General features: G+C 44.6%; 43 protein-coding genes (1 of these 43 running past the window's edge). 34 read left to right on the plus strand and 9 right to left on the minus strand.

Annotation, left to right across the window (positions count from 1 at the left end; translation table 11 throughout):
* Positions 1–757: 757 nt before the first annotated feature.
* The 9 genes from purH to L6H65_RS17670 all read left to right on the plus strand — a co-directional run bounded on the left by purH (position 758) and on the right by L6H65_RS17670 (position 12,535).
* Positions 758–2,305: a bifunctional phosphoribosylaminoimidazolecarboxamide formyltransferase/IMP cyclohydrolase gene (gene purH / locus L6H65_RS17630; RefSeq protein ID WP_236343974.1), complete on the plus strand. Its 1,548-nt coding sequence runs from the start codon at positions 758–760 to the stop codon at positions 2,303–2,305.
* 197 nt (positions 2,306–2,502) lie between these two features.
* Positions 2,503–3,783, plus strand: a complete 1,281-nt coding sequence (gene purD / locus L6H65_RS17635) for a phosphoribosylamine--glycine ligase (RefSeq protein WP_236343975.1) — start codon at positions 2,503–2,505, stop codon at positions 3,781–3,783.
* A 209-nt stretch (positions 3,784–3,992) separates the two neighbouring features.
* The gene (locus tag L6H65_RS17640; protein WP_236343976.1) at positions 3,993–5,279 is read left to right on the plus strand and encodes a polysaccharide deacetylase family protein; all 1,287 of its coding nucleotides are present in this window, start codon (positions 3,993–3,995) and stop codon (positions 5,277–5,279) included.
* Between the two features lie 92 nt (positions 5,280–5,371).
* Positions 5,372–6,772 (plus strand): FG-GAP repeat domain-containing protein, encoded by a 1,401-nt coding sequence (locus L6H65_RS17645; protein WP_236343977.1) that lies wholly within the window; start codon positions 5,372–5,374, stop codon positions 6,770–6,772.
* Between the two features lie 87 nt (positions 6,773–6,859).
* Positions 6,860–7,729 carry a response regulator transcription factor gene (locus L6H65_RS17650; protein WP_236343978.1) on the plus strand — a complete coding sequence of 290 codons (870 nt, stop codon included), beginning with the start codon at positions 6,860–6,862 and terminating at the stop codon, positions 7,727–7,729.
* Positions 7,726–9,150: a sensor histidine kinase gene (locus L6H65_RS17655; protein WP_236343979.1), complete on the plus strand. Its 1,425-nt coding sequence runs from the start codon at positions 7,726–7,728 to the stop codon at positions 9,148–9,150. The genes L6H65_RS17650 and L6H65_RS17655 overlap by 4 nt, the downstream gene beginning before the upstream one ends.
* Positions 9,151–9,537: 387 nt before the next feature.
* Entirely contained in the window at positions 9,538–10,620 is a 1,083-nt protein-coding gene (locus L6H65_RS17660; protein WP_236343980.1) for a DUF3048 domain-containing protein, read from the plus strand.
* Positions 10,621–10,904: 284 nt separating this feature from the next.
* Positions 10,905–11,516, plus strand: coding sequence for a DUF47 domain-containing protein (locus L6H65_RS17665; RefSeq protein WP_236343981.1), 612 nt, complete (start codon positions 10,905–10,907; stop codon positions 11,514–11,516).
* Between the two features lie 20 nt (positions 11,517–11,536).
* On the plus strand, positions 11,537–12,535 hold the full coding sequence (locus L6H65_RS17670) for an inorganic phosphate transporter (RefSeq protein ID WP_236343982.1): 999 nt from the start codon (positions 11,537–11,539) through the stop codon (positions 12,533–12,535).
* Between the two features lie 216 nt (positions 12,536–12,751).
* On the opposite strand, the gene L6H65_RS17675 is transcribed toward L6H65_RS17670, so the two are convergent.
* Positions 12,752–13,330: a hypothetical protein gene (locus tag L6H65_RS17675; RefSeq protein WP_236343983.1), complete on the minus strand. Its 579-nt coding sequence runs from the start codon at positions 13,328–13,330 to the stop codon at positions 12,752–12,754.
* Positions 13,331–13,541: 211 nt separating this feature from the next.
* On the opposite strand from L6H65_RS17675, the gene L6H65_RS17680 reads away from it, so the two are divergent.
* The 7 genes from L6H65_RS17680 (at position 13,542) to L6H65_RS17710 (ending at position 21,637) form a co-directional block, all read left to right on the plus strand.
* Entirely contained in the window at positions 13,542–13,832 is a 291-nt protein-coding gene (locus L6H65_RS17680) for a YerC/YecD family TrpR-related protein (RefSeq protein ID WP_219872075.1), read from the plus strand.
* Positions 13,833–13,836: 4 nt separating this feature from the next.
* On the plus strand, positions 13,837–14,817 hold the full coding sequence (locus tag L6H65_RS17685) for a sirohydrochlorin chelatase (RefSeq protein WP_236343984.1): 981 nt from the start codon (positions 13,837–13,839) through the stop codon (positions 14,815–14,817).
* Positions 14,818–14,868: 51 nt separating this feature from the next.
* Positions 14,869–15,783, plus strand: a complete 915-nt coding sequence (locus L6H65_RS17690; RefSeq protein ID WP_236344051.1) for a diacylglycerol kinase — start codon at positions 14,869–14,871, stop codon at positions 15,781–15,783.
* A gap of 81 nt (positions 15,784–15,864) precedes the next feature.
* On the plus strand, positions 15,865–17,379 hold the full coding sequence (gene rlmD / locus L6H65_RS17695; RefSeq protein ID WP_236343985.1) for a 23S rRNA (uracil(1939)-C(5))-methyltransferase RlmD: 1,515 nt from the start codon (positions 15,865–15,867) through the stop codon (positions 17,377–17,379).
* Positions 17,361–17,522, plus strand: a complete 162-nt coding sequence (locus tag L6H65_RS17700; RefSeq protein ID WP_236343986.1) for a hypothetical protein — start codon at positions 17,361–17,363, stop codon at positions 17,520–17,522. Before rlmD ends, L6H65_RS17700 begins: the two co-directional genes overlap by 19 nt.
* Before the next feature lie 522 nt (positions 17,523–18,044).
* Positions 18,045–19,721, plus strand: a complete 1,677-nt coding sequence (locus tag L6H65_RS17705) for a VPA1262 family N-terminal domain-containing protein (protein ID WP_236343987.1) — start codon at positions 18,045–18,047, stop codon at positions 19,719–19,721.
* 5 nt (positions 19,722–19,726) lie between these two features.
* Positions 19,727–21,637, plus strand: coding sequence for a hypothetical protein (locus tag L6H65_RS17710; RefSeq protein WP_236343988.1), 1,911 nt, complete (start codon positions 19,727–19,729; stop codon positions 21,635–21,637).
* Between the two features lie 168 nt (positions 21,638–21,805).
* Here L6H65_RS17710 and L6H65_RS17715 read toward each other — a convergent pair whose 3' ends face one another.
* A complete protein-coding gene (locus tag L6H65_RS17715) occupies positions 21,806–23,971 on the minus strand; it encodes a P-loop NTPase family protein (protein WP_236343989.1) in 2,166 nt (721 codons plus the stop codon).
* Between the two features lie 407 nt (positions 23,972–24,378).
* Between L6H65_RS17715 and L6H65_RS17720 the strand changes: the two genes are divergently transcribed.
* The 8 genes from L6H65_RS17720 to L6H65_RS17755 all read left to right on the plus strand — a co-directional run bounded on the left by L6H65_RS17720 (position 24,379) and on the right by L6H65_RS17755 (position 38,377).
* Positions 24,379–24,588, plus strand: coding sequence for a helix-turn-helix domain-containing protein (locus L6H65_RS17720; protein WP_236343990.1), 210 nt, complete (start codon positions 24,379–24,381; stop codon positions 24,586–24,588).
* Positions 24,589–24,593: 5 nt separating this feature from the next.
* Positions 24,594–25,319, plus strand: a complete 726-nt coding sequence (locus L6H65_RS17725; RefSeq protein ID WP_236343991.1) for a DNA/RNA nuclease SfsA — start codon at positions 24,594–24,596, stop codon at positions 25,317–25,319.
* Positions 25,309–28,899 (plus strand): Druantia anti-phage system protein DruA, encoded by a 3,591-nt coding sequence (locus L6H65_RS17730; RefSeq protein ID WP_236343992.1) that lies wholly within the window; start codon positions 25,309–25,311, stop codon positions 28,897–28,899. The genes L6H65_RS17725 and L6H65_RS17730 overlap by 11 nt, the downstream gene beginning before the upstream one ends.
* Positions 28,900–28,916: 17 nt before the next feature.
* Positions 28,917–29,321: a hypothetical protein gene (locus L6H65_RS17735; RefSeq protein WP_236343993.1), complete on the plus strand. Its 405-nt coding sequence runs from the start codon at positions 28,917–28,919 to the stop codon at positions 29,319–29,321.
* Positions 29,322–29,393: 72 nt separating this feature from the next.
* On the plus strand, positions 29,394–30,380 hold the full coding sequence (locus tag L6H65_RS17740) for a hypothetical protein (protein WP_236343994.1): 987 nt from the start codon (positions 29,394–29,396) through the stop codon (positions 30,378–30,380).
* A complete protein-coding gene (locus L6H65_RS17745; protein WP_236343995.1) occupies positions 30,380–35,110 on the plus strand; it encodes an FtsK/SpoIIIE domain-containing protein in 4,731 nt (1,576 codons plus the stop codon). Before L6H65_RS17740 ends, L6H65_RS17745 begins: the two co-directional genes overlap by 1 nt.
* Positions 35,111–36,531: 1,421 nt before the next feature.
* A complete protein-coding gene (locus L6H65_RS17750; protein WP_236343996.1) occupies positions 36,532–37,359 on the plus strand; it encodes a ParA family protein in 828 nt (275 codons plus the stop codon).
* Complete coding sequence (locus L6H65_RS17755; protein ID WP_236343997.1) at positions 37,307–38,377, plus strand: ParB/RepB/Spo0J family partition protein; 1,071 nt, start codon at positions 37,307–37,309, stop codon at positions 38,375–38,377. The genes L6H65_RS17750 and L6H65_RS17755 overlap by 53 nt, the downstream gene beginning before the upstream one ends.
* Here L6H65_RS17755 and tnpA read toward each other — a convergent pair.
* Positions 38,301–38,627: an IS66 family insertion sequence element accessory protein TnpA gene (gene tnpA, locus L6H65_RS26900; protein ID WP_443093991.1), complete on the minus strand. Its 327-nt coding sequence runs from the start codon at positions 38,625–38,627 to the stop codon at positions 38,301–38,303. The genes L6H65_RS17755 and tnpA overlap by 77 nt on opposite strands.
* Before the next feature lie 271 nt (positions 38,628–38,898).
* Positions 38,899–39,939: a S66 peptidase family protein gene (locus tag L6H65_RS17760; RefSeq protein WP_236343998.1), complete on the minus strand. Its 1,041-nt coding sequence runs from the start codon at positions 39,937–39,939 to the stop codon at positions 38,899–38,901.
* Between the two features lie 798 nt (positions 39,940–40,737).
* Between L6H65_RS17760 and L6H65_RS17765 the strand changes: the two genes are divergently transcribed.
* The 4 genes from L6H65_RS17765 to L6H65_RS17775 all read left to right on the plus strand — a co-directional run bounded on the left by L6H65_RS17765 (position 40,738) and on the right by L6H65_RS17775 (position 45,110).
* The gene (locus L6H65_RS17765) at positions 40,738–41,631 is read left to right on the plus strand and encodes a recombinase family protein (RefSeq protein ID WP_236343999.1); all 894 of its coding nucleotides are present in this window, start codon (positions 40,738–40,740) and stop codon (positions 41,629–41,631) included.
* An 8-nt stretch (positions 41,632–41,639) separates the two neighbouring features.
* Positions 41,640–41,756: a DUF4368 domain-containing protein gene (locus L6H65_RS26800; RefSeq protein WP_371877715.1), complete on the plus strand. Its 117-nt coding sequence runs from the start codon at positions 41,640–41,642 to the stop codon at positions 41,754–41,756.
* 494 nt (positions 41,757–42,250) lie between these two features.
* A complete protein-coding gene (locus L6H65_RS17770; protein WP_236344000.1) occupies positions 42,251–44,398 on the plus strand; it encodes an ATP-binding protein in 2,148 nt (715 codons plus the stop codon).
* Between the two features lie 7 nt (positions 44,399–44,405).
* The gene (locus tag L6H65_RS17775) at positions 44,406–45,110 is read left to right on the plus strand and encodes a response regulator transcription factor (protein ID WP_236344001.1); all 705 of its coding nucleotides are present in this window, start codon (positions 44,406–44,408) and stop codon (positions 45,108–45,110) included.
* 237 nt (positions 45,111–45,347) lie between these two features.
* Here L6H65_RS17775 and L6H65_RS17780 read toward each other — a convergent pair whose 3' ends face one another.
* A complete protein-coding gene (locus L6H65_RS17780; RefSeq protein WP_236344002.1) occupies positions 45,348–47,225 on the minus strand; it encodes a chitobiase/beta-hexosaminidase C-terminal domain-containing protein in 1,878 nt (625 codons plus the stop codon).
* Positions 47,226–47,686: 461 nt separating this feature from the next.
* On the opposite strand from L6H65_RS17780, the gene L6H65_RS17785 reads away from it, so the two are divergent.
* The 3 genes from L6H65_RS17785 to L6H65_RS17795 are packed head-to-tail and all read left to right on the plus strand — an operon-like array spanning position 47,687 to position 53,631.
* Positions 47,687–49,156 carry a type I restriction-modification system subunit M gene (locus L6H65_RS17785; protein WP_236344003.1) on the plus strand — a complete coding sequence of 490 codons (1,470 nt, stop codon included), beginning with the start codon at positions 47,687–47,689 and terminating at the stop codon, positions 49,154–49,156.
* Positions 49,149–50,252 (plus strand): restriction endonuclease subunit S, encoded by a 1,104-nt coding sequence (locus L6H65_RS17790; protein ID WP_236344004.1) that lies wholly within the window; start codon positions 49,149–49,151, stop codon positions 50,250–50,252. Before L6H65_RS17785 ends, L6H65_RS17790 begins: the two co-directional genes overlap by 8 nt.
* Positions 50,253–50,283: 31 nt before the next feature.
* Entirely contained in the window at positions 50,284–53,631 is a 3,348-nt protein-coding gene (locus L6H65_RS17795; protein ID WP_236344005.1) for a DEAD/DEAH box helicase family protein, read from the plus strand.
* 153 nt (positions 53,632–53,784) lie between these two features.
* Here L6H65_RS17795 and L6H65_RS17800 read toward each other — a convergent pair whose 3' ends face one another.
* On the minus strand, positions 53,785–54,513 hold the full coding sequence (locus tag L6H65_RS17800; RefSeq protein WP_307728364.1) for an aminoglycoside 3'-phosphotransferase: 729 nt from the start codon (positions 54,511–54,513) through the stop codon (positions 53,785–53,787).
* Between the two features lie 196 nt (positions 54,514–54,709).
* On the opposite strand from L6H65_RS17800, the gene L6H65_RS17805 reads away from it, so the two are divergent.
* Positions 54,710–55,156, plus strand: coding sequence for an NUDIX domain-containing protein (locus L6H65_RS17805; RefSeq protein ID WP_236344007.1), 447 nt, complete (start codon positions 54,710–54,712; stop codon positions 55,154–55,156).
* Between the two features lie 13 nt (positions 55,157–55,169).
* Positions 55,170–55,292: a hypothetical protein gene (locus L6H65_RS26625; RefSeq protein ID WP_290370449.1), complete on the plus strand. Its 123-nt coding sequence runs from the start codon at positions 55,170–55,172 to the stop codon at positions 55,290–55,292.
* On the opposite strand, the gene L6H65_RS17810 is transcribed toward L6H65_RS26625, so the two are convergent.
* Positions 55,282–56,211, minus strand: coding sequence for a DsbA family protein (locus tag L6H65_RS17810; protein WP_236344008.1), 930 nt, complete (start codon positions 56,209–56,211; stop codon positions 55,282–55,284). The two genes, L6H65_RS26625 and L6H65_RS17810, sit on opposite strands and share 11 nt — an antisense overlap.
* Before the next feature lie 142 nt (positions 56,212–56,353).
* On the opposite strand from L6H65_RS17810, the gene L6H65_RS17815 reads away from it, so the two are divergent.
* Positions 56,354–56,914 (plus strand): TetR/AcrR family transcriptional regulator, encoded by a 561-nt coding sequence (locus L6H65_RS17815; RefSeq protein WP_236344009.1) that lies wholly within the window; start codon positions 56,354–56,356, stop codon positions 56,912–56,914.
* Positions 56,915–56,988: 74 nt separating this feature from the next.
* Here the strand turns inward: L6H65_RS17815 and L6H65_RS17820 are convergent, their stop codons facing one another.
* Positions 56,989–57,519 (minus strand): cysteine hydrolase family protein, encoded by a 531-nt coding sequence (locus tag L6H65_RS17820; protein ID WP_236344010.1) that lies wholly within the window; start codon positions 57,517–57,519, stop codon positions 56,989–56,991.
* A gap of 1 nt (position 57,520) precedes the next feature.
* Positions 57,521–57,671, minus strand: the 3' end of a protein-coding gene (locus tag L6H65_RS17825) for a helix-turn-helix domain-containing protein (RefSeq protein ID WP_236344011.1). It continues 461 nt past the right edge of the window; the window shows 151 of its 612 coding nt (coding positions 462–612); its start codon lies beyond the right edge, outside the window; the stop codon is at positions 57,521–57,523.

Here is a 57,671-nt window from a genome sequence, read left to right on the forward strand (position 1 = left end):
GCGAGCAGCTGTAAGACGGAAAAATCCTCTTACAGCTGGTGAAGAGCGCCAGAAACCACATCGTTTGTCGCTGTAAGCGTGAAAATCGTTGTTACAGCACGGAAAAGTGGCGAGCGAGCAGTTGTAAGACGGAAAAATCCTCTTACAGCTGGTGAAGAGCGCTAGAAACCACATCGATTGTTGCTGTAAGCATGAAAATCGATGTTACAGCACGGAAAAGTGGCGAGCGAGCAGCTGTAAGACGGAAAAATCCTCTTACAGCTGGTGGAGAGCGCCAGAAACCACATCGATTGTTGCTGTAAGCCGAGTTCTGACTATCGGAGAGGGAAATTTGGCTAGTGCAGTATACTCACTGAGAATGTTCCCGGTGATCTTTCTTAGCAGGCTTGGGATTTTCATGTAAATGATGAGACGGTACCACATATACGCGAAAATGGTGCAATAAATGCGCAGAGACGGTACCACATATACGCGGAAATGGTGCAATAAATGCGCAGAAACGGTACCACATATTGAAGATTATATGGTATATATTTCATATTATGGTACCGCATATTCGCGTGATTTATGGTGTGTATTGGCAGTTATGGCGTCGCATATGTGCGGAAATGGTTGTATTTATGGTGCCGCATATGTGTGTAAATGGTTGTATATTCACTGAGACGATGCCGCATTTCGTAGAAACTGTGCCATATACACGCATGAACGGAGCAGTTGCTCGAAGGAAAGGCAACAGAATTTTAAGGAGGATACAAAAGTGGCAATTCGGAGAGCTTTAATTAGTGTGTCGGATAAAACAGGTATTATTGAGTTTTCGCGTGCGCTTGCGGACCTGGGTGTGGAAATTATTTCGACGGGCGGTACTGCGAGCCTGCTGGAGAAGGAAGGTCTTCCCGTCATCGGAATTTCCGATGTGACCGGGTTCCCGGAAATTCTTGACGGACGCGTGAAGACGCTCCATCCTGCTGTACATAGCGGCCTGCTCGCTGTTCGTGACGACGAAGAGCATCAGAAGGTGATGGAGGAGCTTGGCCTTGGCTACATCGACCTCGTTGTCGTGAACCTGTATCCTTTTGCAGAGACAATCGCGAAGCCGAATGTTTCTTATGAGGATGCCATTGAGAATATCGATATCGGCGGCCCGACTATGCTTCGTTCTGCAGCGAAAAATCATGCCTTCGTAACGGTTGTTGTCGATGCGGCGGACTATGGCGCTGTGCTTGAGGAAGTAAAGGCTGGCGGCGATACGACACTGGAAACGCGCAAGGCGCTCGCAGCCAAAGTATTCCGCCACACCGGCGCTTACGATGCGCTGATCGGGGACTACCTGTCCAAGCTGGGCGGCAATCCGCTGCCTGAGCGCTACACGGTGACGTACGAGAAGGTGCAGGATCTGCGCTATGGCGAGAATCCTCATCAGAAAGCTGCCTTCTACCGCAAGCCGCTAGCTGCGCAAGGCAATATTACTACGGCTGAGCAACTGCACGGCAAGGAGCTGTCCTACAATAATATTAATGATGCTAATGCGGCGCTTGCGATTGTAAAAGAATTCGTTGAGCCAGCCGTTGTTGCGGTAAAACATATGAACCCTTGCGGCGTAGGAATCGGCAAGGATATTCATGAGGCGTATCAGAAAGCCTATGCATCTGATCCAACCTCGATCTTCGGCGGCATCGTTGCGGCTAACCGCACGATTGGCGCGGATACGGCTGGACTGCTCGGCGAAATTTTCCTCGAAATTATTATTGCGCCGGATTTCACGCCTGAAGCGCTGGATATACTGACGAAGAAGAAGAATATCCGCCTGCTCAAGCTTGGCGAGTTCCAAGCGGCTGCAGAGCGCAAGCCGGAATGGCTCGTTACGAGCGTTGACGGCGGGATGCTCGTACAGGAGAGCGATGTTCACAGCTTGTCGCCAGACGATATTAAGGTTGTTACGAACCGCCAGCCGACCGAGGAAGAGCTGAAGCAGCTGCTGTTTGGCTGGAAAATCGTGAAGCATGTGAAGTCGAATGCAATTCTACTTGCTTCGGACAGCATGACGGTTGGCGTAGGCGCAGGTCAGATGAACCGCGTAGGCGCAGCTCGCATTGCAATTGAACAAGCAGGCGAGAAGGCGAAGGGTGCGGTGCTGGCATCGGATGCGTTCTTCCCAATGGGCGATACGCTAGAGATGGCTGCAAAGGCTGGCATTACGGCAGTCATTCAGCCAGGCGGCTCTATTAAGGACGAGGAGTCCATTGCAGTCGCCAATGCGAACAACATTGCAATGGTTGTGACCGGCGTTCGTCATTTCAAACACTAATAGTAAGGCAAGGTTAGGGCAAGCGGATTGTTTAAGGACAAGCGGTGATCGGCATGTCTCGCACTTTGCAGGGCATGTCCCGCGACCGCATGTCTCGCACTTTGCGGGGGCATGTCCCGCTTGCCCTCTATGTTTGCCACACATGTAGCGGTTCTGGCTATGACTTTACTATTCAGTCCCAATAGGAGGGTTTTTCTGTGCGTATTATGGTAATTGGCGGCGGCGGGCGCGAGCACGCTATTGTATGGGCGCTTAATAAGAGCGACAAGGTGAAGCAAATTTATTGTGCGCCTGGCAATGCGGGTATCGCTGAGCTGGCGGAGTGTGTGCCGATTCCGGTTAACCGGTTCGGGGATTTGATTCAATTCGCGATCGATAATGCGGTGGACCTCGTTGTGGTCGGTCCGGATGATCCGCTTGCGGGTGGAATTGTAGACGCTTTCGAGGAGCGGAATATTCCGATCTTTGGACCCCGGAAGAATGCGGCGTCGATTGAGAGCAGCAAAATTTTTATGAAGGACCTGCTCAAGGCCTATAATATTCCAACGGCGAAATATGAGTCGTTCACGGATTATGAATCTGCGCTTGCTTATTTGCGCCAGCAGTCCGCGCCAATCGTGGTGAAGGCCGATGGTCTGGCAGCTGGCAAAGGGGTTACTGTTGCGTTCACGATTGAGGAAGCGGAGAAGGCGCTGCACGAGATGATGGTGGACAAGGTGTTCGGAGAGTCGGGCGGCAGCATCGTCATCGAAGAGTTCCTTGAAGGACAGGAGATGTCGATTCTCGCATTCGTCGATGGCGAGACTGTACGCGCGATGGTTCCTGCACAGGATCACAAGCCTGTATTCGATGATGACAAAGGTCCGAATACAGGCGGGATGGGCACATATTCGCCACTGCCGCATATCGACCCAGCATTGGTCGAGGATGCGATTGAAAATATTATTAAGCCGACTGCCAAAGCGATGGTCAGCGAAGGACGTCCGTTCCGCGGCGTGCTGTTCGCAGGGCTCATTATGACGAAGGACGGCGTGAAGACGATAGAATTTAATGCGCGCATGGGCGATCCGGAGACACAGGTGGTGCTTCCGCGCCTGAAGACGGATCTGCTCGATATTATTCTGGCAGCGCTTAACGGTCGTCTGGATGCGATTGATATTGAATGGAGCGATGAAGCGGCTGTATGTGTTGTTGCCGCATCTGGCGGATACCCCGGTCCATACGGGACTGGTCAGGCCATTGAAGGGCTCGATGCCGCCAAAGCGTTGGGCGCTCTTGTGTTCCATGCCGGGACGGCCGAGCATAACGGCAGCATCGTGACGAACGGTGGACGCGTACTCGGTATTGTAGGCCGTGGCCGCGATATTGCAGAGGCTCGCGCACATGCGTATGAAGCCGCCGCTGTCATTTCGTTCGAAGGCATGCATTGCCGTTCGGACATTGGCGCTAAAGCGACAAAAGCAGTGCTGAAAGGCTAGCTGTCTACTGAAAGGCTGTTGAAGCCGCCGTGTCCCTGTTTGGAGAGGGAACGGCGGCTTTTTATTATATAAATTGGAAATTTTTGTTGTGTATTTATTATGGGTAAAATTACCTCGCTGTATGGAGGTTCATGTTACTAGTTTGTAACGACTTCCTGGCTCTGCTCCTATAGGATGACACTATAAGGCAGCGAGGGAGTTTTGACATCATGAATAGTGTGAGAAGGAAGAAGCGGCGGCGGTTTTTCGTTGTCTTTATTGTTTTTGTTGTAGCATGGATTGTTCTTGTTGCGGGATGCAATACGCGCAGCGGATTACTTGTGTGGAACAATGAGGTATGGTCGGGATCAAGTCAAGACGGCGCTGAGTGGGACAATAGCCAGAATAAAGGCGATTTAACTGGGGCGGAATCAAATAAGGACGGGAAGGACAGTCCTGCTGACGCTTCGAATGAAAGTGACGGGGGCGAGCAAGAAGGGACAGACGATCGTAAGGGCGAAACGCCTGATGGCGGAGACGATAATAATAGTAAGGGCGAAGCGCCTGGTGGCGGAGACGATAATAATAGTAAGGGCGAAGCGCCTGGTGGCGGAGACGATAATAATAGTAAGGGCGAAGCGACTGGTGGCGGAGACGATAATAATAGTAAGGGCGAAACGCCGGGTGGCGGAGACGATGATAATAGTAAGGACGAAACGCCTGATGGCGGAGACGATAATAATAGTAAGGGTGAAACGCCTGGTGGCAGAGACGATAATAGCAGTAAGGGCGAGAAGCCGCAAGGGGGAGCAGCTGCTCCTGAAGAGGATGGGAGTCCGAACAAGCCGGCTTCTTCTTTCGAGCTCGATAAGACGACCTCTCCTATTGTCGATTATGAAGCTCCATCGAGTGCCAAGCTGGTAGCCTTGACTTTCGACGATGGACCGGATAAGAATTATACGATGGATATACTGGATATTTTACGGGAATATAAGCTCAAGGCAACGTTCTTCACGGTAGGCATACAGGTTAAGAAGTATCCGGAAATTATGAAGCGCATTGCTCAGGATGGACATGTGATCGGCAATCATTCTTATCATCATCCGAATTTATCCAAGCTTGACAGCAAGACGATTAAAGAGGAAATTAAATGGACGGATCATCTTATCGAGAAGACGGCCGGTTATGTGCCGCGTTTGGTTCGTGCGCCGTATGGGGCTCTGTCTCCGCTCGTAAGAAGCATAATGAAGGACAACAACCGCGAGTTGATCGGCTGGACGGTGGATACCCGAGATTGGGCGGGCGAATCGGTCGCCAGGATGCGGGCAAATGTGAATAAGAATACGAAGCCTGGCGGTATTATTCTGATGCATTCTTTTGGCAGCAAGCATCTGAAAAACACGGTTGAGCTGCTTCCGCTCATTATTGAGGATTTGAGCAAGAAGGGATATACGTTTGTGACGGTGGACGAGCTGTTGTCTGCCAATGAGCAGCGCAATGCGGCGGAGAAGAAGTAAGCGCCATGGCTGCAGCAATGCGGTGGAGAAGAAGTAATGCGCCATGGCAGCTGCAGCGCTCATTGCTATCGGATTGACGGGAGGGTGGCGAGATGATGTTATTACGCCTCGGACGGCGATTGGGAATAATGGGATTCATTCTAATTGGCTTGTTCGGGCTTACAGGGTGTCAATATACGGCCACTCCTGCTGATCTGCTGCAGAATCCGCAAGTAATGCCAGAGACAGAAAGACTCGCAGATGCGATGAAGAACGCGCTTCCGGCCAAGGCGAAATTATCGCTTCAGTTGCACCCGCAAGCAACCTCGGCAGTTGTGATGGGCGATGTCGATAACGATGGTATTGTAGATGCTCTCGTATCATTCATGAATGAGAACGGTAATCAACAGGTGATGGTGCTGAGAGGAAGAGAGGACGGGACCTGGAACTACTGGTTCACGTTCGCTGAAATGTCCAGCTACGGGATTGATCGGATTGTGGTTGAAGATCTGGATGACAATGGTCAGTCAGAGGTGATGATCGGATGGAAAGTATACGGTCAGCCGGAATTTTTGCTGAATGTGTATCAGGTCCGCCAGTACCACTCAGGCAAGGAGCCTCTGCTGCCGATTGCTGAGCTGCCTTATGATACGCTGGAAGTTGGCAATGTGGACGGGGATGGGGACACGGAGGTCGTAACTATTGTGTTGGATCGCGAAGGAAAGCAGGCATCTCTTCGCATCTATCGGGTCAAGCATTGGGCGTTCTATAAAGCGATGTCAATTCCTTTGAACGGAATTGTGAACCGGTATTACAATTTGAAGGTTGGCAAAATTGCAGAGGATCGGTATGGCATTGTAACGGAGGCAAGTATAGGCGCTCATTCTTCCACGACGACGATGTTCGCCTGGAGCAACGGGAATCTGAAACAAGTCTATCCATCCACGAGGTCAAACATTCCCAATGAGGGGGATAATGTATATTCCACGGAAAGCGGCGATGGAAATGCGGATGGCATTCTTGATTTGCATGTTCTGCAAGAGGCGCCGGGCCAGAAGCCGGATACTTCCTATGCGGAGACGCTGTGGATCCAGCAGTACAAGCAGTGGGATGGATTCGATGGGTTCCAGCTCGTTAAGGAGCGGTACGTCAATCACATGCAGGGCTTTATCGTAGATGTTCCGCTGAAATGGAGGGGGCGCTACACTGTAAGCAGGCCGGAAGATGAGCATGCAGGTATTGTGTTCGAATATATGAATACGAAATCGGCGCATAGTGCTCCAATGTTCACCATATATGCCTTCCCTACTGCGGATTGGAGACAGGCTGAGCAGAAATGGCAGGACAAAGGGATTCATTATGACGAGCTGCTTAAAGCGGCCGGCATCCAGTACGCAGTCTTATGGGGGGAGCCGTCTGCCGAGTGGAGCAAAGGCGAGAAGGAAATGTTCTGGCATGTGCAGCCCGATAAGAGTGGCTTGGACAAGCTGTTCAAGCTGCTGCCTCCAAGGTGACAAGCCGTGTTGATGCCCCTGCGAGGATAGGGATTGGAAGCATAGATTACCAGGCACTGTGCTTGGAATGAGAGGGGGGTTGAAGCATTGCGCATTTTATTGCTTGAGGACGAGGAAGCGATTCGTGGTTTCGTTCGAATCAATTTGAAACGGAACGGAATGGAGGTTGTTGAAGCGGAGGATGGCGAAACTGCGCTCGCTTTAGCGGAAGCGGCCTCCCCTCCATTCGATGCTGCACTGTTGGATGTCATGCTGCCGACGATCAGCGGATTCGAAGTGTGCGAGCAACTGCGGGGACAGTTCCCGCGTATGGGCATTATTATGCTGACAGCCAAGTCTCAGGAGGAGGATAAGATTCTTGGTCTGGAGCTTGGCGCAGATGACTATATTCAGAAGCCGTTCAGTCCCGGCGAGCTGATCGCCAGACTTAAGGCGCTGCATCGCCGGATGATGCCGGGCGGCCTGTCTTGGCAGGATTCAGCCTCGCCGCTTATGATGCAGGGCGCTGAGGGAAGTCGGAATGATGGAACGGCTGAAGCGGAAGTCGGGGCGACCGTCGATGAGACAGGCGCGTATGGGTCTGATTCTGATAGGAGCGATGCGAGCGGACTGCATGTTGCAGGTGAAGGGTCCCGCCTCTTGCGGAGTGAACTGCATTCGGGACCGTTTCGCTTATCGGCGTTGGAGCGCAAGCTATGGAAGGAAAACGAAGAAATTGTGCTTACGCCTACGGAGTGGACACTTGTTAATCTGCTTCTGGAGCGGGAGGGCGCTGGGCTTAGCCGTGACGAAATTTTGGACGCGGTGTGGGGGCGCCATTTTATCGGGGACTTGAAAATTGTGGATGTGAATATTCGCCGAATTCGTCAGAAAATCGAGGATGAACCGTCTGAGCCGAAATATATCGAAACGTTATGGGGTTATGGCTACAGGTGGAAACGGGGCGAAGGGCGATGAACAGTCTACGATCTCGGATGGTATGGAGCTATGGCGTTCTCATTATGCTCGTCGTCGTCATGCTGGGGTCTATGTTTGTAACGCTGGTATGGAATTATTATTATGGCGGTGCAGAGGGAGCGCTGCTCCAGCGTGCCCAAACGGAAGCTGCGCTCCATAATCGGAGTATTGCTACCAGGCCGCTTCAGTCGAAGGCGGAGTATATGCTGCAAAATATGACGGAAGGCTCCATCCATCTGCAGCTTCTCGACTACTCCGGGCTTATCGTTGTGGAAAGCAACGGTCTTAGCGGGGCAGTCGGGACATTGGGGACGCCTGACGTCATACAGGCGATGAACGGCGAAACCGGTTCCTGGCGCGGCTATGATGAAACGACGAATGAGAGGATAGCGGCTGTAACGGTGCCTGTTGTGGATAATGGGCGCGTTGTTGCGATGTTTCGCTACTCCTCCTCATTGGAGCGGATCGATGCATTGGTTCGGAACATGCTATGGCTGACTGTTCTTGTTGGCGCTGTCGTCGTCCTGCTCTTCTTCATGATGAGTGTGCTGCTGGCCAACCGGATCGCCAGACCGATCCGAAATCTGACGCTTGTCGCCGAGCAGATGGGGGAAGGGGATTGGTCACGCCGTGCCTCGCTGTATGAACGTGACGAGATCGGGCGGTTGGCTGAGACGCTGAACAAGATGGCAGCTGAGCTGACAAGGCGGGAGAAGCTGAAAAATGATTTTATCTCATCCATCTCTCATGAGCTGCGCACTCCACTCACTTCCATCAAGGGCTGGAGCGAGACGCTGGCCTCGGGAGATCTGACAGATGTAGATGAGCTGCAGCTTGGTCTGGCTGTCATTGATCGCGAGACGGAACGTCTGTCGGGGCTGGTCGAGGATCTGCTGGATTTCTCCAAGCTGTATGCGAAAAGCATCGTTCTCCATCCGGAGACGCTTGACCTGCTCAAGCCGATTAAGGAAACGATACGGCAGTTCGAGGTTCGCGGGCAGCGCGAAGGCGTCAAGCTGATCGGCATTCTGAGCGATATGCCTCTAATGGTAGAAGCAGATGCCAATCGTCTGAAGCAGGTGTTCATCAATGTGCTCGACAATGCGCTCAAATTCACGCCATCAGGCGGCGAGATTACGATTGCCGCTGCTGCTGCCTCTCCAGATTGGGCGCGAATTAGTATTGCCGATACAGGCCGCGGCATTCAACCGGAGGATCTGCCGCATATTACGGACAAGTTCTATAAAGGCAGCAGCCAGCGAGCGGGGAGTGGGCTCGGCCTTGCAATTTGCAAGGAAATTGTGGAGCTGCACGGAGGCACGCTCCGCGTGGATAGTGTTGTCGGCGAGGGGACAGTTGTCACGCTGACGGTTCCGCTTGTTCAGCAGCCGCTCCCAGGCAAGCAGGAGAGCACCGCCTAGCTGCCGCTACTCTTTATAGAATAGTGATTTGCGCTTGACGAAAATATAGGCAAGTGCCAGCGCAGAGATGAAGACCAGGGACACTGCCAGCCAGTGAAGGGCGATCCAGTCAAAAAATTCACGCATATGCTTCATGACCTCCTATCGCTAATTGCTGCTGTACGCTTCTAGGTAGTATGCGAAGCAGCCTGCAGCGTATACCCTGTCTGTTGGAATTGTGGTCGACTGACCGCCGTCATGCAGCGAAACATCGCGCGCCGGGAGCTGTGCTGCAGCTGCCGTGAATGCGCGGGAATGACATGAAATGCGAGACAACGGAACGATACATATGGTTTAATAAGGGAACCGGGTTATTCCGGGTAACTTGAGGTGAAGGTGGGCGTACATATGTTTGATAGAATCTGGAACCGCTTACGTCTCGCAGTTGGAATGGGGTTGACGGCAATATTGCTTGCCGCTCTGCTGGCAGGCTGTGGAGAAACCACGGAGGAGCCCAAGCCGCTGACGGATCAGACGCCGCCTCCGGTGGAGGAGGAGCAGCCTGCTCCGCCGCCTGTGGAAACGGCGCCTGCCTATGTCGCACCGCTCACAGGTGCTGGACTGCAGCAGGAAGCGGTTAAACGGCCGATTGCGGTCATGATTAACAATTATTCAGCTGCGCGCCCGCAATCCGGCCTGCCGCATGCCGATATGGTATGGGAGGTGCTGGCTGAGGGTGGCATTACGCGGCTGGTGGCGATTTTTCAAAGTGATGAATTTACTGGCCCTATCGGACCGATCCGCAGCATCCGGCCTTATCTGATCTCACTGGGCGAGTCGTACGGGGCCGTGTTGGCGCATGCGGGCGGCAGTCCAGACGGGTATGCGATTCTGCAGCGTCAGAAGAAGCCTTATCTGGATGAGATAACGAATGCGGGCAGCTACTTCTGGCGGGAGAAGTTCCGCAAGGCGCCGCATAATCTGTATTCCGATCTGGAGAAGCTTCGTGCGGGAGCGGAGAAGAAGAAATATACAAGCACCACACCTATTCCAACCTATCCTTTTTCAGCGGAGGGCGCGACAGCTGCGGGAACTGCTGCAACGAATGTTGAAATTAAATTTCTGCTCAAGGATTATAAGGTTTCCTATGTGTATGATGCTGTTCAGAACTTATATGCTCGTTCGATAAAAGATAAGCCGCATACCGATTTGACGACGGAGAAGCAGCTGACAACAACGAATATCGCTGTGCTCAGCGCCACGCATAAGGTGTATGACGATGTTGGACGATTGGAAATTGATCTGGAATCCGGCGGACCGGCAATACTGATTCAGCTGGGCAAAGCTGTCGATTGTACGTGGGAGCGCGGCGGCGATGGTGTGATCCGATTGATGAAGGACGGGAAGGAATTGCCGTTTGTTCCCGGCAAAACGTATTATCATGTTGTTCCGAACAAGCCGACCTTTGCGGAGCATGTGAAGTTGAGTTAATGGATGGGGATTGTAGGCTTTATTCGAGGGAGTCGTGAGCAGCAATTTGCTGCTTGCGGCTTTTTTGCGTGAAAATGCGGGGATGAGGAGTAGAAACAGGGTTGTCAGAAAACAATAGAAGATAAGGAATTGAAAAAAAACCTCGATTTCTGCTGATAATTTGAAAATTGTCATAAAACCTTTACAATCCCTTAACAATTGAAAGGTAAACTATGTTAAGATATTGTCGGTTATTTGTGTACCGATAACGTTATTCTGCACATGACGAAGGGGATATCTTACCGATGTTCAAAAGAAAAGATGTGTTTTTTACGACGCTGGAAGCGATGGCGGACATTCTGCTGGAGGCTGTACAGTACTTCGAACAGAATGTTTCGAAAATCGACGATGTTACTCAGTTTGCAAAGACGATGAAAGAGTACGAAACCAAATGCGATCGACATGTACACACGATTCTGACGGAGCTTAACAAGACGTTCATTACTCCAATTGAACGCGAGGACATTATGGCGCTCACGACTTCGCTCGATGATGTGCTGGATGGCATTGAAGCTTGTGCGTCGCGCTTCGAAATGTATGATGTTCGCGAGCCGGACGAGTACATTCAGCTGTTCGCGGACAATATTCTCCGCTGTGCGCAGCAAATCAAGAAAGCGATCTACTTGCTCTCGGAGAAGAAGCTGCTTGCCATTCGCGAGCCCGCTATACATATCAACGAGCTGGAGAATCAAGCCGATGATCTGCTGCGTGTATGCGTGAAAAGCCTGTTCGCCAAGGAAAACGACCCTATTGAGCTGATTAAACGCAAAGAGATTTATGAACGGCTTGAACAGACGACAGATTATTGCGAAGATGTCGCCAACACTCTTGAAACGATCATCATGCGTAACAGCTAAGGAGCAGGTGACGGGCGGCTATGGATATTTATATTTTAGTTGGTATTGTTATTTTTCTAGCGTTGGCATTTGATTTTATAAATGGATTTCACGATACGGCGAATGCAATTGCGACGTCGGTATCGACGAGGGCATTGTCCCCGAGAATGGCGATATTAATCGCTTCGACGATGAACTTTGTCGGTGCGATTATGTTTACAGGCGTAGCGAAAATGATCGGGGGCGGCGTGGCCGATCCGACGACGATCGCCAACGGTGTCGAGGTTATCATTGCAACGCTTATATCAGCTATTGCATGGAATCTCATTACATGGTGGTTCGGCATTCCGTCGTCCTCCTCCCATGCGCTTATCGGCTCTCTTGCGGGAGCGGTCGTCAGTGCCAATGGACTTGCCGGCATTAATGCGAGCGGATTTATCAGTATCGTTCAGGTGCTGGTGCTGTCGCCGCTGATTGCTTTTGCCGCAGGCTTCGCGGTCATGTGGATCTTGAAGAAGGTCTTCGCCAAATCGAGCCCTCATCAGGTTAATAAGGGCTTTCGCACAGGGCAAATGATTACGGCTGCATTCCAATCGTTCACGCACGGTACGAATGATGCGCAAAAGGCGATGGGGATTATGACCTTTGCGCTTGTGGCGGCGGAATTGCATGAAGATATTAATGTCATCCCATGGTGGGTCAAGGTGTCTGCTGCCCTCGCAATGGCGCTCGGCACTTCCCTCGGCGGATGGAAAATTATTAAGACGATGGGTACGAAAATTTTCAAAATCGAACCGATCAACGGCTTTGCCGCTGACGTTACGTCAGCCACGGTTATTTTGACCGCTACGCTGGCGCATCTGCCGGTTAGTACGACGCATGTTATTACATCGGCGATTCTCGGCGTCGGCAGCGCCAAACGCTTCTCTGCGGTGAAGTGGGGAATGGCCGGACGGATCATTATGTCCTGGATTATTACGATTCCGATTTCGATGATTATTGCGTTTCTGGTGTACCGTGTAATGGAATTGTTTATGTAAACGGGTGTTAATTTGAAGCTGGATGCTGGCAGGCAGGCGCTTAGGAGCGCAGCCTGCCGGTGTCCGGCTTTTATTATGGGGAGGCCCACAGGGGACTGTGGGCTTCTGGTGGTGCGGTGGGATGGGATTGCGATGTGATGCGAAACATGCAAAGCATGCAATTATTGGCAGTGCGTTTTCGCACCGTGTGCAGTTGCCATGTGGCAGGGTGGCTTTTTAGCGTTTGCGCGGGCGTGGGCGGCGACGCTGTCCGGGTGCGCTGCCTGCTCCGCCGCCGGTACGGCGGCGTTTTCTGCGACGCGGCCTGAAGCCCTCGTTATCATCATCGGCGATAGCGGCGGAAGCGCCCTTCTTGCCGAAGGAGCCGGCAAGAACCTTGATAAGCGGCGCCATCTGGGAGACGCTGCTGACGACCTTCTGCACCTTTGTCATGGTGGAGACGATCCCGTCGATTCCGCCGATGCGATCGACGAAGCCTTTAATATCATTCAAGCTGTTGCCAAGGGAGAAGCCGCTGGATTCTTTGGCTGTTTCGACTATGTCGGCTGTCGTTGACGGGGCGGCGGGCGAAAGATTGATCGGTGTTGTTACTGGTTGAATCATTATAGATGGTGTATTCGATTGGAACTGCGAGGTATCGAATGGAACAAGCATGCCTGATCCCATGCTGCTGCTATTGCTGCTGCCTCCGCTGAAAAAGGGCTCTGAGATGCCGGGAAAGGCGCTCTCGTTCTGGCGTTGGGGCGGGGGCTGCTGCTGCACGCTTCTCATAGACGGATCGTAGCGGTATTTCACGCGGATCACAACCTTTGATGGTTTTGGTATTAGTCTATGGGATAGGCAAACATAAGGATTGGACGAATGCCCGATTGTGGCAGGATTATTATTAATCGGAGCGGTTTCAGCTCTTCTGTTCGGTGAAGCGTGAATACGGTAATGCTTGAAAAGTAGCAGGGAAACCGATACAATGAGAAGAATAATTAGTTCTCGTAGGAGTGAGCAGATGATGCAGCTAAAGAAACTGAACGACAAGACGATTGACCAGCTGTTCGAGGCGGTTCTTACGCTGAAGACGGTAGAGGAATGTTATGTTTTCTTTGATGATTTGTGCACGGTAAATGAGATTCAGTCCTTGTCGCAGCGGCTTGAAGTGGCGCGTATGCTGGGCAAGGGCTCTACTTATAATCAGATCGAAGCGGAGACGGGCGCCAGCACGGCGACAATCTCGCGTGTGAAGCGCTGCCTCAATTATGGCAATGACGGCTATCGGATGGCGCTGGAGCGCGCGGGACGATAAGTCGATGAAGCCAGGAATTCTCGTCATTAGTCATGGGTCGCGCGAAGCCGAATGGGTGCGCCTTGTGGATGAAGCGGTAGCGGACGTCGCCGCGGCTTATGTGAATTGGCCGATTGGCGGAGTGCCGGTGGTCTCATCGTTTTTGGAAATTGTCGATGGTCGGCTTATTCAAGACGGAATCGATCAGCTAGCAGCGGAAGGCGTAACGGATGTGTACGTTCTTCCGCTCTTTGTGTCGTCCGGCAGTACACATGTGGATGATATTGCACAGGCGTTTGGCCTGCCACCCGTATCGGCATCCCGCAAGGGTGAGCTGGAGCCGTTTCGACTTGGCGGAAGCAGTGCTGATGGCAGGGCTGATAGTAGTGCGGAAAGCAGTACGGATAGTAGTGCGGAAAGTACTACGGAAAGTAGTGCGGAAAGCAGTGCGGATGGCGGTACAGACAATAGTGCGGGATATGGTGACTGCAGCGGTTTTAGGGACGGCTCTGAGGCCAGCGGCGGCTCCGACGAGAATCAGCGGTTGCGGATACACTTCGGACAGCCGATTGATGATGATCCGGAGATTGCAGAGCTGCTGCTCTCCAACATTCGCGAGCTGTCGCAAGCTCCTGACCGGGAGCGCCTGCTGCTTGTGGCGCATGGCTCCGTCGAAGCGGGATTCCATGGCCGCTGGCGAAGCGGCATGACAGGGCTCGCGCGTCGACTGCGCGAGCTTGGCGGTTATGCAGGAGCAGAGATTGCGATGCTGCTGCCGAATCAAGCGGCCTGCAAGCTGCGCGTTATGCTGCGCAAGCAGCCGGAGCAAGCGGTGATCGTAGTACCGCTATTCTTGAGCACGGGTTATTTTACACGGACGGTTATTCCAGCTAGATTCGGTGAGCTTGCCTATCGCTACAATGGGCGGTCGATGCTGCCTCATCCCTGTATTGCGCGTTGGATGAACAGGCAGATTGACGCATGGCTGGATGGGTTTATTGTATAGTAGAGTGGATTGTGTTTCATGAGCGGGTCGGAATGTATGGGGGCGGACATGATGTCTTACAAGCGGGCACGATTAATATATAACCCGACATCAGGGCGGGAAGAGATTAAACGGCGGCTGCCGGATATTTTGCAGCGTTTAGAGCAGGGTGGTATTGAGACGAGCTGCCACGCCACCTCTTGCGAGGGCGATGCTACGATTGCGGCGAAGGATGCGGCAGACCGCGGCTTCGATATGATTATTGCGGCAGGCGGGGATGGTACGCTGTATGAAATTATTAACGGGCTCGCGGAGAAGGAAGCTCGCCCGCCACTTGGTATTTTGCCGCTGGGGACGACGAATGATTTTGCAAGAGCGCTTGGAATTCCGAAGCATTGGGAGTATGCGATTGATCTCATCACACAGCAGTATACGGTTCCCATTGATCTGGGCAGAGCGAATCAGCGGTATTTCATCAATATTGCCGGCGGAGGCTCGCTGACGGAGCTGACTTATGAGGTTCCGAGCAAGCTGAAGACGATGATCGGGCAGCTCGCCTATTATATGAAGGGCTTGGAGAAGATGACTCGGCTGCGGCCAACTGAGCTCAAGCTCCAGGCGAAGGAAATTGGCGAGATCCACGAGGAGATTATGCTGTTCCTGATCTGCAACAGCAATTCTGTAGGCGGCTTCGAGAAGCTGGCTCCAGAAGCGCAGCTGGATGACGGAATGTTCGATGTGGTAGTACTGAAGAAGTGCAATCTGGCGGAGTTCATTCGTATTGCTTCTCTCGCTCTACGTGGCGAGCATTTCAATGATCCGCATGTGGTGCATTTCAAGACCAAGGAACTAATGGTCACAACACCCGATTATGTGCAGCTTAATTTGGACGGGGAATATGGCGGGACGCTTCCGTGTACGTTCACGGTTCTGCCGTCGCATTTGAGGATTTTTGTGGATGAGGCTGGGGAGTCGAAGTATCGTTAGGGAATAATACAATGTGTTAGTATGCAAATATTGCAATGCGAAATGATGCGGAAATTGAGTGTAACGGAGCGAATAGTACTCATGAGTGTGCCAGTTAGCAAAAATGATGAGGTTGTCGTCGACATTGTCGGCTTGACGCATGATGGGGAAGGGGTAGGCCGCGCAGACGGCTTTACCCTTTTTATTCAGGAGGCACTTCCCGGCGAGCGTGTGCGGGCCAAGGTGCTGAAGGTGAAGAAGCAGTATGGCTACGCCAAGCTGCTGGAGATCGTTGCGAAGAGCGCAGACCGTGTGGATGCGCCTTGCGCGATCTATAAGCAATGCGGCGGCTGCCAGCTGCAGCATATGGATTATGCCGCCCAGCTAAGCTGGAAGCGGCAGCATGTGGTGGATAACCTGGAGCGGATTGCGAAGCTGCGGGTTGCTAATGGTGAAGCTGGGGGCGCCGATCCTTCAGGTGAGGAAAAGCGGACAAGTGTGGTTGTACATCCTACTATCGGGATGGATGAGCCTTGGCGCTATCGGAATAAGGCGCAGGTGCCGATGGGGATGCGGGAAGCGCATGATTTTCAGGGAACGCAAGGTGTAAAAGGCGTGCAAGGAACGCAAGGAATGCAAGGAATGCAGGGGATGCAAGGAATGCAAGGGATGCGCCTGGTCGGCGGGTTTTATGCGCGTGGAAGCCATCGCATTATTGATATGGATGAATGCCTGATTCAGCATGCAAGTAATGATGATATCATTGCTCGCGTGAAGGCAATTGGACAAGAATTGGGTATCACCGCGTACAATGAGGAAACGGGGAAAGGCCTGCTCCGCCATGTTATGGCCCGCGTTGGCGTTGTCTCAGGCGAGGCTATGGTGGTGCTAGTAACCAATGGTCCAAAAATTCCGCTGGCGGATCGTTGGATTGAACGGATTCGCGAGAGCATTCCAAGTGTGAAGAGCATTGTCCAGAATGTGAATACAAGGAAGACTAATGTGATTTTTGGCGATGAAACTCGCGTGCTGTGGGGCAATGATGTTATCTATGATGATCTGGACGGGATTCGTTTCGCCATCTCAGCTCGATCGTTCTATCAGGTGAATCCGGCTCAGACGGTGGAGTTATACCGTAAAGCTGTCGAGTATGCGGGGTTAACCGGCGTGGAAACGGTCATCGATGCGTACTGCGGAATCGGTACGATCTCGCTGTTCCTTGCACGTCGCGCAGGCCGCGTGTATGGGGTGGAGATTGTGCCGGAGGCAATCGAGGATGCGAAGCGCAATGCGGAGCTGAACGACATTGGTAATGCGACTTTTGAAGCAGGGGCCGCAGAAGTTGTTATTCCGCGATGGCGGAAGGAAGGTATTGTGCCTGACGTCATTGTGGTGGACCCGCCGCGTAAAGGCTGCGATGCGGAATTGCTTGAGACGATACTCGCGATGCAACCTCAGCGAGTAGTGTATGTGTCGTGTAATCCTTCGACGCTGGCAAGGGATCTGCGGGTGTTGGAGGACGGCGGGTATAGGACAGTTGAGGTACAGCCGGTGGATATGTTCCCGCATACGACACATGTGGAGTGCGTGGTGGGGATATGTCGAGTCGATACCTAGAAGTCTATAGTTTTAAGCATTCGGCGAAGTATTTCTCCTTTGTACAGGATGACGGTGACTATAAGAACAAAGTGTTAAGAGATACGATTAAGGTTTCGGTTGTGTTGGATTTGAAGTGGGTAGATATGACGATTGGTTTTTAGTTTTTTGTTTAGTGAGAATGACAATGTAGCCAAGAGGGTGCTTTTAGCGAGAGTTTTTTTGGATTTATAAGTCTGTGCATAAATGATCTGATATTCATTTTTTATGAGGTAAACTTAAAACGTGGAACAAAAAATTACTCGCCACAAAAGGCCACTTTCATAGCAAAACGAAGGTGGCTTTTCGTAGTACACCATATTATGCGAATCTGTGTTAAACTTCAGAAATGCCATAATCTTTGTGCAGTAAGTTTTTTTCTTGCTTCGTTTTTGATGCTTTGATCTTGCATAACTTTAACTTTTTTAGCCCACATATACGAACTAGGCGTTTACTTGGTGTTCAGAAAATAAAATATGCACCCAATTTCCACGAGTTAAACTGGTCTGATTGGTGAGAGTATTGTTTAAATCAACAGTCAATTTTGATCCAATATAAAACAAAATTAAGTCAAAACTTTTGGGAGCAGGGATGGGAAGAATTGACTCTGGATCTCATTGAATATATAAGAATATGAGGAACAACCTATGAAAACATTAGATGAATTTTCTCTTGAATACGTCCGTTCTGAAATTACAAGCTTATTTATTCATGAAAGAAATACAAATCGATTTGTTAATATATTTTCTGTAGCAGAGATGTGTCCATCCGAACAACCCCTCTCCAAAGTGATTGAGAATAAAACAGAACTTAAAACTTATTCAATGCTTAGAGAATCACTTGATGAGAATAGAACAATTTATGCGATACGCACATTTACAGATAATCCTGCAGATGCTATTTTGTTTTTTCGAGGTATAGAAAATCAAAAAAGGATCATCCAAATTGAAGGTAAGAAACATGAATTAATATCACTAAACGTACTTGAATCAGAACCTCCGAACGAAGTTCCAGTACTGGTATCTAATAACTCGGATAAGGCGAACGCTATCTTGGATCTACTTCCAAATCGTCCTGTTTCAATACGAGTATGTTCTCTCTTTGATTTACAGGGGGTAACATTAAATTCATTTTCAGCTAAAGATAAACAAATTATAGAAAAGTTTTCGATAGAAGTTATTTCTGTTAATCTTCTTGATTATGAAGAATACATGGGTGGTGTAGTCCTTTGTTTTGCAAATTCTTACTTACGTGAGTTCAAAGAAAGTATTAATAATGAGGGAAACAAAGTACTACTTGATTTTCGTGAAAGAGAAAATAAATCAATAATTGGTGGGAAAGTATTAATAGTAGATGAGAGGGTTCAAGGGAATGGATTTGAGTTAAATATTAAAATTACTGAAACAAAAATGGTTATCCCAATACCATGTTCTCCCCAAGAACTCCGAACAATTATATATTCTCCAAATGGTACAATTTTAGAAGATATGAAAGGCTCATTCATCCAAGGATTTATTACTAACGCGAGTATTTCAGGGCCAACAAGACGAATAACTCATACTAGGAAGGATGGGGTTGAAGAAGAAATTATTGTAGAAACAAGAAATCCTTTTAACAGTTTTCCTAGTCCCCCTGTTTTATCAGTTACACAAAAATTAAGATTAAGTGAAGAAAGACGAATGCTCAATAAATTAGAAAAAGAGCATGTTTTCATTTATTTTCCTGGGGGTGAATCTTCATTACAGCATGCTAAAACTGTAATTAGAAAATTATTGGGCAGTGCGAACAGTAGATGTGTAATATGTGATACTTATCTTTCTGGAGATGACATTATCCGCTTTGCAACACTAGTCTCTAATACTGACGTAAGTATACAATTATTAAGTTCACAATTTTTTTTGAAAAAGAATTTTGACGGCTCTAGCATTAGTAATCTCACACACGGAGAAAAAATGTCCAAGGTCCTCGAAAGCATTCTTTACCAAGATAGATCATTAAGAATAGAAGCTAAACTTCTATTAGGAAGTAACAAGAGTCCACTTCATGACCGTTTTTTGATACTGGATGATGAAGTATACATGTTAGGTAGTTCATTAAATGAATTCGGATCAAGAGCGACAACACTATTTCGTATTCCTGACCCAAGTCGATTAATTAATCAAGTAGAGGATTGGTGGCAGGACGATAAAATGACAATAGATTTAAATCAATGGTTGGAAGAAGAGAGAGTTAAAGTATCAACTGAAGCATCTTTGAATTATATACAGAAATGCTTCAGTGTTTTATGTAAAGTATTTAAAAAACTAATTCATGTTAAAGGGTGAAGTGCATGGGCCGTGATTGGAGGCTTAACTTATCTTTAAGTAATATAAACATCGATAAGGATTTGCTAATATCAAGTATTCGTGACCAATTGGCTTCCGAATATTGGATGGAACAAATAAGGGTTTTTACTGTAAAATGGTTTAGTCAATTGGGTGAAAATCAGAGTCCGCAACAAGATAAGATAATTTGCAATAACACCATAGATGAATCTAATTTAATGAAGGCATTTATCTTTGTTCAGAACAAACTTTTTCAAATAATGAATGAAAATTATGAATATGAGTTTGAATTTGAAATCGAGTGCATATATGAATTAATCGGAATGAATTTAGCAAACTTAACAGGGAAAGATTTTGAAAGTTGGGAAACAGTCTATACAAGTATTAGAAGAGAGTATGTCATCTGTGATAGTTGGTGTGCTCATCTCCCAATCGAAACAATTAATTCTAATGTGGAGCGGCTTTTAGTATTACCCAAGTTTGAGCATCCGTTTGAATTAGTGAACCCAATAGGGAGCTTAATGAATCGTAGCAACTGGGATTATTTTATGGAAAGACACAAAGATTTAAGAGCACAGTCTCTTGATATTTGGGAGTTTATTGAAAAATCGTTGTCGATGATAGAGGGTTTTACTTTTAAACCAATACTCAATTTTCAATCCAACTTAATACATCGATATGACAAAAAATTATGGATGCAATGGGTCTTACAACTTCCACTGATAAATTTTCAAGAATATGCATTAACAGAGGTCTCGGATTTGGATGAAACTGAATTATTTCTTTCTATCCTTTTAAACTTTGAGGGATTAGAAAAAGAAACATTGAAGGAAAAGGTAGCTTTGTTGATTTGGGTTATTGTGGATTTATGGAGAAAAATCGATGAAAATTTAGTAAACAAAAGTGATAAGAGAACAGTGTTTCAAGCAAGTGATGAAACTTTTCGTCAAAAAGTTGAAGAGGAGAAAATAAATTGGCAAATTGAATTACCCAAGAGGATTGATGATGTTTTCAATTTATTATATTCGAGTGACGAAGGACTGTCGGTTGAAATAACTACTTCGATGTTGTGCCATCTAAATGCTAGGAATAATAGAACTAAGTTTGTTGTTCTATTACGTGGGAAATTGCTAGATTTTTTATTTTCCAACAACTTGGATTTAATTTCTTTTAATGTATTTTTGGAAAAAAAATCAAAAAATTATCTTTTAAGCGGAGCCAGGATAGCTTGTAAACAAGAAAACAGAAGGAATATGGTGGAGGAAGTGTGGAGGGCTTACTCAACATTCCTTTCTACAGAAACGTATTATTGGTATCAGCCAGGTATGATTTTAGATGATGAAGAATTACTTCATGCGATGGGTGAGGCATTGTTTTTGTTGAAATCACCAGATGTAAGTATTATTGAAGCATTTTCAATTATTGAATTACCCACGGAAGGTTGGGGATATCAAGCGGGAAAATATTACTCATCATTTTCTAATATAACTCATTTATATATTGTGGCGATTCATGCAACTGACTTTCTTAGGGAAGCGAAAAGTCCTCTAGCTTTAAAAATATATGATTATGTTTGGGAAAAATTCCACAATTGGTTACGTCATCTAAATGGATATTATACAGATGAAATTGATGTAGTATTGCAACAATTGTGGAGTAGATTATATAAGTATTATCCTTCTAATTACTCTGTTAAAGTGGAAATGGAAATCAAAAGATTGGATAATTTGAAACAAGTATTAATTAGTATTGCTTCGTTGAGAGCAAATATAGCAAAAGAAGATGGGAGATTATCGGAATCAATCAAACATCAAATTACTCAAATTTACAATCAATGGATTTCTTACACAGAACAAAAGGAGCGCAATAAAAACTTGCTTGAGTGGATGAAAAAAACCTTTGAAGAAATCAAATGAGCCATGAGTGCGGCAGTGATTATCATTGTATGACATTGGACGTGGGCATTCAGGCTACACAGATATCATAAATTCCGCTAAGCTAAATTGCTAAAGCTTCAAGAATATAACTTACAAATTTCCTGGTATATAACAGAAATTCGCCCACCAAACGTGGGCGACGACACTTTAGGCTTGTTTTACGTGATAGTTAAATACAAACATAAGAGCGGCATTCAAAGCATCTGTCAGGGCAGAGATCATTTTTTGCACGTGTTCTGTTTTATCTATCAACAAATCTTGCTGGTAGCCATTTTCAATATACTCATGGTACAATTCGAACTGAGCATCCTTCGTTCGAAGCAGTTCCTCGGATGCTTTTAAAAACTCTGGGAAACGCTCTTTTCCGAATTTCGTAGAGAGAACATTTGCCATGATGTGGCGATACAGTATTGCTGCAGCAAATGCTGCTGGATTTGAGTATTGAATGACTCTCTTACGGAACTCATCCTTATCCTCATCTGAAATGACTCCATTTAACTCTACTGCTGAATCTAGCAGAGCAATAATAAGATTCGGGTTAATAAAGTTTTGGACATTTGTTGGGAAGGTTATAGTGATGTTTTTGCAATTGTAAAAATAATTTTCATTAATGTTAGATACCCAACCATGGCCATCCCGAAGATTCCTCACAAGTGTATTCCAACTGTTCCCATGTGGGTTTAATCCAGTGTTTTTTGAAATGTTAGAAAGAGAAGGATCAATTACTTGTGATTTAACAGATGGATCGCTGAGCCAGAAGTTCCTAAGGACTTTAAATACCTCTGATTTTTGAACTCTGAAGGGAGCGCCCTCGTCTTTTAATACAAAATGAATTCGTGTATTTGAAACAAGAAAGTCCTTGGCTAATGCGCTCAATATCATTGGAACGACCTGTGCAGGGCTAAAAGAAGGATATAAGTATTTACGATCTTGCTTATCGAGCGGTTTTTTAAACATTACTGGTAATGTTACTGCTGGATTCTTCCGGACCATACTCTCCCGAATAGGTCGAGTAAGTTCCTGGTATTCTGTTTCCAGTTTTACTCCCAATTCCTCTGGATCAAGAGTCTCCTCAAGACCCTCCTCCTCCTTCTCAGCTTCGTCTTTTCTAATAGAATCAGCAAATTCATCTGCTTTAGTGCCTATTAGGATAAAGGGTACTTCTTTTCTGTACTGTTCAAGGATTTCAGACAAATGACTAATCATTTTTTTTTGGTTGGGATTGTTCATCAATGGAAGAACAACTAAAAGAGCATCATATTGCTTATTATAAAGGAAGTTTCTCAGATTCACTTTTTCTGCTTCATCATCCTCGCTGTTGTGATAAAGCCCGCGGGTATCCTCCAAGGAAAATGCGTAATGCCCCTCGAACGTGCCATAGGTTTGCTGCAACTCTTTGCTCACCTGAGTGCTATTTATTTCATTTGAAACAAAATTCATTTCAAGCACAGAATTCATTGGTATATATATAAGGATTTCCTCGCAAAGTACCTCAAGCGAGAGGCGCTTTCCCTTTTGAAGATCATTGTTTGTAAAGAATGCTTTGGCAAACTCACTGTCCATTTGATGATGATGCAGTTCAACAAAGAAGTAGCCGTCGTCTGAAACATCATTCTCATTAAAGTAAGCTTGGAATTTTTCGCCGAGCAAGAGCTCGAGCTCATTGTACAGTTCATCTAAGACTGTCCGTGTTTCCGTGCTTGCTTGAAGATGATTAACTGTATTCATCAAAATAAGCTCTTTTAGCTTTCGAGATTGTTTTTTAATATCTTTTTCCTCAGTGTTATTGACAGACTCGTTATAAATCCAACTGGCATTTTCAAGGGCAAAAGGACTCAAGGCTTTTGATAGTTTTTCCACAGTGGCGTTTACGAGTTTTTCATCGATTAGATTATACTGAGCTTCTGTGTTATTTTTTGTGAAAAACTGTTGTGTGATTTTTTTTGTCAGTTCCTCGTTAATTTGAGTTTGCTCCATTTCTCTGACCTTTTTATGATCACGAGAAATCAAATCTGCTAGCGGTCCTGCTGCTTTATTAACAAAATCATCGTAAGGCACGTATGGCTGCTTGGGTTTGACAGCAACAATTATTCTCTCCTTTAGAGCGGTAGTAAAAATAAATCGTTTTTCCCGAACAGTCCCACTACCTTCACCTATAATGTCGTCCAATAGGGGATGAAACAATACAGAAGCAAATTGCTTTACTAGGGCCGTCTTGCCAACTCCTGTCGGTCCAATAGCAAGCAGACTCTTAACATACGGTGCTAGGAGCAACCCATTTTTATCGGCAGCATTGATTTCAGTTTTTTGCATTTTATTACCTCTTTCCACGTTTTTTTTTTGGAAACTAAAAACCGCCCATACATTTGAAAGTAGGGCGGTAGAACGCGTGGAAATAAACTCCTGTATAATTAAAGGATCATACCTTGAAGTTTTTTCTCATCGTTGACGCCTCCCCGACTGGTAAGTGACATTTCTATCACCTACAGCGATGCTGTAGCGGACGATTATTTAGTTTCCTCAATTATCCATAAAATGCGGGAGGGTGTCAACATCTTTTTTTATGGATAATTGAGGTGCAATTGTTTCCCTCATAATTTATGGTATTGCACATATAAGTTTGAGATCTCGTAATTATTTATTGTGTACACCTGCATTTAACGGTATAATTGGGGGAAAGACTTACCCTGTGAGATTTTTATTCTGGAGCTGATGAATAAATGGGCGTTAGCTATAAGAGGCTTTGGAAGCTGCTAATTGATAAGGACATAAAAAAAACTCAGTTGAGGGAAATGTCAGGAATTAGCGCGAGTACCTTTGCTAAGCTTGGCCGAAATGAGAACGTAACTACTGATGTTCTTGTTAAGGTATGTCGAGCATTGAATTGTGATATAGGTGATATCATGGAAGTTACAGATAATGAAAATTAATACATATGAAATTAGGCGATAGGATGAGCGGTTTTGTAAAAGGGATTTTTATAGAAGAATGTAAAAATAGATTTTTATGTCTGGTCAAAATAAAAAATGAGCAGCATCTTTGTTATGTTGCTAGTTCAGCAAGATTATCTAATTTTGTCGATTTAATAGGAAAGCAGGTCTTGTTAATAAAGAACAAGGGGGCTCGGACAAGGACAGAGTATACCTTGTATGCGGTGAAAAATGCTAATGATTATATTGTACTTAATCTAAGCGCAGCGAATACTCTTTTGCTAGAGGTTATTCGTAAAGAATATTCTTCTGATATATCCATCCAAAAAGAGAAATTTACGCTTGAGGGGTATAAATCAGATCACCTGGTGGTGTCTGCTCCGCCTACAATAGTTGAGGCTAAGAGTATACTTTCAGATAAAGTAGAAGTAAGATTTCCGTCAGTAAACGGGGAACGCTCCGTCAGGCAACTAAAAGCACTTGAAGAAGCATTGCTAAAGGGCTACCATGTGCGCTATTGCTTGGTATTGCTCTCATCTTATATAGACAATGTAACACTGGACAAATCAGCTGCGGATTTTAATTTAAGGCTTAAAAAATGTGTTGAGCTAGGTATGAGGGTTGAAACGTATCGATTAAAGGTAACTCGAAAGCTTCAATTTTTTATAGAGCGTGACAGTCATCTAGAGAATAGCATTTTGGGAAATGAGGTCTTATTGAATGCTGAATAGAACAATCTCTTTCAGGCCAAAACTCGAGGGCCAATTTAGAATGAGATTTTATAATGCAGTTTCTTTAATTCAGGAAACAACCTCTATAGCCAATATTGAGCAAATTGTAGACGACGAAGTATCATGGGTTGAAAATGATTGCTTGGTCAATATGGCTCAAAGAAAAAAATATCGTGCTGTCTGGCTATTGTTTAGAGATTTGATTCGTGCCTCATGGAAGGCGTGCTACAGAGAGGGCGTCCTAGAAATGCGCCTTCCGATATTGGACCAAAATGAAATACAAGATGCTTCGACTCCTGAAATAAAAGGTTTACTTAGAAGTTGGATGCAAGAAAGTCGGCTAGATCGCTTGCTTTCTTATTCGGATTTCATTACCCGAATGGAGGCGCCCGCGTCAGGTAAAAAGGATATTTCATGTCTAATAGCAGATGGAGGCTATTTGGCAGATAAGCTTCAAAGTGTACTAAATCAAAAAACTCCCATTGAGGATGCGGTTAGTCCTTACCTACAGCTCGTTAAAGAAAATGAAAGAGATACGTTTACGGGCTTGAGGCTCTCGGACATCTGGAGATATTTTAGATTAACTTGGTCAACTCCAGCCGAGACAACACCTGGACGTACAATGCAATACCTTATTCGAGATGCTGCACATCCTATGCATGCTGTTATGGGGATAGCTTCACTTGAAAATTGTGCAATGCAAATAACCTGTAGGGATGATGATATTGGCTGGACACCAAAATCCTTTACCAAGAAGCTCGTTGCCCTTAAGGAATTAAAGGAAGTTTATAGCGAGTTTGAGCGGTTACTTTCATTTTTAGAAGAGGGAATACAAGGGATTGATTATCAGGATCTGTGCTCAGAGGCAGAAATATTAAATCCTTCTGAGGAAACAGTGAAAATGCTGCAATTCAAGGCAGCCGCAGCTGAGGAAGAGCGTCAGTATTTACTCAAGCTATCCCAGAGTGAGAAACGGAATGAATTAGAAGAAAAAAGTGAATTGGGAAGTATTTCTCGAGAGACCGAGAATGCTTTGTACCTTAGAAAAAGAGCTGAGCAATTATCAAAGCTGCTTCAATCAAAAAAGCTGTTAAACGATCTGATGTTTGGCTCGAATTTTGAGCGAATGTGGCTTCCCTTTGCCGAAAGTGAGACTGGCTATTCAGCAATTCGAACTGCATTAATTGCTCAAAAGGGTAAGCATATTGGCTCAAGCATGATGGAGTTGAATGTATGCGGCGCAGTCCCCCCGTATAACGAAATTCTGGGAGGTAAGCTAGTGGCTCTTTTAGCCACCTCCCCTCAGGTGATATATGACTATTATAAACGCTATGATTTACGTAGGAGCGAGATCGCAAGTCGTCTAAAGGGGGAGGATGTTCGAAGATCTGCTGAGCTAGTATATATTGGTACTACATCCCTCTATTATGTTGGGTCTAGTCAGTATAATAGATTAAAGGTTCCAAAGGAGATTCTAGAAACGGATTTTGATATCCAGTGGCGTAGATTAGGCAAGACCTTTGGCTTTGGAACCATGCATATCAGCAAGGCTACTACTATGAGCTTAACAGAGGCTACAAGTGATATTGGATTTACACGGATCAATCACGTTTTTGGAGAAGGCGCAAGCCCCAAAATGCGACTGATGAGTATGGCGATACGTGAATTACTTGAAACGAATCAAGAGGAAGCAAAGGAACTTTCGAAGCATGCTATGTCACGAATTGTTTATGGTGCATCATTAGCAAAGAATACTAAGGAGTATCTTCTTGGCTTAGAGGACAAAGCAAATTATGGCTTTGACATTGAGGATTACATCGTGGGAACAAAGAAGATTATTAGCTTTTGGCAGCAGAGGTGGGTTTTAAGTCGTTTAAGGTTTACTCCCATCTTTGATCGGATAAGGGCCTTTGATAAAACTGCCTTCTTAGTCAGTAGCGATATAAAAAAGCAGTCAGATTGGAAATTTGAAAGGCTAAAGGAGGCCTTGATCATGCACTATCCGGAAATTGATCGATCCGTCTTCAATTTCATTAGTGGCTTTTATCGCGGCAGCAGTGCATATGCGGATAATGTAGATAACCAGTATCTTTCCCAAATTCATGTTGTTACAGAACTGGACACTGCAATAATAGATGCTGTTTCTTCGGGAAAGGATGTAGTCTTAACTGGAAACCCGGGAGATGGGAAGACTCATATTATTCGAATGCTCCTACCAACGTTATCTGAGCTCCCCAACCCACCCAAAATAGAGATTGATGCGAGTACCTTGTCTAATGAAGAGATATTTGAACGCTGGAGTGCCTCTAGGCAGGCGGGGGTTCCCTTCGTTATTGCAATAAATGCAGCCGTTCTTTTTTCTCTCTCTAATGAATATGCAGATTTTATGCCAATTGCCGAAGCAAAGATGCAAATGATCAATTCCACTGTTTTTCATAATGAAAGCTTTGAATTTAAAGAATCCATTGTATTTGACCTCAGTAAGCGTGAGGCATTATCACCAAGCATTGTTAAACGAGTCATTGATAATTTAACTAATAAAAGCAATTTTGAAGGCTGTGGTATTTGCCAGTTTACCTCTTCCTGCGAGGTTTTAAGAAATGCAGAGTTGTTGAAGAATTCATTATTCCAGAACAGACTCTCAATAATCTTAACGAGAGTCGCGCTTCAAGGCCATCATGCGACCTTAAGAGAGTTGTTTGGATTTATTTCGTACCTTTTGTTTGGGAATCGTACATGTGAGAAAATGCACGCTACCTCAGGTGAAAATGAATTTGCTTTGGTAAACCTAATCTATAGCGGCAAGGGAGCTTTATTTGATGCTGTTCGTCAATCCTTTGATCCTGCTCGAGTCTCTCATCCTATTTGGGATGAAAAGCTGCTTCAAAATAATATAGACAAAGATACGTGGGTTGAAGACCTATTGATCTCGTCTGAAGCGATTGACGTTAATAATGTTGAATTGTTCAAATTAAGAAAACGCCAGTTTTTCTTTTTCAATAAGCATGGTGAGGAGCTTTTAAGCATTAGCGACGACGATGTGTCGAAATTCCAGACTTTTTTAGAACAGGATAATAAGAAAATAATTAAAGAGCTCATTAGAAAATTGAATTCTTTCTTTGGAATTACAAAGCCTGGGACAGAATTGGAAATTTGGTCAGGCCATCGCTTTAATAACTCATCTCGTCGTATTCTTGTTTCCTTAGGAAGACTTTCAGGCTCGCAGTTCTGCATTGGCCGTCCACAACTCAATTCGTATATGAGTCAAGGGATAGAAATGACTCAAAACTACTTGAGACTAGAAAAGCTCAATACGGAATCAATTTATTTAAAGATTGATTTCTCCTTGTACTGCTTGCTATTAGAGGCAGAGAGAGGAGTGCCTGTTCTGTTTATGGAAAATGACAATGTAAAAAAGGTTTGGCGATTTATAGAGCAGCTACAATCAAAGGATAGACATAAGGACGAGGATGAAATTTCAGTTACTCTTCTTGACGTTCAGGGCAAAAAAGAAATTAATGTTACGATTGATAGGGACAGTAAAAAATATCTGTCCATTCAGAGCGGTGGCAAGCATTAATAGGAGGCCGGTCATAAATGGAAAAGCTTTATTTGAAAAAACTGAGAGATACAGTAGATAAAAGGTTTGTTGGCTTTAAGCCAAATGGCTCTAGCATAAAGCCTGTACATATATTTAGCGGGGCAACTCGTGTTATATATGGGAAATCTGCCGATACCAGCGGAATTAAAAGGCTGTCTTATGTTGCGAACGCTAAGGGGAAAACTCCCGCGGCTAATACTCCTGAGAAAGTGATTAGTTTTTTGGAGGAATTAGACGCTATTGAGGATGAGGATATTCGAATTGAGGAGTTAACCTCTTTACGAAATATGCTTCAAAAGCTGCTTTCTGCTGATGATGGGGTTTTCTCGGGAACCGATGATGGAATGGTTTCATATAGCGCTGGCTCAAAATATTTTATTACTCGTTTTGCAATGTATTAGGATGCAGGTGAGTTTATAGGTGGACTCATTAAAGAATACTGTCCCGAATTAGCCTTATATATTTCTCAGCTAATGGAGGGCAACAATGATCCAATTACAATTCTCTTTACACCTGTATTAATTGAAGAGCCTGACCGGTTATATGCAGAGAGCAGACATGTAGATATAGAGGCTTTTGCAAAGCAGTCCGATGCATTAAAAAAATATCTAAAGGAGTTAAAGGATTCAGGGGAGTGTCTATTAGCACATTTTCAACAACACTCTAATTCGCTTACTCAACTCAGGCTTTTTAATTTCTTCTGTGTGTTTAATCTTGTCCGTTATTTATCACTTCTCGAGGCATTCTATTGTGGGGAAAGCATACGTCCATTTTTGTTGGATTTTTCTGATGACAGTCAATCAAGTATTGCTCGTGCATCTGTCATGTCGTATACGCAGGTCCATCGTTCTATATCAAGATTTTATGCTTGGGGATACGCACAAGAATTAAAGGCCTTTAGCAAGGAGGAGTTGTTGTCCTCGGAAACTCCTGAATACGAGCCAAATAAAAAGTCGAAAACTGATGAAAAAGAGCTGGCTCGTATTTGGGAATTGGCAAAAAGTGATGCCGCCTTGGTTGACGAGGATGAAGCTAGGCTTATATTTGGGACAACTATATATGATATGCTGGCTCTACAAGCCTCCTCTCATCCGGTGAACTATCTTAGAGCAATTGGTGTTTTGTCAGGGGTTTTGTATCCGCCAACTAATTTTCATGTGAACAAACGATTTGCTCTCTCTCAGGATGTACTTGAAATGGTAGTCAGAAGCTGCGTGGCTCCCTCTGAAACACTTTCTGGTACTGAGTTGAGGGAGCGATTGTGGGAGCGTATGGGAGTTTTAATTGGAGGCAGTGATTTTGAAATGCGAAGGCTGCAGGAATCTGGTAGTATTCTTCAAGCGGATTCAGACTCCTTAAATCAAAATTTTGATCGTTTTGCAGAGACCCTTGAAGCAATGAATTTTGCAGAAATAATGGCTGATGGGATACTACAGATTAGATTGGGAGGGACTGCCTAATGAAAGCCAAGCAGGAGCTACTTATAGAACTGCTGATAAATAGACTCTCCGAGACGAAGATTGGAATACTAATAAAAGGTATTAATGACATTGCCCCTGATGCTATATCCGTAGCTGTTGCCGCGGCGCTTAACAAAAAAATATTTGTTTCCGCAGTGGGCTACGAAAATATAGAAGAAATAGATGGCAACGATCTAGTTGTATCAACAAGAATAGAAAAGGCCGTTATGTGGAGAAGTGAGCCTGAGAAGGCTGGGGCAATTATCACCTTCGTAAGGACAGACAGTGATAAGCTGCACTCGCTGGCAGAATTTGACCTTGTTTCAGCTCGTGATCTTTCGAAGCACCTGCTGGAGTACTGTATAAAACAGGAAACGAATACACCAACAATTAATTTTTGGAGGGCGTTGCTGGATACCTCCTCTTATTACTCCTATGAAACACTGTATGCGTTTGTTGAAGCTGTGACTAATGAGTCCGATATAAACGCCGCCATTCCTAAGAGCATGTGGATATTAGGTCTATTATGTGATTTTGATATTTTAAGCACCAATATTAAACCCGCGGATCGACTCCAGAGAAACAGAGAGCTAATAGTTGCGATTGGCCAAATGAGCGAGGAGTCGCGAAAAAAATTGAGTCGTTCCTTAGTCAAGGCTACTAAGGATGATAAGGAGCATCTCCAAGAGGCATATAAGCATTTACAGAACTTTTATAAGTTTGGCCGTAAGAATACACTAAGCCTATTAAGCTTTGAAATTGTACAAAAGCTCTTTGCAGCTACAAAATCAGATAACAGAATCATGGAAAACACTGAGGGAGTCAGCACGCCTAAGGATGAAAAAAATGCGGCGATAATTAATGGCAAAGAGCTTGAGAGCCTGATTACAAATACAATTGTGACACCAAGCGAGGACGAGCTTGAGGATTTAAACGAGTTGTTTGGCGAGCTTAAGAAGCGTTTTGATGAAAATACTGATGAGAGTAAAAACTCCTATACTAGTATAGGGGGGATATTCGACGATCGGAAAATTGTTTTCGAGGCTCATAACACTCCATTGCGCAAGCTTGTTGGAGTGGCCTGCAATGAAGCTAACTGGGGAGGAATTCTAGAGACCTCTGAAATTGTTTTACGAGATGTTGTGGCTTCAGAGGCTGAAGGCTTTATTCCGTTCGTTCCGGATAGCATTGATACGAAGACCAGCTTTGATAATTCTTCACTCTTCTCTTTTATGTCTAGATTTGATGATCAATTCTCCGAGAAGAAGTTGGAATCAGCAGAGTCCTTTATGCCAATTATCAACAGAATAATCGAATCGAGGAAGGTACTTCTTGAGCATATTGATTTGATCATGTACTATCCGGTTTTGTCATTTGGTGTTGATAAAAATCTCCTAGAAGCCTTGAACAAGTATGTAGAGAGTTGGGCCAGCCTACTTCGTGCCTATTGTAATAATGAACTGTCAATGCATGAAATTAGTCAAAAGGGAAGTAACTTTGTAGCTAGAGCCCTTTTGCTGCTAGATGTTCTGTATATTAAAACTCCAGTAGAATGGAAGGGGATGCTCATGCCCCTACACCCTCTCTACTTGTGGAGATACTATGAGGTGTTTAAGGAGCTAACAAACAACAGGGAGCAAATGAGTGAGGAGGACGCAAAAAATTTAACGGAGGTTTTCACGTCATTACCTCAAATAATGAATTTTTTGGTAGTGGATAAGATGATTACTAATTCCGTTAGCACCGAGTTGCCTTGCTCTGGAAGCATTGAAATGCTTCCTACCTTCGAAAATAAAACAAATCGGTACCTTGGCTACGATGGTACGCAAGCTGTTGAAGAAATACTATCGCGTTGGGTTGCCTTTGCACCGTACACTAAAAGCGAGGTTAGAATTTGTACTGTTGATGCTCCAGATTTGCCAAGTATCTTAAAGTCACTAAAACTGTTTATTGATAATAATGGCTGTGAGCGTATCGTATATTTTGCTTATCTAACACGAAATCAAAATGGTAATAGTGAGCTCGCTAAGCTTGATTACTCCTCCAAGGATTATGAGATTGGAAATTTGATTAAGAGTGGTAGGATTTCGATTAGTATAAAAAATGTAGCTTCGTCAAATGATGTGAAGCAGGAGCTGCAAAAAAAACCAGTGCATCTCGCCTTCTATTTTGACCAGGCTGCTTATTCAATTGATTACGGTCCGAGTACAAAAAGTCTTTATATTAATCCATTAGTTGTAACCTATGATTATGAATTTGATGATATAACCCATAGAGGAGACATTTTTCCCTCCTCTGATATGGATTCCGGCTTGATTGGGGACTATCATAAGGTAATGCGCCATGCCGAAATCGTAACAGCTAATAGAAACCCAAGGCCTACTTATAATCCAGATGCGGACATTAGCAGTGTTGTTTCTACCATCGAAAATGGGGAGACGCAGTGGTTAATTGCTGCAGACAGAACTACAAATAATTATTTGCCGCGGAATACAATTCCTATTGGAGAAAAGCAATATGGTAGAAGAATGGTAAGTATTTGGGCCGCCAAGGATTCGAGAATTATTGGACAGTACCTTAATCTTCTGCGGCAATACAATCTTTATCCAGATAAAGAGGTTTTAAATAAAATACTTTCTCAGTTTGGTCACATTTCATCCGAGGGATTAATCAGTATACCGCGTTCTGGAGCAGACGCCCAAGCAATTGCTAATAGAAAAAAAGGGCTCATAGGCACCGTTTTTGCTGCAGCCTGGTATACAAAGAAATATCCAAATGCTTTAGTGGCTTCATTGGATACGCCAGATGCACGTCTTTGGCTTAATGATAGTAGTATTGGAAATGAACGGGCTGATCTTATTGGCTTGCGCTATGATGAAGATACAAATTCATTATATATTCAACCTATTGAGGTGAAAACAAGGGATGACTCACCAGATGCAAGGCTTTCCGTCGATGAGCATACAGGTGCTAAGCTAGTAACGGGACATGCAGCGGACCAGATTGCTTCAGTTGTGGGAATGCTGAAGGAAATTTTCAATTTGGTCGAAACAGAAAGTCTTAACATGTTTGTAGCTGCCCGGAGAGAGGTTCTCAAGTACCAGGTAGTTTCTGAGTGCTTTAGACATGTTCATGATAGTAAGTGGCAAAAGCAATGGAGTCAGGTGCTGAAAAAAGCCTTTAGTACGACAAGAGCAGGCAATATCAATATTTTTGTTTCGGGTATGCTTCTTCACATCAAGCTTAGTGAATCTAATGGTGGGAAAACTGTACATGCCCTACACCCAGAGTTTGATGATTGTCCAATTGAATTTGTTGAACTTACTGCCAAGGAAATTCAGGCGGATATTTTCGGTGCTCCATTCTCAATGACTAATTCCGTGAAGGAAATTGATTTTGACGAAACCTCGGAGAATACTCCTGAGACTGAAATCGAAATCGATAACGATGTCTTGGAAGAGGATGTGATAAATGAGGTTGTACAACAGTCTCCAGAAGTAGCTTCGATTGAATACAGTCATCCTCCAAATGAAGCTGTTGCAATCAATGAGGCTGCTGCTACAAAGGAATATAATGAATTGATAGCTACAAAAAAAGAGGAAAAAGATATTAAGGTATCTGTAGATGTGGTCTCTAAGGATGAAATTGAGCAACTAGCTCGCGATTTCACAAGATCATGCTCTGATTATCATATTAATCTAAAGGAATGTGATCCCAGTAAGGCAGTTGTGGGGCCGAGTATAATCAGACTTTACTTCAAGCTTTCTAGGGGACAAAGTCTGCAGGCGGTTGAGAACCATTTAGAGGATATAGGGCGTGAAATGAAACGAACAGGAATTTTAATTCAGGTAATTCATAATTCTGATGAAATTATCTTGGATGTTCCGCGTCTTCAAAGGGAGCAAGTATTGTTTTCTGAGGTAGTCGGCAAACTCCCCGACACAACATCGCCTGAGAAGCTCTTTTTCCCAATTGGAAGAACTCCAGATGGAAGAGATATTATAAAGGATTTGGGGGAAATGCCTCATATTCTAATTGGTGGCAGCACTGGGTCTGGAAAAACGGTCTTTTTGTTTACGCTGTTAGCCTCGCTTTTAAAAACCCATCCGACTGAGAATGAGCTACAACTGCTGCTCTCTTCATCGGGCTTGGAGGACTTTGTTCATTTTGAAGGATTACCACACCTCGTTGGCGGTAAGATTATTTCAGACGCCCATGAGGCAACCGAAGTCATAAAGAATGTAGTTTTTACGGAATTTGAAAGAAGAGAAAAGATTCTTGCCGACGCTCGGGTTGCGAATATAATCCAATATAATCAGAAATTTGAGGTTAAGCTGGCTCCAATGGTTGTTGTTATTGATGAATTCGCAGACTTATCTGACCAACTTGAAAAGAAGAAGGATAAGGAGGCATTCTTTACTCCAGTAAAGCGTATCGCACAGATAGGTAGGAAAAGGGGTATTCATTTAGTGCTATGCACGCAGCGCCCAGCAGCCAATCTAGTTCCATCAAATATTAAATCGCAGTTGAATGGAAGACTTGCTCTGAGAGTGAACGATGCCAATTCATCACGAATGATCTTGGAGGAAGCGGGTGCGCAGCATTTACAAAAGCATGGTGATTTAATTTACAAAAACAGCTCTGAAATTGAGCGTGCACAAGGATACTATATCTCAATCGAAGAGTTGGATGATATAGTAAATCAGGTTATTTCAGCTTCAAGGACATAATACTAAAGCTTATTTGAATGATATCCACCAGTGCTCGTAGGGGGATATCATTCTTTTCTTTTTTTATAGCGATTAGTGAGGCAAATTAAGGCCGTTCGTAAGGCTCAGCCGAACAGGCCTCTTGTCTAATTTGAATGTTCATAGCATATTGCTCCCCCAACTGAAATGTGAGTTCGTTCTCAAAAAATGGTTTACCCTCGTACCATTCTATTTATTATTAAACCCTGAATCCTCAGCAGGTACTTCTTTTTACGCAGACAGAAGACCGAGAGATATCCTCAAAAAACCTTCTTCAAAAAACTTTTCCACAAGCTACCCGATTTTGCCCGAAAAATGAAACGGCTTATAGAGGGACAAAAAATCTCTCAAAATGGCTCCTTGAAAATCGAATACGAGTTTGTTCGGTACATTCCCCATGCAGCCTCAAAGGAAAGCCTGTATGCCAGCGCGCCATGACCGTATTGTTCCTACCCGTCTGTTCAAGACGTAGGACAAGATGAGAGCGATTCCCGCGATGCATAATGAAATGGTGGTTCCATTTTTGGCGATGATCTGCATGGCGGAATAATGATACTTCCGTCCAGCCACAGCTCATCGCAATGGGGGCGGCCTGCAGCGATCCTGGGGGAAGCGCAAGCCTGCGCTTATGGAGACAGTCCACCGCTGTCCACCGGATAAATTTTTCTATGTTTACCTGTTCCACGCCATAAGAGATTATCCCGAAGGATAAAGAAGCTTTCTATTTTAGTTTGTCCGCATGTGTGGAGTCATCAAAAGCTAAATATACTTGAGTATTTCGGTGCCAGAGAGCCATTGAGTTAATGAGTGAGAGCCACCTCGTTAATCATTTAGAGCCACGATGTTAACGGCGAGAGCCGCAATGTTTTTATTGTCAAGAAATGCAAGTTCCCCCTTCCGTCCCCCTCTGGGGGAAACGCAGGGAGCATGCCCCCTGCACCCCATCACTCGCCGTGTGGCAGGCCCAGCAAGGCTTTGCTGGACCAGAGAATAGTGTGGGTGCGGAAGGACGCAAGTCAAGGCTGAAATGAACGCTTCGCGGCCTTGACTGGCTTACTGTGTTCGGACTACAGAATTGTCGGATTTAGCGGTGGCTCTCCCAACTAACACAGTGGCTCTATTTCATTAACATCGTGGCTCTCACTCATTAACCGTGTGGCTCTGCCGCGACGAAATAATCAATATACTCGTGGATAATCTAATGTTCAGGTTCGACTCAAGAAGCAAGGCAACTTATTCGGAAATGCCACATGCTAACGTAGATGGAAATGCCCCTACTGAAGTTGAATATCCAAGAGTTCATCCTTCGTGGATGACTCTTTTTATATAGATATCCTTGAAAAGCCGGTGCTCGGGTTCCTCGATGCAACCGGCTTTTTCTTTATGGAGAGGAGACTGAACATATGGCCAAGGTGATTGCCCTTGCCAACCAGAAAGGCGGTGTGGGCAAAACAACGACAGCGGTCAACCTCGGCATCGGATTGGCTACGGAAGGAAACCGGGTGCTGCTGCTGGATGCTGATGCACAAGGCAATCTGACGGATTCGCTCGGCTTCCATGAGCCGGACAACCTCCCGGTATCGCTGGCGACGATGCTGCAAAAGTGTATGGCGGAAGAAGCCTATGATCCGGAGGAGGGGATTTTGCAGCATCATGAAGGCGTTGACCTGATGCCCGGCAATATCGAACTGTCCGCCGTGGAAGTGGCGCTTGTCAACACGATGAGCCGGGAGACGATACTGCGCGGGTACGTGGATTCGGTAAAAGACAACTACGACTATATCCTGATTGACTGCATGCCCAGCATGGGCATGATGACGATCAATGCGTTGGCTGCGGCAGATAGCGTCATTATTCCTGTCCAGGCGCATTATTTGCCCGCAAAGGGCATGACACAGTTGTTGCAGACGGTTGCCCGCGTTCGCCGCCAGATCAACAAAAAGCTTGTGGTGGAGGGGGTGCTGCTCACGATGGTAGACAGCCGTACCAATTTTGCCAAGGACATCTCATTCGTTCTGCGCCGTGATTACGGCGACAAGCTGCGTGTGTTTCAAACGGAAATCCCCTTATCGATCCGCGCGGCGGAAACCAGCGCTCGCGGCAAAAGCATTTATTCGCATGATCCGAATGGACAAGTTGCCAAGGCATACGTTTCTTTAACAAGGGAGGTGCAGGGTATTGGCAGCGAAAGAAGACAGACGCGCCAGCATAAAGCTGACCACAGTCGATGATTTGTTTACGACGGAAGAAACTCGGAATGCAGTACAGAAGGAACAGATCAAGGACATTCCTCTGGCGGAGATCAGCGATTTCCTCGATCATCCTTTCAAGGTAAAGGCGGACGATGCGATGCTGGAAATGGTGGAAAGCGTCAAGCAATATGGGGTGCTGGTGCCTGTACTGGTACGCCCCAAAACGGATGGCGGCTATGAAATGGTGGCCGGGCATCGGCGAAAGAAGGCCAGTGAAATGGCGGGGGTAGAGTCGATTCCATACCTGATTCGGGATTTGGATGACGATCAGGCCACGATTATTATGGTAGACAGTAACTTGCAACGGGAGCATGTGGCTCCGAGTGAAAAGGCGTTCGCCTACAGGATGAAGCTGGATGCCATGAAAAGGCAAGGCCAACGCAGCGATCTAACTTCCGCCCAAGTTGGGCGGAAGTTAGGCGGTAAGGAATCAAGGGAACTGTTGGCTGAGCAAGTTGGAGAAAGTAAAAATCAAATCTCACGCTACATCCGTCTAACCGAACTTCTGCCTCCCATTCTCGAAATGGTAGACAACAAGGACATGGCCTTTAGTCCTGCCGTTGAAATTTCTTACTTGGCCGAGAAAGAACAGCAAGCCCTGTTGGAAACGATGCAGGCCGAGGAGTGTACGCCTTCGCTTGCGCAGGCGCAGCGAATGAAAAAGCTCAGCCAGGACGGCAAGCTGAACGGGGATGTCATCTTCGGCATTTTGACCGAAGAGAAGCCCAATCAGAAGGAGAAGCTGACGATCCGCAACGAACGAGTAGACAAGTTCTTCCCGCAAGATTTTACCGCACAGGAAAAGGAAGACCTGCTTGTGCAGTTGTTGGAGAACTGGTATCGCCGAAAACAGCGGGAACGCGAGCACGCGCATGTCGGTATAACCGCAAGCAACGTACAGTTTCTCTGCTTTGGAGACATCACCGAGCATGCTGCAATGCCCGGAGGGTATGTTCAATTAATGTTAGTGATGCATGGTTGCGAATTTCGAGCGTAACAGAGCCCATATGAACGATAATATCCGATTCTGTTGATGCAGGATAAATAGGTTCATTCGATGTTCTTGGCATAGACAGGTCGACAGGCACGATCGTTCTCTGGTCAGAGTGAAGGGTAGGTAAAGCTTCGCATGCTGCTTCACGAACACGCTTTAGCCAATAGTAATAGCTCTTGGAGCTCACATGATGCTCCGTGCACCAAGCCTTGACCGTTTGACCACTGCCACGACAATTACGAATAATCTCCATCCATTTATTTAATCGATATTGCTTGGTGACTTCTTTCGTATTCAATGCTAAACATCTCCTTTAGAGTTTTTCGACTAAAGTCGAAAAACTCTAAAGACTCTAGTCTAACAAAATTCTCTCAAAGTTTAGCAGTTGATTCTATACACCGTCTTATTTGACGCTTACGGTCTGTTAACATACAGTGTTGATTCATGAACAAAAAGACGACCGCCATTTAGGTTTCAGGCGGTCGCGTGATTATTTCGCAAACTTTCCTCTTTAGTTTAACAATTTATCCGTATAATGGGCTTTCTAACAGAATTATTTCTTTTGTTATGGGATTTAGCTCTACTTGACACCCGAGCGGTAAAATTAATTTGGGGTCTGTATGTCCGAAGTCAAAATCAACGATTATTGGCATATTGCCTACGCCGAACTCACCTTTTATGATTTCCAAGATTATCTCATTAAGTTTTTGTTTCTCTTCTTGGCTATAATCTTTCGCTCTTCCAAAAATGACCCCTTTAATTTGCGAAAATATTCCTTGCATACCATAGTTCCGTAACATGTATCCAACTTGCATAGGTGAAGGCTTTTCTTCTGAAGTTTCGAAAAATAGGATTTTATCTTTCCAGAAAGATTCATTAGCCCAATAGATAGTTGATTTCATAAATTCTAATACTTCGATACATCCACCCCACAAATACCCTTTCTCGGTGGAGCTTCCCTGTAAAAACGTCCATCCAGTCTCATTATTATAAAACTGTTGACACTCACCTAGCGTATCTAATTTGCTCCAATCTTTATATCCATTGGTCCATTTCTCAAATGGAGAATATGTATAAGGGAAACGACCTTGAAACAAAATCGCTTCTAAATGTTCAGTATATTTGGTTGGAAGGCTTTTTATTTGGGCTAAACCTGCCATAACAGAAGGTCCATAAAAAGTTACCATACCCAATTGGTTTAAATAAGTTAAAAAAGTAGTCGCGTCTGAAAAACCCATGATAAATTTGGGGTTTTTTAGGATTGTCTTTGTATCCAAAAACGGCAGTATTCTAACCGATTCATACCCGCCAATTGAAGTGATGATGCCATCTATACTCTCATCCTCGAAACATTTATTTATATCATCTGCACGAATTTGTGGATTTTTGTATAAATCATCTGGAGACATTCTTGCGGTTGGCATCTCAATAACTTCTAATCCCAAGTTATCTTGAAGATTTTTTATACCAAGCTCGTAGATATCTGGGAACAAATAAGGTAGACCATTTGAAGGTGAAATTATCGCTATTTTCGAACCAGACTTAAGTCTTTTGGGTTTTATCATTGCTCTTCCTCCTAATATATTATTTCCTAATCTTACCATACAATTCTACTTGTAATAAGAACAATCTTATTACAAATTTGAAGTCATGGATAATATCATAAGTGTCATTATTTTTAAAGCTTTCTTACCCCCTTGTATGGGCGATTATTTACATCTATCGAGTATTCAAAAAAATCTCAGGCGCGTCAAGCAGTCATAAACTCTGTTATAGCTTGCGTTTGTAAGGTCTCCTTCAATATAGTTGAGGAAAAGCTTATGCATATCTGTTGTTCTAACCTTGACCGCCGCTGTTATCTCTTGCTTGTCTTTCCGCCCAAGCGTTTTCCATTCACGTTTTCCGTTGGTGATGCTTTTAAGTAAGCACCTAAAGCCTCTCATTTCATTCGTATTCGAGACAAACCGGAACCCTTCCATTTTAATAAAGTCCTGCTTTTCATATTCTGTTATCGGCTTAAGTTTGGGCTTCAATCGAAACTCAATTCTTGTCAAAGGTACAGAATCAACTCCGTGAACTTCTTTAAGTTGTTTCTGCTTGTTGTACTGACAGACCGTACATGCTGACCTGATGACCGCCCCGTAGTATAAGGTTGTATTGTAACGATATTAGGATACTGTATCTTGATACGTTCTATTTCCTCAGTTGTTAAAGATGCAACGACTCTTAGCTTGTCTTTAATGATTCTCATACTTTCATATCCCTTCTGTCTGCTCTCCTATATTACTAGGAGAGTTTTCTTTATCTGTCGGTGCTTCTCTGATGCCCACCCGAGCCTTCACTTCGTGAAGTCTCATGTCAGCTTGATAGGTAAGGATGGCAAAAAAATAGGACGAAAAACCAGTATATATGGTGAGTTCAAAGGTTCTGTTCCTCCCTATGGGTACAGGATTCAACAAAGCAAGCTAATACTTGCTGATGATGACACACCGAACGTAGTCAAGCGAATCTATCGCATGTACCTTGAAGGAAAAGGCTTCGATTCAATCGCTAGAACACTGACACGTGAAGGATTGCCTACACCTGCGAAAGTTATAGGCAAAAAGAACGCAGGGTTATATTGGCAGGGTTCGTCAGTGAAGAAAATCCTCAGTAATCCTCATTATGTCGGAAACTTAGAGCAAGGTAGGCAGACGACAACTAGCGTAATCTGCAAGGAACGTTCAGAACTGCCAAAGGAACAGAGGATTGTGGTTGAAAACGCCCACCCTGCCATTATCTCTAAGGAAGACTTTGAAGCTGTTCAAAGGTACATGGAGGGAAGGAAGCGGCAACAGGCAAAGCCGAAAGCTAAAAAGCATCTGTACACGAATCATTTGTATTGTGCAGATTGTGGAAAGAGCCTATGGTACGTACAGTATCGTAAAGGTTACGTTTGTGGTAATTATTACAAGCATGGTAAGACAGCATGTAGCCAACACAGTGTTAAGGAAAAAGAACTTACTGGGGTAATCCTTGATGACTTGCGCCGCCTAGTAGCAACGCTTAATGAGAAAGAGTTTATGGGGCAACTAGAGTTCAAAGTCAAACAGGCGGCTAAACAAGCAGAGAGACAAGTACAGTCCTTGTGGAGACAAATTGAGAGGTTGAAAGAGGAAAAGAAGAACTTCATAAAACTTCTTGCCAGTGGAACGATAATGGAAGTTGACTATAAAAACGGCAGCATGGAAAGTGTGTTGCGATTGAAAACGAACTAAAGAAGTACATGAGACTTGAAGAACTCACGCCAGAGATGCTTCATCGCTTGATAAGTAAGATTGTAGTCAAGGCGGATGGTACTGCGAACATTCATTATAAGTTCGCCGCCACCGCCGTTATTTAGGGCTTGTTATCAGTGACCGATACTCAAGTCATGTGGAGTGCTGTGTGTCGCTCGTAAGGAAGTAGTAGTTAAGAGTCGTATTTACCTGGATATTGAAGCCCAAATGTATGTAGTATTCAGGCTTCTGTGTTTGTGATGGTCAAACGGGTCGACGAAAGTCGTGGAGGCTATGGCCCCCCTCGCAAAATCATGGGAGATATCCTCGAAGCAAGACGCCACATTGTGAAGTAAGAAAACGGCGTCTGAATCTACCGCTGTGATCGGTGAGTCTGCTTCGTTACCCCTTCCCTTCTTCTTGTTTAAAACTTGGGTTTGCACGTTAAATGAACCATCCGGGGCTGGATGGTTTTTCTTACGTTCTAAAAAGGACCTCATTGTGATGTTTGTGTTCAACGCCTAGCAGATATTTGCAGGGTACATTTTCCTTTAATGATGATATTATTTGGATAATCAACGTGCTCATTGCGCTTTTGTAGATTGGGGTTGGGTTCATCATGAGGGGTATTCTCCGATTCGGTTCTCGTACGATCTTGCTTTATATAGCTGCTGCCGTTGTTGTCGGTTTGGTTGCAAGCTATTCCGTCATCTCTGCACCGGATTCCCCTAAGTTCCAAAGTGAGAAAGGCATTCTGGATTTAACGCAGGTTCATGTCAGTGAGAATCCGCTAAAGTTAGCAGGGGAGTGGGAGTTCTACTGGCAAGAGCTGCTGTCGCCTAAGGATATACAGATTCGCTTAGCAAGGGACGGAATTCATAACCGCTGGATCAGCATCCCGAACTCCTGGCTAGGCTATCGGCTAGATGATCAGCGGCTGAACGGTACAGGTTATGCAACCTTTCGAGTGGTCATTGAGCTTAGCGAGCAGGATAGGAATGAGCGACTTTCTCTGCGGCTGCCTACCATTTTTCATGCGTATAAATTATGGGCGAATGGCGAGCTGTTGGCGGAAGTCGGTGTGGTTGGTCGGGACAAGGGTAGAGTGACCCCTAATCTGACAACGAAGCAAGTGTTCATCCAGCTGGGGAATGACAGGCTGGAGTTGGTTATGCAGGTAGCGAACTTCCATCATAAGCGAGGCGGCATCACCAAGTATATCGAGCTGGGCGGAAGTGATGCGTTAACGGTCAGAACAAATCTTAGAATTGCCGCTGAAATGTTCATCACCGCAAGCCTGCTGGTCATTGGCGTGTATCACCTGCTGTTGTTCGCCCTGCGACGCAAAGACAGGGCACCATTATTCTTTGGTCTGTTCACCCTAATGTTCAGTATCCGCTCGTTGCTGGTCGGCGAGCTATTGCTCACACAGTTGTGGCCGACTTTTCCGTGGGAATTGCAGTTCAAGATCGAGTATCTGATTTTATGCAGCGGTGGGTACATCATCACGATGTACTCTGATTGCATCTTTCCAAATTATATATCGCAGTGGTTCCGGCGTAGCACGCGGATTGTAACCGGCGCATTCTGTATCGTTGTTGTGGCGACCCCTGCCATTATCTATACAAAAATGTTACCGATGATCGGTGTGATCGTTGTTCTACATATGGTTTATCTGATGGTTGGGCTGATCCAAGCGGCTTTGCGGCGTATGGAGGGAGCGCTGATCTTCCTGCTGGTGTCGGTGGTTGCTTTAGTTACGGTTATCAACGATTTTTTATATTACAACGAATGGTCGCTGATTGGAGATACATCTCCGCTTGGTCTGTTGGTGTTTACGATCGCACAGATGATTTTGCTTTCTTCGAGATTTACGAGGGCGGCATCGAACGAGGAGAGAATTGCACGTGAGCTGCAGGACGCTAACAACAAGCTGACCGAAATGAATATGAATTTGGAACGGATCGTACAGGAACGGACACAGGCCTTATCCGCAGCTCACGATGATCTCCGAACTTCGTATGACCGGTTGCTTCACTCCGAGCAAGGGAGGAAGAAGCTTCTTGCCTATATTACGCATGATCTGCGCATGCCGCTGTCCAGCATGCTTGGTTATGTCGAGGCTGTGCAGGACATGGTTAAGCCGGAGCGCAATGAACAGTACCTGAAGTATATCCGGGACAATACGATAAGGATTAACCGCATGATCGAGGAGTTGTCCTTCTTGTCGCTTTTGGAGACGGGACAAGTTTCGTACCGAATGGAGCCGGTTTATGTGATTCACTTCTTGCGTGGTTTTTTTGAACAATATGAGCTGGTCGTGCGTGACGCAGGGCTCAATTTCATGCTGGATATCGGAGATGCGGAAGATCAACGACCTAACTTGCCTGTTGTCGAGATGGATGCGCAAAGATTAGAGCAGGCTTTGTTTAATCTAGTGTCGAATGCGATGAAGTTCACCTCTAAGGGGGGGCTGGTGCGTATTGCGCTAGCTGTGGACGAGGCGAATGATACCCGCAATGCGATAATTAGCGTACAAGATTCTGGCACGGGTATTCCTCCAGATCAGCTTGAGCAAATCTTCGATCGCAATTACAAGTATGATCGACCGGGCGTGGAGAAGGGAGTAGAGGGCAGCGGGCTCGGGCTGGCGATTTGCAGGGAAATCGTACAAGCGCATGGAGGGACGGTTCGAGCGGAGAGCGACGGCAAGACGGGGTCGATATTCTATGTATCGCTTCCTTGTATTGTAAATGAAGGAAGGTGACGGTGTGGTGGACACTCATAAAATAATGATCGTCGATGATGATCCCCATATATGCGAGATTGTTCAGGTGTATTGCGAGAGGGAGGGTTTCATATCCTCCTACAGTCATAGCGGGACAGAAGCCATGAAGCTGCTTGCGTCTTTCGAGCCAGATTTGATTGTACTGGATGTCATGCTGGCTAATGAAAATGGTATTGATTGGTGCATGAACGCACGTAGCTACACGAATGCGCCGATCGTGTTTCTGAGCAGCCGTGAGGAAGACGAGGTGAAAATCAGCGCATTATCCTATGGGGGCGACGATTATGTGACGAAGCCGTTCAGTCCGGGAGTACTCATGGCCAAGATCAAGGCTCATCTTCGCAGAGTGTCGTCGGGCAGAAGGGATCAACTGCTAGAGTTACCGGGATTAACACTAGATTTCTACGCGCAGTCCGTCATCATGAGGGGAGAAACTATCTTTTTAACTAAAAAAGAGTTCGGTCTACTGTCCTATATGGCACAAAACGTCAATCGTGTCGTTAGTAGTGACGCGTTGTTCCAGGTTACTTGGGGAATGGAGAGTTTGGAGGATATCAGAACGGTCGCTGTACACATCAGTAATTTACGCAAAAAAATCGAGGCTGACCCTGCCAATCCTGAGAGAATATTTACGATTCGAGGGGCCGGATATATGCTGGTTGCCAGAAGTGCGCTGCAAGCGCGAACATAGCGTTAAGGTTGGCGGTGTCAACGATTGAAATCCGTGGCAGGAGCAGTCAGTCCCCTGGCACTGTCACCCCATTAAAACCTAAAGATCGAATGCATTAAAAAATAGCGGTGAAGGGATAACCTCCCTTACACCGCTATTGTGCTAGTTTAAATCATATTTTCGTTCGAGAGCTGCCCTGAGCTCAATGTTGAATGTGCGAACCCTTAGCAGTGTTACGATTATGACCTTCCTTAATCCTTATGGTAAGTAAAGGTCAACAACGTCCTGAATATCTTGTTTACTAGACATAGGTGTTCCAAAAGGATTGCTTCTGGAATCCTGATAGGCAAATACAAGGGCATCTAAGATATCACTTAAGTTCGAAGCTGTCACTCCGGTTATTCCAGCAAGATTGAATACTTCTTCGTCAGGGGCAGATCCTCCACCGTAAGGATTCAAATAAGCATAGATTGCATCTACCATAATTGCTTGAATAGTCTCAACAACAATCGCTTGAATTTGAGCCAATGTTCTTGGAAGTGGCGTTGCACTGGTTTCCAAATAGTATTGGACGGCGGATAGGTTATCTGATGTGACATCCGTAATACCTGCAGTGGCAAAAGTCGTCGCATCAACATTGGTCCATACAGTCGAAGCCGATGCAGCATTAATCAAATCTAGTGCCGTTTGCTTCGCAATATCGTCGATAACCGCATTGACGATGGCTTGAATTTCCGAAACCGTCCACGGAGCCGTTCCGTCCGCGTCCAGCGCGGCTTTAACAGCTGATACATTGGATGTGGTTACGCCCGTAATACCTGCAGTGGCAAAAGTCGTCGCATCAACATTGGTCCATACAGTCGAAGCCGATGCAGCATTAATCAAATCTAGTGCCGTTTGCTTCGCAATATCGTCGATAACCGCATTGACGATGGCTTGAATTTCCGAAACTGTCCACGGAGCCGTTCCGTCCGCGTCCAGCGCGGCTTTAACAGCTGATACATTGGATGTGGTTACGCCCGTAATTCCCGCATTGGCAAAAGTCATTTCATCAACATTGTCCCATTCACCCGAAGCCGATGCTTCATTGATCAAATCTAGTGGCGATTTCTGCACGCTAATCGTGTACGACGCTGACATGATCTCACTGTCTCTCATGCCATTTTGTACCGCAAGAGCCTTGACCGTCATTGCGCTATTCACTATGATCGGAACGCTATATACGAGGCCATTCGTCCTCGTCGGCGTGCTGCTATCTGTCGTATAGTAGATTGTTGCGCCACCCGTTGCACTAAGCGATACTTGCGTACCTGACACGACAGCTCCGCTAGCAGGATTGGCTGCCGGTGTCGCGAGAGTCTGTACAGGAGTCGTAACGTTCGGCGTGCTTGTTGAATCGGTTGTCGGCTTTTCTTCTTCCTTCTTCTTCTGTTCTTCCTCTTTTTTCTTCTCTTCTTCCTCTTTCTTCTTCTGTTCTACCTGTTCTACCTGTGCTACGTATTGCCCCTTGGCTTCGTATGCGCCCGTAAGAAGCAGAGCGCGCGTTGCGTTGGCTTGACCGCCGAACTTTCCGTCCGCTCCGTTGTCCAACAATTTTAGTTTCAGCGCCAAGGCGACATACCCCTCCGCCCAGTTAGATACAGTAGCATCATTCACGCCTGGCGTTGCCTTCGCTTCCTCGTTCATGTCGAGTCCGCGAACAAGGAACGTCGCGAGCTGCTCCTTCGTCACCTTACCGGCAGGATTGTAAATCCCATTGCCGTAGCCATCCGTAATCCCTGCTGCTTTCACCGCCTCGACGTACGGCAACGCGTATCCATTTGCAGGATCGTCGGCTTTGACGTCTTTGAATGAAGACGTCTTTAAGTCCGTATCCACCTTCAAACCGAAAATCAACGCTGCAACCTTAGCGAATTGAGCCCTGTTCATCTCTTCCTTGATACCGAATTTGCTATCGCTCACACCGTTGAATATACCAGCGGAGATCATCGCGTCGAACTTGGCTTTCGTTGCTGCATCCAGATCCTTCAAGTCCGTAAAGTCGGCTGAAGTCTTCGTTGCGCCTGCTGCAAAGCTGATGGAAAAATGAAAGCACAATAGCACCGCCATCAATAATCCGACAATTTTTTTCCTCATCGTTTGTCCCCCTGAAGTAAGATATATGATATCGATTTTCCTCCTTCAATTGTATCATGGTAGATTAGTCCATCTATGAAACATAAAGAAAACTTTAAGATCGCGCTTGCAGTGCACTTCTGGCAACTAGCATATATCCTGAAAGCTCCTTAAATTTAGCATCTTATAAGGATATGCTGACGTTGATTCGATGCGATATTAAGCGATTGTAACAGATGGAGCGGGATTTCGGGTTCTAATACAACGAGGTAGCGGCAAAAACGATGGTCGTAAGTATGACTAATCAGCATGTCAAAGGATCGGCCCTGTTTTCTGTCAAGCCTCACAGCCGCATGGAGTTCGGGCCAATTTGAGGATGCGAAAGTTGAGTTATATACTAATAAATAGAGGGTTATTCGGGAGAAATGTCGAATGAGCCTATAGAACTATTATTAATGAAGACATAGATAGGAGTTAGAACAATGCTATCAGGAGAAGTTCGCAATAAAATAGATAAAATATGGTCAGATATATGGGCAGGTGGGATCACCAATCCATTAACCGTTATAGAACAACTAACCTACTTGATGTTTATTCGTTCCCTCGATGAGAAGGAACTGGAAAATGAAAGCTTTGAGGCATTAAGCGGTGAAGTGATGCCGAAGATTTTCCCGCAGGATGAGAATGGACAAGCAATGCGTTGGAGTAAATTTAAAACTAAGGATTCGCGAATTATATATGATATTGTTGGCACGAAAGTGTTCCCATTTATTAAAGAATTGAATGGAGCCAATACGACTGCCTTTTCACGATATATGCAGGATGCCATGTTTTTGGTCCCAACTCCGCAAGTTTTGCAAAAGATGATTACAGGCCTTGATGAGCTGTATGAACACGATATTAAAGAGCTAGATATGCAGGGCGACCTGTACGAGTATATGCTCGGTAAACTGGCTTCCGCAGGACAGAATGGTCAGTTCAGAACACCAAAGCATATTCGCGATATGATGGTTGGTCTTCTTGCTCCAACGCCAAATGATAAGATTTGTGATCCGGCATGCGGAACGGCGGGATTCCTTGTATCAACTTCAGAATATATTAGAGAAAAATATGAAGCTGAGATGACTAGCGAGCAATGGGAGCATTTTGCAGGGGAGATGTTCTCAGGATTTGATACGGACCGCACGATGCTTCGGCTTTCGGCAATGAATCTAATGCTTCACTCGATTACGCAGCCTAATATTGATTATGTGGATAGCGTATCGAAGCAGAATCATACTTCTTCCGCATACGATATTGTACTAGCCAATCCTCCATTTACAGGTACAGTTGATGCTGAGAGTATTCACGATAACCTGAAGACTGTCTGCGATACCAAAAAGACTGAGCTTTTGTTTGTGGCGCTCTTTTTGCGGATTCTGCGTAAAGGCGGACGCTGCGCTTGTATCGTGCCTGATGGCGTTTTGTTTGGTTCTACCAAGGCACATAAGTCCTTGCGTAAAGAGCTTGTAGAGAATCATCAGCTTCAGGCTGTTATCTCCATGCCAAGTGGTGTCTTTAAGCCATACGCAGGTGTTAGCACAGCCATTCTATTGTTTACGAAGACAGGTGCAGGCGGTACGGATAAAGTGTGGTTTTACGATATGAAAGCCGATGGCTTCTCCTTGGATGATAAACGTTCTGCTGTTGAAGCCAATGACATTCCTGATATTCTTGCCCGTTTCCACAACCTTGAAGGTGAAGTTGACCGCAAGCCAACCGAGCCGAGTTTCTTGGTGGGCAAGGCTGCTATTGAAGCCAATGATTATGATTTATCAATCAATCGATATAAAGAAGTTGTTTATGACAAGGTGGAGTATGATACGCCTGCAGTGATTATGGGACGCCTTGATGAGCTAAACCTTAATATCGCCTCCAAGATGGAGGAATTGAGGAGGCTTCTTGGTGAGTAAGTGGGAAATGGTTAGGTGGAGTGAAATTGTTGAAATAAAAAACGGCAGGAATCAAAAAGCTGTTGAAGATAGTAATGGACGATATCCCATATATGGTAGTGGGGGGGTAATGGGATACGCAAATGACTTTCTATGTAATGAAGATACTGTAATTATTGGTCGAAAAGGTAACATCAATAAACCTATATACGTTAGTGAAAAGTTTTGGAATGTGGACACAGCATTTGGATTAAGCCCGAAAAATAACATGTTGAGCTCAAAATTTTTATATTATTTTTGCATCAAGTTTAATTTTGAAAAGCTTAATACAACGGTCACAATACCAAGCCTTACAAAAAGCAACTTATTGAATATAAAAATCCCTCTTCCGCCAATAGAAAAGCAAAAGCATATCGCCAAAACGTTAGACATCGCCGCAGAATTGCTTGCCATGCGCAAACAGCAGCTTGCAGAGCTGGACAATCTTATCAAATCCACCTTTTATGATATGTTTGGTGATCCTGTTGTTAATGAAAAAGGGTGGCATATTAATCGATTAAGTGACTGCATGAGTATTATTGGGGGTTATGCATTTAAAAGTACTGATTTCTCTGATGATGGAATCCCAGTAATTAAAATAGGGAATATCAATTCAGGCATCTTTAATGATAAAGGTATTTCCTTTTGGAAGCACGATAGAAAACTTGAGAAATACTCACTACTCCCCAAAGATGTGGTTATTTCTCTAACAGGCACTGTAGGTAAAGATGATTATGCAAATGTTTGTATACTACCAGATTCATATCCGAAATATTATCTAAATCAACGTAATGCTAAATTAGAGTTGAATAAAAATATCGTTGTTTATTATCTATTGTATTTATTAAGGGATACAAAAATTAAGGGGAAATTGACTGGTATAAGTAGAGGGATAAGGCAAGCAAATATATCGAATTCGGATATAACAGCTTTGATGATACCACTCCCACCCATCGAACTCCAAAACCAGTTCGCCAACATCGTCACCAAAATCGAAGAGCAAAAAGCTCTTGTGAAAAAGGCAATAGACGAAACGCAGTACCTGTTTGACAGCTTAATGAGCGAGTATTTCGAGTGAATTAATAACTTTAAACTGAGAGGTGAACCTAATGTCTGCAAACTTCGAATTCTTACAAGGACAAACAGAATACACCTTATTTGCTACTGCTTGCATCGAAGCGGAGCGGGTACTTGCCACCTCTCCAGCTATGGCTGCAGTAGGCAGCCGTAAGGCTTTGGAGCTTGCGGTGAAATGGGTGTATGCTGCGGATAACACTATCACCATGCCGTATAAGGATAATTTGCAGGCATTGATTCATGAGCCCTCCTTCAAATTCGCAATGGAAAACCAGACATGGGGCAAGCTGCCCTATATCATCAAGCTGGGGAACCTTGCGGTACATACGGATAAAGCCATCAGCCGAAGTGATGCGGTTCTTTCGCTTTCCGCCTTGTTTGAATTCGTGCAGTGGCTGGATTATTGCTATGGTGCAAACTATGAAGAACGCTATTTCGCAGAAGAGAGTATTCCTGCGGAAAAGGTCGTTCTTGACGAAGCGAAGATCAAAGAGAAAGACAGCTTAATTGAACAAAAGGATTCCGAGATCGAGGCATTACGCGCCAAGATCGCGTCTATGAGTGATCGACTTACCGCAGACAAAGACCAGCACAAGGAAGAACGCCAGTTCACGCCTCAGGACATATCAGAATTCCAAACTCGTAAAAAATATATCGATGTGGACTTGAAGCTGCTTGGTTGGACATTTGGCGATGATGTGCGAGAAGAAGTAGAGCTTCACGGAATGCCTAATCACGAAGAGAAGGGCTATGCCGATTATGTGCTTTACGGCAAAGATGGACTACCCCTTGCGATCATTGAAGCGAAGCGCACCTCCAAAGATGCGAAGATCGGAACCCATCAGGCGAAGCTGTATGCTGACTGTTTAGAGAGAATGACCGGCAGACGCCCCATGATGTTTACCACGAACGGCTTTGAAACCAATCTATGGGATGATGTCACCTCTCCGCAGCGTAAGGTGAGTGGTATATTTTCCAAGGCTGATCTGGAAAAGCTGATGAACCGCCGTAACGAACGTAAAATGTTAGACGAAGTGCTTATTGATGAGAGGATCACAGACCGTTACTATCAGAAGGAAGCCATTCGAGCGGTATGTGAAAATATTATAACAGGCCATAGACGAGCATTACTCGTTATGGCGACAGGTACAGGCAAGACGAGAACGGCATCCAGTTTGACCGATGTGTTATCCCGAGGAGGATATGTAACGAATATTTTGTTTTTGGCAGACAGAACGGCCCTAGTTAAACAAGCGAAGGACGACTTCAAAAATTATTTGCCTGACATGTCCTTGTGTAATTTGTTAAGCAATAAGGATGATAAAACCGCTCGCATTGTATTTTCAACTTATCCGACCATGCTTAACGCAATTGATAATGTGAAGAGTGATGATGGTAAGCGATTGTTTACTCCTGCCCACTTCGATTTGATTGTGGTCGATGAAGCGCACAGAAGTATTTTTAAGAAATATCGTGCGATATTTGAATATTTTGACGCGATCATAGTAGGTTTGACAGCAACCCCGAAGACGGAAGTTGACCGCAATACGTATGATTTTTTCGAGATGGAGAGCGGCGTGCCAACCTATGCTTATGCCTATGAGACCGCAGTAGAGGTTGACCGCGTGTTGGTACCTTACCATAATATTGAGGTCACAACGAAGTTCCTGGAGCAGGGGATTACCTATGATAAACTTTCTCCAGAAGATCAGGCGCGATATGAAGAGGATTTTACAGATGAGGATGGCGAAATGCCTGACTTTATTCCATCACCTGCGGTCAATGAATTTATCTTTAATCAATCTACGGTTGATCGAGTGCTAGAAGATTTGATGACCAAGGGTATTAAGGTAGCAGGCGGGGATCGGCTGGGGAAGACAATCGTTTTTGCTCAAAATAAAAGTCACGCTCAATATATTGTTGAACGATTCAATAGGCTTTACCCGCAGTATAACGGCAGCTTTACGAAGCGTATTGTCTCCGATGATAGTTATGCTCAAAGTCTTATTGATGACTTTAAGGCCGCTAGTAAAGAGCCGCATATCGCGGTATCCGTAGATATGTTGGATACGGGCATCGATGTACCGGGGATCGTCAATTTGGTGTTTTTTAAGCGTATTCGTTCAAAAGCGAAGTTTTGGCAAATGATCGGCCGTGGGACGAGATTGTGCAAAGGTTTGTTCGGAGAGGGAGAAGATAAAACTCGCTTCGTCATCTTTGATTATCTTGGCAATTTTGAGTTTTTCCGTCAACACAAGGAGGGGCTGCAGGGCAATGAAACCCTGAGTCTATCCGAAGCTATCTTTGCAAAGCGAATTCGATTGATTCATCATATGCAGCAGTCCGTCTTTATCGATGAGTCTTATCAAACGATCCGTACAGAACTGATAACAACGGTCACGGAGCAGATCAATGCTCTTAATACGGAACTGGTTTCGGTGAAGATGCAGTTGCAATATATCGAGAAGTACAAATCTGCGGAAGCCTTTGTCTGTTTATCAGACGTAGATAAAGCCAACCTGATCAAGTACATTGCGCCTATTGTGTATATGGACGACACGGACGAGTATGCCAAGCGATTCGACAATTCCATGTATGGCTTAATGATCGCCCAAATTGAAGGATTACCACAATTCAAAAAAGGCAAGAAGCAGCTGATAGATGTATCTATCAAACTATTGGAGCGTGCTACGATTCCACAGATCAAAGAAAAGCTGCAGCTCATTAACACGATCGGAACAGACGAGTTCTGGGAGAACTCTGATTTATTGAATTTTGAGAAGGTACGTGTGGAGCTGCGAAGTCTAGTGAAGTTTATCGTAGATGAGGGTGGAAGGAGCCCGATCTATACCAATCTTGCTGACGAAATTCTCACAGTCAGTGAGGGGAAAGCCATGTACAAGGCTTATGATTTTGAGGATTACAAGCTGAAGGTTAACCGTTATATTGAGCAGAACCGTGACACACTCGCTATATATAAGCTTCGTAATAATATTCCTCTTACTGCTCTTGACTATGAGAGTTTAGAAAAGATTTTTACAGGGGAACTTGGTACGACAGAGGATTATAAACGTGAGTTCCAAGATACACCCTTCGGCTTACTGGTGCGTAAAGTTGCCAAGCTTGAATATGAAGCTGCGATTGTGGCGTTCTCTGAATTTATTAACGACGAGTCGCTGAGTCAGGTGCAAATCGTCTTTGTCAAAAAGGTTATCGATTATATCGTCCAGAATGGCTATATTGACAATGTAGCTGAACTCACAAAACCACCTTTTGATAAACCACAAAGCTTTATCAAACTATTTGATGGTACGAAACAAAGAAAGCTTGTAGAGATGGTTACGAAGATAAAAGAGAATGCGGTTAAGATCATGGGCTAATAGGAAGATTGTAAAATTCTAAAAGCTCACGATCATAAACGACCAGCTTTTATGGATGAGCTGGCAAAGCTTATGAAAAAGAGGCCAATTGCGGCCTCTTTTGTTCTTTGCGGGACCAACGTCTATCTAAAACAGATTCCAGCACAACTGACTTTAATCAGTCAACGTAATCAGTTTTGTAAAATAATTCAGCCCGTCAACGTCAATGTCACTACTTCCATAAGCATCTAAAAATAAATTCCTATATTTATCAGTCTTTAAGTTATAGTTAAGTGTCCATATCCCCCAACAAATATCGTAGTGCCTGTCGCCTACCCCGCCATATCCTAAATCAATAAAGCCTTTGAATGAAAAGTTGTCCATAATGACATTAGGCAAGCAGTAATCCCCATGAATAATAACTTCATCGATAGCTGAATACTTAAACTCGTGTAATATACTGGGGTCTATCCCTTTGTTATTCACTTCATTTAACAATTCAGTCGTTCTATTACTATAGGGACAGCCCTCGGTAGGAAGTGAATGTAGCATTCTCAAATATTGACCGAATACACAAGCCAATTTATTTGGGTTTTCAATATGTAATCTTGACGTTCCGTCCTCACCACACACTGCTTCTGAGAATAAATAATCATTATCCAAATCTGATTCATAGACATAAACTTTCGGTGCAACATTGTGGCTGCTTAAAAAATCTGACATCCTGTACTCTCGTTCTAGACTCCCTTTTTTACTAATCTTTAGAAAAGCGCTATCCGCTCCCTGTACAAAAAGAGTCTTGGCATTTTCGGAACAACTACTATCATAAAAAGATGTTGCATTTTTTAAATATTGCCTAATTGTTGATGGTACCGTTTCTATATCAAAGGAAATCTTCGTCATCTTCAAACTCTCACCCCCTGTAACTACTTTCCATGTAAATATTACCACAAATTTTTGGAAGTTCTGAAATGAGCTTGCTCTGTCTGCAAGAATTTTTTTAGAAATTTGATGTACGTACATTCACCCTAATCACTTCCAAAATTAGGTGAATTGTGCTATTGTGATTTTTTGAATATTATTTGGGAGGCGAGTCGCGATGAGCAATCTTTTGCAGGTTAGAGTAACAGGGTTATTGGTTGAGGATGGGAAAATTTTATTGGTCAAACAGAACGTAGCGTCTGACCGAAAATGGTCTTTACCGGGAGGTAGACTTGAACAAGGCGAGACACTTGAAGATGCAATTGTAAGAGAGATCGAAGAAGAAACTGGAATTGCCACAAAAGTTTCCAAGTTATTATACATTTGCGATAAACCTGATGCTTCGCCTTCACTCATACATATAACGTTCCTACTCGAAAAAATAGGCGGGGAAATACGCCTCCCATCGAACGAGTTTGATAGTAATCCTATAAGTGGTGTGGAAATGGTTCTGATTCATGACCTTGTAGCCCATGGATTCTCTGAGAAATTTATGACGATTGTTCAGAATGGCTTTCCTGAGTCAGGAAGCTACAAGGGTCTAAAAAGCAACATCGGCTTATAAGGAGGAACGACGAATGAAAAAGAAAAGCCCAACATTCGTCGAATATGGGCAGAGTGATTTTATATTAGAGCAAACACATTCCCTCGGAACGGCAGTGAGTATGTCAGAATTGACTTCAAGCTTGCTTATTCAGTAGTTGTAAAATAGAGTTCTCCTAGAATTTCATTCACATGATAACGATCTGATGAAAGGTTGCTTTCTATAAAAGAGTTAATCTCTGATTGCTCAACATCATACATGACTTCAATTTCTTTGGAGAACAGAAGCTTTTCTTTGTCTAGCAAGTAAGAAAGGGAAGGGACTGGTTTGGGTTGTAGCTCTTCGATATTCAGAGCTTTTTTCAAGCCGTTAATATAGGATTCTAACGGACGGCTACCAACAATTTTTACGCCGTTATTCTCCTCATTGGTCATAATAATGGTCGGAAAGCCTCTGACACCCAAGCTTCTAACTAGATCGAAATCTTCATGTAACAATTGATGACCGACCTGTTGCTCGGCTTCGTTTATAATAGCTTCTCCATCAAGGCCGATCTTATTTACGATTTCAATCATAACGGATTTATCTGCAATATTTTGATTAAATGCAAACAGTGCTTCTCTTGACCGGCGCAAATATTGTGCTGCTTTTGCATCAGTAAATCTTTTTTGAATTACCTTAAAAACACGAGAAGGCGGGTAGGATGATTGAACTGGATTAGCTATCATTAAAGTCCCATCAATGGGCATTCTTGAATACGCTCCAACTTCTCTCCAGTGAACAGCCACATCGGCTGGTTTATGAATGCCGTTGGCCGGATCGATTGGTCCATCATGCCACTTTTCCAGTAAGCCGCCCATAACTTTATGAAAGTTAAAATAGTTCCCATATTGCGCTACAAAACGACGAAGCACAGGTTCTAGCGCCCAGCAATGCGAACAAATAGGATCGGTCACATAGTAAAGATTAATTGCTTTTGACGGCTGATTACAATCAATAATCTCCATTTCCTCATCTTCAGCTACTCCGCATACACCTGTTTGTAGATCACAAACCATATTATTATTGTTCGCCATTATCATTCCTCCAAGGTACATATTTGTTTGCTTGCAATTGAATTTTAAATCATAATAAAAACCATCAACACCAATAGTTCTGCGGATTTGTCGTTTATACAACAGATCTAAGAACTTGTTTAAAAAGTAGGAGGTTAACAAAATGACCGAATCTAAGACGGACCCCCGAGTTCTGCGTACCCGCAAATTAATTATGGATTCTTTCATTGAACTTTCAGGGAAAAAGGAATTTAAGGATATTACGATAAAGGATATCACTACAGAAGCGATGATTAATCGTGCAACTTTTTATTATCATTTTGAAGATATATATGACTTATTGGAAAAGGTATTGTCAGAAGTGTTGTTGGTTAATTTGAATTATGATTTCTATCAAAATGACGAACTAAATGAAGAAGCCTTTGTGAGTATTTTTGAATCTGTGACAAATTTTCAGAAATCATTATCCAGTCGTTGCCATAGAGGTTACGAAGATACCATTGCACGTATTATTAAGAAACAGCTCGAAGTTATTTTTCACAAAATGTTATTAAAGCAACATAAAACGGAAAGGGATGAGGCTCTAGAACTTACAGCTGTCCTATTAAACTGGGGAATTTACGGGGCTTCTGTAGAATGGAGAAGAGATAGCAAGAAGAGATCACCGGAACAATTTATTAAATTAGCGATTCCTTATTTACGAACTGGAATTGATCGTATTTAAGGGGCGTGGATAAAACAGCACTCATCTTGATCTTGATGACAAGGTGAGGGCTGTTTGACGCTTATGATTGGATTCTAAAACTGGACTTCGCTTGAGCGAACCATTGTAGCAAATTGGGTGAGAATGCTATTATGATGGTTGATGATTTGTTCTGCCGTTAAATGATCTGAATCGTAAGTGCTGTGGCAATCCTCTGCCAATTCTACTTTGTAGCCGTGCGAGTAACTGCTTTTCACCGTTGTGTCCACGCAATATTCGGTTTGTACGCCGCATATGACTAAAGTGTCAATACCTTGATCACGCAACTGGTGATTGAGCTCGGAATCTAGAAACGAATCCGCGTAATATTTAATAATGATAGGATCATGTCCAAGGGGAGCGATCTGTTCATGTGCTTGCCATAGCGGCTCATTCTCCGATCTTAATGAACCCTGCCGCTCAGTAAACATGACATAAAATACAGGTGAATTTGCCTTTCGAGCGTTATCGATTAATTGCTTTGTATTTTCTAGCAGTTTCTCTTCCTGGTAAAGGGGTTTCCCGCCATAGTCCTTCCATATAAATGGCATAACCTGCATGTCAATAATCAGCAGCGCCTTGCTCATCTCAGATGACCCTCCTTGATCCCAATTTCTTCATCTCATATTTCCATAGTCCATGTCGGTTGCAATACGCATACAACGTTCCGCCGTACATGATTGGGAAGCGCACTTCTGCGAGTTGTTCCGGGTACAATTTGATGAGCATCACCCTGTCA

The organism is Paenibacillus plantiphilus, from assembly GCF_927798095.1.
In the GTDB taxonomy this organism is placed as follows: domain Bacteria; phylum Bacillota; class Bacilli; order Paenibacillales; family Paenibacillaceae; genus Paenibacillus_Z; species Paenibacillus_Z plantiphilus.

What these genes read in the sequence shown, in the direction of transcription:
- L6H65_RS26625 (WP_290370449.1), top strand. Translation starts at nt 55,170, where the DNA reads ATGAAAAAGAAAAGCCCAACATTCGTCGAATATGGGCAGAGTGATTTT.
- L6H65_RS17815 (WP_236344009.1), top strand. Translation starts at nt 56,354, where the DNA reads ATGACCGAATCTAAGACGGACCCCCGAGTTCTGCGTACCCGCAAATTA.
- L6H65_RS17740 (WP_236343994.1), top strand. Translation starts at nt 29,394, where the DNA reads ATGGAGGGCAACAATGATCCAATTACAATTCTCTTTACACCTGTATTA.
- L6H65_RS17640 (WP_236343976.1), top strand. Translation starts at nt 3,993, where the DNA reads ATGAATAGTGTGAGAAGGAAGAAGCGGCGGCGGTTTTTCGTTGTCTTT.
- L6H65_RS17655 (WP_236343979.1), top strand. Translation starts at nt 7,726, where the DNA reads ATGAACAGTCTACGATCTCGGATGGTATGGAGCTATGGCGTTCTCATT.
- rlmD (WP_236343985.1), top strand. Translation starts at nt 15,865, where the DNA reads ATGAGTGTGCCAGTTAGCAAAAATGATGAGGTTGTCGTCGACATTGTC.
- L6H65_RS17710 (WP_236343988.1), top strand. Translation starts at nt 19,727, where the DNA reads ATGGGCCGTGATTGGAGGCTTAACTTATCTTTAAGTAATATAAACATC.
- L6H65_RS17700 (WP_236343986.1), top strand. Translation starts at nt 17,361, where the DNA reads ATGTCGAGTCGATACCTAGAAGTCTATAGTTTTAAGCATTCGGCGAAG.
- L6H65_RS17780 (WP_236344002.1), bottom strand. Translation starts at nt 47,225, where the DNA reads ATGAGGAAAAAAATTGTCGGATTATTGATGGCGGTGCTATTGTGCTTT.
- L6H65_RS17770 (WP_236344000.1), top strand. Translation starts at nt 42,251, where the DNA reads ATGAGGGGTATTCTCCGATTCGGTTCTCGTACGATCTTGCTTTATATA.
- L6H65_RS17805 (WP_236344007.1), top strand. Translation starts at nt 54,710, where the DNA reads ATGAGCAATCTTTTGCAGGTTAGAGTAACAGGGTTATTGGTTGAGGAT.
- tnpA (WP_443093991.1), bottom strand. Translation starts at nt 38,627, where the DNA reads ATGGAGATTATTCGTAATTGTCGTGGCAGTGGTCAAACGGTCAAGGCT.
- L6H65_RS17730 (WP_236343992.1), top strand. Translation starts at nt 25,309, where the DNA reads ATGCTGAATAGAACAATCTCTTTCAGGCCAAAACTCGAGGGCCAATTT.
- L6H65_RS17745 (WP_236343995.1), top strand. Translation starts at nt 30,380, where the DNA reads ATGAAAGCCAAGCAGGAGCTACTTATAGAACTGCTGATAAATAGACTC.
- L6H65_RS17760 (WP_236343998.1), bottom strand. Translation starts at nt 39,939, where the DNA reads ATGATAAAACCCAAAAGACTTAAGTCTGGTTCGAAAATAGCGATAATT.
- L6H65_RS17670 (WP_236343982.1), top strand. Translation starts at nt 11,537, where the DNA reads ATGGATATTTATATTTTAGTTGGTATTGTTATTTTTCTAGCGTTGGCA.
- L6H65_RS17685 (WP_236343984.1), top strand. Translation starts at nt 13,837, where the DNA reads ATGAAGCCAGGAATTCTCGTCATTAGTCATGGGTCGCGCGAAGCCGAA.
- L6H65_RS17720 (WP_236343990.1), top strand. Translation starts at nt 24,379, where the DNA reads ATGGGCGTTAGCTATAAGAGGCTTTGGAAGCTGCTAATTGATAAGGAC.
- L6H65_RS17785 (WP_236344003.1), top strand. Translation starts at nt 47,687, where the DNA reads ATGCTATCAGGAGAAGTTCGCAATAAAATAGATAAAATATGGTCAGAT.
- L6H65_RS17820 (WP_236344010.1), bottom strand. Translation starts at nt 57,519, where the DNA reads ATGAGCAAGGCGCTGCTGATTATTGACATGCAGGTTATGCCATTTATA.
- L6H65_RS17750 (WP_236343996.1), top strand. Translation starts at nt 36,532, where the DNA reads ATGGCCAAGGTGATTGCCCTTGCCAACCAGAAAGGCGGTGTGGGCAAA.
- L6H65_RS17800 (WP_307728364.1), bottom strand. Translation starts at nt 54,513, where the DNA reads ATGACGAAGATTTCCTTTGATATAGAAACGGTACCATCAACAATTAGG.
- L6H65_RS17690 (WP_236344051.1), top strand. Translation starts at nt 14,869, where the DNA reads ATGTCTTACAAGCGGGCACGATTAATATATAACCCGACATCAGGGCGG.
- L6H65_RS17705 (WP_236343987.1), top strand. Translation starts at nt 18,045, where the DNA reads ATGAAAACATTAGATGAATTTTCTCTTGAATACGTCCGTTCTGAAATT.
- L6H65_RS26800 (WP_371877715.1), top strand. Translation starts at nt 41,640, where the DNA reads ATGAGACTTGAAGAACTCACGCCAGAGATGCTTCATCGCTTGATAAGT.
- L6H65_RS17715 (WP_236343989.1), bottom strand. Translation starts at nt 23,971, where the DNA reads ATGCAAAAAACTGAAATCAATGCTGCCGATAAAAATGGGTTGCTCCTA.
- L6H65_RS17725 (WP_236343991.1), top strand. Translation starts at nt 24,594, where the DNA reads ATGAAATTAGGCGATAGGATGAGCGGTTTTGTAAAAGGGATTTTTATA.
- L6H65_RS17810 (WP_236344008.1), bottom strand. Translation starts at nt 56,211, where the DNA reads ATGGCGAACAATAATAATATGGTTTGTGATCTACAAACAGGTGTATGC.
- L6H65_RS17665 (WP_236343981.1), top strand. Translation starts at nt 10,905, where the DNA reads ATGTTCAAAAGAAAAGATGTGTTTTTTACGACGCTGGAAGCGATGGCG.
- L6H65_RS17795 (WP_236344005.1), top strand. Translation starts at nt 50,284, where the DNA reads ATGTCTGCAAACTTCGAATTCTTACAAGGACAAACAGAATACACCTTA.
- L6H65_RS17680 (WP_219872075.1), top strand. Translation starts at nt 13,542, where the DNA reads ATGCAGCTAAAGAAACTGAACGACAAGACGATTGACCAGCTGTTCGAG.
- L6H65_RS17645 (WP_236343977.1), top strand. Translation starts at nt 5,372, where the DNA reads ATGATGTTATTACGCCTCGGACGGCGATTGGGAATAATGGGATTCATT.
- L6H65_RS17660 (WP_236343980.1), top strand. Translation starts at nt 9,538, where the DNA reads ATGTTTGATAGAATCTGGAACCGCTTACGTCTCGCAGTTGGAATGGGG.
- L6H65_RS17735 (WP_236343993.1), top strand. Translation starts at nt 28,917, where the DNA reads ATGGAAAAGCTTTATTTGAAAAAACTGAGAGATACAGTAGATAAAAGG.